General features: G+C 67.9%; 45 protein-coding genes and 3 tRNA genes. 29 read left to right on the top strand and 19 right to left on the bottom strand.

Annotation, left to right across the window (positions count from 1 at the left end):
• Window positions 1-169: 169 nt before the first annotated feature.
• The 3 genes from L687_RS26175 to L687_RS42720 all read left to right on the top strand — a co-directional run bounded on the left by L687_RS26175 (window position 170) and on the right by L687_RS42720 (window position 2848).
• Window positions 170-463 (top strand): hypothetical protein, encoded by a 294-nt coding sequence (locus tag L687_RS26175; RefSeq protein WP_021198762.1) that lies wholly within the window; start codon window positions 170-172, stop codon window positions 461-463.
• Window positions 460-2124 carry an alpha/beta hydrolase gene (locus tag L687_RS26170; RefSeq protein WP_021198761.1) on the top strand — a complete coding sequence of 555 codons (1665 nt, stop codon included), beginning with the start codon at window positions 460-462 and terminating at the stop codon, window positions 2122-2124. Before L687_RS26175 ends, L687_RS26170 begins: the two co-directional genes overlap by 4 nt.
• 70 nt (window positions 2125-2194) lie before the next feature.
• On the top strand, window positions 2195-2848 hold the full coding sequence (locus tag L687_RS42720; RefSeq protein ID WP_167540687.1) for a hypothetical protein: 654 nt from the start codon (window positions 2195-2197) through the stop codon (window positions 2846-2848).
• A 21-nt stretch (window positions 2849-2869) separates the two neighbouring features.
• Here the strand turns inward: L687_RS42720 and L687_RS26160 are convergent, their stop codons facing one another.
• Complete coding sequence (locus L687_RS26160; RefSeq protein WP_021198759.1) at window positions 2870-3358, bottom strand: hypothetical protein; 489 nt, start codon at window positions 3356-3358, stop codon at window positions 2870-2872.
• Between the two features lie 54 nt (window positions 3359-3412).
• Window positions 3413-4402, bottom strand: coding sequence for a malate dehydrogenase (locus tag L687_RS26155; RefSeq protein WP_021198758.1), 990 nt, complete (start codon window positions 4400-4402; stop codon window positions 3413-3415).
• A 52-nt stretch (window positions 4403-4454) separates the two neighbouring features.
• On the opposite strand from L687_RS26155, the gene ypfJ reads away from it, so the two are divergent.
• The gene (ypfJ, locus tag L687_RS26150) at window positions 4455-5339 is read left to right on the top strand and encodes a KPN_02809 family neutral zinc metallopeptidase (RefSeq protein ID WP_021198757.1); all 885 of its coding nucleotides are present in this window, start codon (window positions 4455-4457) and stop codon (window positions 5337-5339) included.
• A 70-nt stretch (window positions 5340-5409) separates the two neighbouring features.
• Window positions 5410-6384, top strand: coding sequence for a prolyl aminopeptidase (gene pip, locus L687_RS26145; RefSeq protein ID WP_021198756.1), 975 nt, complete (start codon window positions 5410-5412; stop codon window positions 6382-6384).
• Window positions 6385-6387: 3 nt separating this feature from the next.
• Here pip and L687_RS26140 read toward each other — a convergent pair whose 3' ends face one another.
• From L687_RS26140 to L687_RS26130, 3 genes are read right to left on the bottom strand one after another with little or no spacing between them, the layout of a single operon-like run.
• Window positions 6388-8184, bottom strand: coding sequence for an aldehyde dehydrogenase family protein (locus L687_RS26140; RefSeq protein WP_021198755.1), 1797 nt, complete (start codon window positions 8182-8184; stop codon window positions 6388-6390).
• A gap of 28 nt (window positions 8185-8212) precedes the next feature.
• A complete protein-coding gene (locus L687_RS26135) occupies window positions 8213-9643 on the bottom strand; it encodes an MFS transporter (protein WP_021198754.1) in 1431 nt (476 codons plus the stop codon).
• A 31-nt stretch (window positions 9644-9674) separates the two neighbouring features.
• A complete protein-coding gene (locus L687_RS26130) occupies window positions 9675-9938 on the bottom strand; it encodes a glutaredoxin family protein (RefSeq protein ID WP_017831447.1) in 264 nt (87 codons plus the stop codon).
• A gap of 114 nt (window positions 9939-10052) precedes the next feature.
• Here L687_RS26130 and L687_RS26125 point away from each other — a divergent pair, with 114 nt between their 5' ends.
• Window positions 10053-10445, top strand: coding sequence for an SIP domain-containing protein (locus L687_RS26125; RefSeq protein ID WP_017831448.1), 393 nt, complete (start codon window positions 10053-10055; stop codon window positions 10443-10445).
• Between the two features lie 52 nt (window positions 10446-10497).
• Here the strand turns inward: L687_RS26125 and L687_RS26120 are convergent, their stop codons facing one another.
• Entirely contained in the window at window positions 10498-10953 is a 456-nt protein-coding gene (locus L687_RS26120; protein WP_021198753.1) for an adenylyltransferase/cytidyltransferase family protein, read from the bottom strand.
• A gap of 120 nt (window positions 10954-11073) precedes the next feature.
• On the opposite strand from L687_RS26120, the gene L687_RS26115 reads away from it, so the two are divergent.
• Both L687_RS26115 and L687_RS26110 read left to right on the top strand, forming a co-directional pair.
• Window positions 11074-12294 carry a glycosyltransferase gene (locus L687_RS26115; RefSeq protein ID WP_021198752.1) on the top strand — a complete coding sequence of 407 codons (1221 nt, stop codon included), beginning with the start codon at window positions 11074-11076 and terminating at the stop codon, window positions 12292-12294.
• 86 nt (window positions 12295-12380) lie between these two features.
• Entirely contained in the window at window positions 12381-13403 is a 1023-nt protein-coding gene (locus tag L687_RS26110) for a glycosyltransferase family 4 protein (protein WP_021198751.1), read from the top strand.
• A 27-nt stretch (window positions 13404-13430) separates the two neighbouring features.
• Here the strand turns inward: L687_RS26110 and L687_RS43080 are convergent, their stop codons facing one another.
• Window positions 13431-15428: a glycosyltransferase gene (locus L687_RS43080; RefSeq protein ID WP_235045214.1), complete on the bottom strand. Its 1998-nt coding sequence runs from the start codon at window positions 15426-15428 to the stop codon at window positions 13431-13433.
• A gap of 194 nt (window positions 15429-15622) precedes the next feature.
• On the opposite strand from L687_RS43080, the gene L687_RS26105 reads away from it, so the two are divergent.
• The 9 genes from L687_RS26105 (at window position 15623) to L687_RS26065 (ending at window position 30327) form a co-directional block, all read left to right on the top strand.
• Window positions 15623-16576, top strand: coding sequence for a glycosyltransferase family 2 protein (locus tag L687_RS26105; protein ID WP_021198749.1), 954 nt, complete (start codon window positions 15623-15625; stop codon window positions 16574-16576).
• A complete protein-coding gene (locus L687_RS26100) occupies window positions 16567-17286 on the top strand; it encodes a CDP-alcohol phosphatidyltransferase family protein (protein WP_021198748.1) in 720 nt (239 codons plus the stop codon). The genes L687_RS26105 and L687_RS26100 overlap by 10 nt, the downstream gene beginning before the upstream one ends.
• Window positions 17283-17900, top strand: coding sequence for an arsenate reductase/protein-tyrosine-phosphatase family protein (locus L687_RS41775; RefSeq protein WP_021198747.1), 618 nt, complete (start codon window positions 17283-17285; stop codon window positions 17898-17900). Before L687_RS26100 ends, L687_RS41775 begins: the two co-directional genes overlap by 4 nt.
• Window positions 17901-18081: 181 nt before the next feature.
• Complete coding sequence (locus L687_RS26090; protein ID WP_021198746.1) at window positions 18082-18633, top strand: DUF4352 domain-containing protein; 552 nt, start codon at window positions 18082-18084, stop codon at window positions 18631-18633.
• 86 nt (window positions 18634-18719) lie between these two features.
• The gene (locus tag L687_RS26085) at window positions 18720-23414 is read left to right on the top strand and encodes a PKD domain-containing protein (protein WP_021198745.1); all 4695 of its coding nucleotides are present in this window, start codon (window positions 18720-18722) and stop codon (window positions 23412-23414) included.
• Between the two features lie 11 nt (window positions 23415-23425).
• Window positions 23426-24736, top strand: coding sequence for a hypothetical protein (locus L687_RS26080; protein WP_021198744.1), 1311 nt, complete (start codon window positions 23426-23428; stop codon window positions 24734-24736).
• 55 nt (window positions 24737-24791) lie between these two features.
• Entirely contained in the window at window positions 24792-26144 is a 1353-nt protein-coding gene (locus L687_RS26075) for a polysaccharide biosynthesis tyrosine autokinase (protein WP_021198743.1), read from the top strand.
• A gap of 192 nt (window positions 26145-26336) precedes the next feature.
• Window positions 26337-29006, top strand: a complete 2670-nt coding sequence (locus tag L687_RS26070) for a right-handed parallel beta-helix repeat-containing protein (protein WP_021198742.1) — start codon at window positions 26337-26339, stop codon at window positions 29004-29006.
• Between the two features lie 10 nt (window positions 29007-29016).
• On the top strand, window positions 29017-30327 hold the full coding sequence (locus L687_RS26065; protein ID WP_021198741.1) for a hypothetical protein: 1311 nt from the start codon (window positions 29017-29019) through the stop codon (window positions 30325-30327).
• A gap of 45 nt (window positions 30328-30372) precedes the next feature.
• Here the strand turns inward: L687_RS26065 and L687_RS26060 are convergent, their stop codons facing one another.
• From L687_RS26060 to L687_RS26050, 3 genes are read right to left on the bottom strand one after another with little or no spacing between them, the layout of a single operon-like run.
• Entirely contained in the window at window positions 30373-31509 is a 1137-nt protein-coding gene (locus L687_RS26060) for a glycosyltransferase (RefSeq protein WP_021198740.1), read from the bottom strand.
• Window positions 31506-32714: a glycosyltransferase gene (locus L687_RS26055; RefSeq protein WP_021198739.1), complete on the bottom strand. Its 1209-nt coding sequence runs from the start codon at window positions 32712-32714 to the stop codon at window positions 31506-31508. The genes L687_RS26060 and L687_RS26055 overlap by 4 nt, the downstream gene beginning before the upstream one ends.
• A gap of 4 nt (window positions 32715-32718) precedes the next feature.
• Entirely contained in the window at window positions 32719-34245 is a 1527-nt protein-coding gene (locus L687_RS26050; RefSeq protein ID WP_021198738.1) for a sugar transferase, read from the bottom strand.
• Between the two features lie 351 nt (window positions 34246-34596).
• Here L687_RS26050 and L687_RS26045 point away from each other — a divergent pair, with 351 nt between their 5' ends.
• From L687_RS26045 to L687_RS26030, 4 genes are all read left to right on the top strand, one after another.
• Window positions 34597-35754 (top strand): low temperature requirement protein A, encoded by a 1158-nt coding sequence (locus L687_RS26045; RefSeq protein WP_031206786.1) that lies wholly within the window; start codon window positions 34597-34599, stop codon window positions 35752-35754.
• A 78-nt stretch (window positions 35755-35832) separates the two neighbouring features.
• A complete protein-coding gene (locus L687_RS26040; protein WP_021198736.1) occupies window positions 35833-36792 on the top strand; it encodes an intradiol ring-cleavage dioxygenase in 960 nt (319 codons plus the stop codon).
• 202 nt (window positions 36793-36994) lie between these two features.
• Window positions 36995-37279, top strand: coding sequence for a hypothetical protein (locus L687_RS26035; protein ID WP_136025275.1), 285 nt, complete (start codon window positions 36995-36997; stop codon window positions 37277-37279).
• Window positions 37280-37437: 158 nt separating this feature from the next.
• Window positions 37438-38556, top strand: coding sequence for a fatty acid desaturase family protein (locus L687_RS26030; protein WP_318386957.1), 1119 nt, complete (start codon window positions 37438-37440; stop codon window positions 38554-38556).
• 86 nt (window positions 38557-38642) lie between these two features.
• Here L687_RS26030 and L687_RS26025 read toward each other — a convergent pair whose 3' ends face one another.
• The 3 genes from L687_RS26025 to L687_RS26015 form a co-directional block, all read right to left on the bottom strand.
• Entirely contained in the window at window positions 38643-40046 is a 1404-nt protein-coding gene (locus L687_RS26025; RefSeq protein WP_021198733.1) for a DivIVA domain-containing protein, read from the bottom strand.
• A 220-nt stretch (window positions 40047-40266) separates the two neighbouring features.
• Window positions 40267-40791, bottom strand: coding sequence for a hypothetical protein (locus L687_RS26020; protein WP_235045213.1), 525 nt, complete (start codon window positions 40789-40791; stop codon window positions 40267-40269).
• Window positions 40792-40843: 52 nt separating this feature from the next.
• A complete protein-coding gene (locus tag L687_RS26015; protein WP_021198731.1) occupies window positions 40844-41149 on the bottom strand; it encodes a DUF7882 family protein in 306 nt (101 codons plus the stop codon).
• 136 nt (window positions 41150-41285) lie between these two features.
• Between L687_RS26015 and L687_RS26010 the strand changes: the two genes are divergently transcribed.
• The 3 genes from L687_RS26010 (at window position 41286) to L687_RS26000 (ending at window position 43913) form a co-directional block, all read left to right on the top strand.
• On the top strand, window positions 41286-41549 hold the full coding sequence (locus L687_RS26010; protein ID WP_208323594.1) for a hypothetical protein: 264 nt from the start codon (window positions 41286-41288) through the stop codon (window positions 41547-41549).
• Between the two features lie 137 nt (window positions 41550-41686).
• Entirely contained in the window at window positions 41687-43009 is a 1323-nt protein-coding gene (locus tag L687_RS26005) for a VCBS repeat domain-containing M23 family metallopeptidase (RefSeq protein WP_021198729.1), read from the top strand.
• Between the two features lie 58 nt (window positions 43010-43067).
• The gene (locus tag L687_RS26000; protein ID WP_021198728.1) at window positions 43068-43913 is read left to right on the top strand and encodes a hypothetical protein; all 846 of its coding nucleotides are present in this window, start codon (window positions 43068-43070) and stop codon (window positions 43911-43913) included.
• 136 nt (window positions 43914-44049) lie between these two features.
• On the opposite strand, the gene L687_RS25995 is transcribed toward L687_RS26000, so the two are convergent.
• The 3 genes from L687_RS25995 to L687_RS25985 all read right to left on the bottom strand — a co-directional run bounded on the left by L687_RS25995 (window position 44050) and on the right by L687_RS25985 (window position 44367).
• Window positions 44050-44122 (bottom strand) — tRNA-Phe (locus tag L687_RS25995).
• Window positions 44123-44191: 69 nt separating this feature from the next.
• A tRNA-Asp gene (locus L687_RS25990) sits at window positions 44192-44265 on the bottom strand.
• Between the two features lie 29 nt (window positions 44266-44294).
• A tRNA-Glu gene (locus tag L687_RS25985) sits at window positions 44295-44367 on the bottom strand.
• Window positions 44368-44577: 210 nt separating this feature from the next.
• Between L687_RS25985 and L687_RS25980 the strand changes: the two genes are divergently transcribed.
• Window positions 44578-45945, top strand: coding sequence for a M23 family metallopeptidase (locus tag L687_RS25980; protein ID WP_021198727.1), 1368 nt, complete (start codon window positions 44578-44580; stop codon window positions 45943-45945).
• A 76-nt stretch (window positions 45946-46021) separates the two neighbouring features.
• On the opposite strand, the gene L687_RS25975 is transcribed toward L687_RS25980, so the two are convergent.
• Window positions 46022-46513: an inorganic diphosphatase gene (locus L687_RS25975; RefSeq protein ID WP_021198726.1), complete on the bottom strand. Its 492-nt coding sequence runs from the start codon at window positions 46511-46513 to the stop codon at window positions 46022-46024.
• A gap of 98 nt (window positions 46514-46611) precedes the next feature.
• Complete coding sequence (locus L687_RS25970; protein ID WP_021198725.1) at window positions 46612-47277, bottom strand: TMEM175 family protein; 666 nt, start codon at window positions 47275-47277, stop codon at window positions 46612-46614.
• A 90-nt stretch (window positions 47278-47367) separates the two neighbouring features.
• Here L687_RS25970 and tilS point away from each other — a divergent pair, with 90 nt between their 5' ends.
• Window positions 47368-48360, top strand: coding sequence for a tRNA lysidine(34) synthetase TilS (gene tilS / locus L687_RS25965; protein WP_021198724.1), 993 nt, complete (start codon window positions 47368-47370; stop codon window positions 48358-48360).
• Window positions 48361-48423: 63 nt separating this feature from the next.
• Here tilS and L687_RS43225 read toward each other — a convergent pair whose 3' ends face one another.
• Window positions 48424-49023 (bottom strand): DUF937 domain-containing protein, encoded by a 600-nt coding sequence (locus tag L687_RS43225; RefSeq protein ID WP_021198723.1) that lies wholly within the window; start codon window positions 49021-49023, stop codon window positions 48424-48426.
• 131 nt (window positions 49024-49154) lie between these two features.
• Here L687_RS43225 and hpt point away from each other — a divergent pair, with 131 nt between their 5' ends.
• From hpt to L687_RS0121045, 3 genes are all read left to right on the top strand, one after another.
• Window positions 49155-49706: a hypoxanthine phosphoribosyltransferase gene (hpt, locus tag L687_RS25955; protein WP_021198722.1), complete on the top strand. Its 552-nt coding sequence runs from the start codon at window positions 49155-49157 to the stop codon at window positions 49704-49706.
• Window positions 49707-49779: 73 nt separating this feature from the next.
• On the top strand, window positions 49780-51780 hold the full coding sequence (ftsH, locus tag L687_RS25950; RefSeq protein ID WP_021198721.1) for an ATP-dependent zinc metalloprotease FtsH: 2001 nt from the start codon (window positions 49780-49782) through the stop codon (window positions 51778-51780).
• Between the two features lies 1 nt (window position 51781).
• On the top strand, window positions 51782-51945 hold a 164-nt coding region (locus tag L687_RS0121045), incomplete at its 3' end, for a GTP cyclohydrolase I (protein ID WP_031206783.1).

The raw sequence follows: 51945 nt of genomic DNA, 5'->3' as shown, positions 1-51945 counted from the left end.
AGCAGCTCGCCGGCAGCTGACGCACAGTCTCGAGAAGGGGTCGACGGTTCGCCGTCGGCCCCTTCTTCGTGTCCTCGGGTCCGGAGATCGCGGTCGATGGGCAGTTCTCCCCATCGGCTCACCGTGCGCGACCGGGGTAGGGTGAATCCGGCGGAACCGGGGGGTGGCCATGTCAGACGTCGAGATCTTCTACGCGGAGCTGAACGATGCCGCGAGGAGCCTCACGACCGCGACCTCTGAGGTCCTCACGCAGGCGGCGGGTCTGCAGGGTGACGACACCGGTGTCGAGAACCCGGCGCACCGCTCCGCTCTGCGACTCGAGATGCACCGGCGGCTGACCGCTCTGCACGACCGGGTGTACGACCGCGTCGAATCGGGGGATGACCTCGCTGCCGCGATCTCCGCCATCGCGAGCAAGTACTCCGACCTCGATGTCGAACTCACCGGGCGGGACGGACCATGAGCCTGACATCGCCGAATCGGGGGTATCCGCTCGAACGCCTCGAGGGCAGCAGCGGATCCATGGGGTACTGGAGCGGTCTGTTCACGCGCGTGGCCGACCGGCTCGGCGACGTGCGTTCGGCCGCGAACTCCGCGCAGGAACTGCGCGGAGTCGGTCGTGCGGTCACAGCGGTGCGCGCAGATGCCGATGACCTCGCCGCACTGCTCCCCGCCGACATCGCCGAGGCACAACTCCTCGCCGGCGTCCTGCAAAGCTATGCCGACGCGTTCGATGCGTATGCCAAGCCCGCCAACGATCTGATCGACGACATCGAGACGGCGCACGCCGAGTGGTCCCGGCTCGACATCGCCGCCGATCGAGCCGGTCGTGCCGCCATGGCCGCCGCCTACGGTGACGATCAGTCCGAGATCGATGAGACGACCGACGCCGTGAACGATGCGATCGTCGACCGTGATGCCGCGAAAGAGGCGCTGGACGAGCTCTGGAACCAGTACGAACGGCTCTACGGCGACTGGGACGCCGCGTACGATGCGGCCCTCGCCGCACTCGCCGCAGGCACGGGTGCCGTCTTGACGAACCAGGCGCGCGACCTGCTCGCCGACCTGCTCGCGGCCTCAAGCCCGGAGGAGGTCGCTCGACTCTGGGCGGCGAACCCCGAACTGCAGCAGGAGCTCATCGACAGCCACCCCGCCATCGTCGGCAACCTCGACGGGGTCCCCTGGGACGTGCGTGCGAGGGTGAACGCCGCGAGGCTGGAGGAGGTGCTCCAGACCGAACCCGCGGGTCCGCACCGTGACGACCTCGAAGCGATCGTGCGAGCGCTGAACGCGGGTGGGATCCCGGCCCCGAATCTGATCAGCTTCGACCCGGACGGTTCGGAGCAGGTGACCGCGGCGATCGCCTACGGCGACCTGTTGACGGCGTCGGAGATCAATACTCTCGTCCCCGGGATGCTGGGGAACGTGCACGACCTGCAATCGTGGGGTGAATCGGCGAAGGCGCTGAACTCCTCCGTGGGAGCCGGATCCGCGACCGTCGTCTGGTTCGGCTACGACACGCCGGAACTCCTCGAGGAGCCCGCGATGGGTCGAGCGCAGGACGGAGCGGCGTCCTTGCGCTCCTACCTGCTCGCGGTACGCGCGCTGTCGCCCGAGGCCGACGTCAACGTGATCGCACACTCGTATGGCAGTACGACAGCGGCGCTCGCCATCGGATCGCAGCCCGACGGTCTCGGCGTCACCTCGTTGATCGCGGTCGGATCCGCCGGGTTCCCGAACGATGCGGCCGTCGTCGACAACCTGACCAACGGCGAGCCCCCGCAGATCTATGCGACGATCTCCGAGGACGACGCCGTGGCCCGCGTCGGTCGCGCCACGGCTCCCGGGCATCCTGTCAGCCCGGAGACCCTGTCAGGGACTACCGTGTTCGACAGCGACGGTGGCGTGAGCGCATCCGGCGACAGTCTTCCGTCCGCGACCGGACACGATGCTCTGGGGCCCGGTGCATACCTCGAGCCGGGTTCGGAATCCTTCTACAACGTGTCGGAGATCATCCAGACCGGGGAGCCCGGTACCGTTCGCGGCGGCGAGGGCAGTACGCAGGGGTTCTGGGATGCGAGCAACTGGTGGATCAGCGATGAGTACGCTCTCATCGACTTCTGAGCGAATGGGACGACGAATGCGCGGGATATGGCGGCGCGGAGTGATGGCGGCAGCAGCCGTCGGATTGGTGATGACGATGACGAGCTGCGGAACCACGTCGGCGCCCGAAGGCGATGCGCTGTATCGCGATGGCGAGAAGAATTACGTCGCGTACTCCACCGTCATGCACTCCGTGATCATGGCGATCCACGAAGGCGACTGGGCCGTGGACCAGGGCTCATTCGGCGCCTCGCCGATTCCCTGCCGGATCGACGGCGACGTCTCGGGGTACACGTTCTCCTGGGCGCGGGTGCTCGAACCGGCGGAGGAGATCGATGTGGAGGCCGTGGTGGCCGCGGCGACGGCGGCGTTCGAGGATGCCGGGGTGGAGGCGAGCACGACGCGATTCGGAGAGGGCGATCGGCAGGAAGTCAACATCGTCGGCACCGGAGGCGACGTCGGCCGAGGTGTCGTGACGATCCGGCCCGGTCGGAACCAGATCTCCGCGACGGCGACGCCCGGGTGCATCCCCGGCGATGCGGCCGCGCTCTCGGACATGGTCTTCGGCGGAGAACTCGCCTATGACGGGGCTTCGCTGCGATTCCCGGCGTTCGAGGGTCCGAATTGGCAGCCGCGGTTCTATTTCCCCGAAGAGGGGAGCCCGGTGTACTACAACGAAGACGGCTCGCCCGTCGAACCTCAGCCGACGACGACCGCGTTCCCGGTCGCGCCCTACGGCGGCTGACGAGCGCTCTCGGACGGTGTCTCAGTGGGCCGAGGTGTGTACGGCGGCGGCGTCGGCCAGGTGCCGCGCGTCGTGATTCAGCACCTTCACGATGATGCCGTGCTTGCGCAGTTCGGCCACGGTGCGGGCGCCTTCGTCCGCGTCGAGGCCGAGAGCCTTGATGTTCACGACGACCACCACGTCGCCGATGCGCAGGGTCGAGATGAGGCGCGCGAGGCGGTCGTTCCAGCTCTCCAGGATGTCGGGCGCCGGGTGACGGAATCCTTCGATCGGCACACCGAAACGGGTGAGATCTTCGCGCTGCTCGACCACTGACGGCAGACCTTCGCGGGCGACGACGAGACCGACCAGGCGTGAGCCGTCGGGGCGGGCGGTCCAGAAGTTGCGGTTCTGCTGCAACTCGGTGAAGCACTTCGGGCAGGACGCCGCATCGTGCGGCAGGTGCAGGGGACTCGTCAGAGCCTCTTCGACCGATGCCGTGGTCTTCGTGGGATCAATCGTCTCGCTCATCGCGCACCTCCGGCATCCATTCTGCCCTGTCGGCGTGCGTCGCGGTGACCGGATTCACAAGAGGCCGAGGCTCTGCACCGTCTCGCGTTCCTGCTGCAGTTCGGCCACCGAGGCATCGATCCGGGTGCGTGCCCACTCGCTCAACTCGAGTCCCTCGACGACGTGCCACTCACCGTCGATCGACCGCACCGGGAAGGACGAGATCAGGCCCTCCGGAACGCCGTATTCGCCGTGGGAGACGACGCCGGCCGACGTCCAGTCGTCGGTGCCCCGCACCCAGTCGCGCACGTGATCGATGGTCGCACTCGCCGCCGATGCCACCGACGAGGAGCCCCGTACCTCGATGATCTCCGCCCCACGCTTCGCCACGCGGGGGATGAACGTCCGGTCGAGCCAGGAGGGAACGTCGCCCACGATCTGTTCGAGCGCCTCTCCCACCGGCCGGCCGCCCACCGTCGCGTGCGAGATGTCCGGGAACTGGGTCGCCGAGTGGTTGCCCCAGATGGGCACGCGGCGAACCGTGTGCACCGGAGCCCCCAGCGTCAGTGCGAGCTGAGCCCGCGCGCGGTTCTCGTCGAGCCGTGTCAGGGCGGTGAAACGCTCGGCGGGCACGCCATCTGCCGAGGCGGCGGCGATCAGCGCGTTCGTGTTGGCGGGGTTGCCGACCACGGTGACGCGCACGCCGGATGCGGCGTTCGCCGCGATGGCCGCACCCTGCGGCCCGAAGATGCCGCCGTTGGCCGCGAGCAGGTCGCCGCGCTCCATACCGGGCCCGCGTGGACGTGCACCGACGAGCAGGGCGAGGTCGCAGCCGTCGAATCCCACTGCGGCGTCATCCGTCACCTCGACGTGATCCAGCAGTCCGAACGCGCCGTCCTGCAATTCGAGCGCCGCGCCCTCCGCGGCACCGAGCCCCTGCGGGATCTCCAGCAGCCGCAGACGCACCTTCTCATCCGGGCCGAGCAGGTCGCCCGCCGCGATGCGGAACAGCAGTGCGTAGCCGATCTGTCCGCCGGCTCCGGTGATGGTGATCGTGGTCGTCATGCCCCGAGCCTACGTCCGTTCGAGGGGCCTCCGCTCGGAGTACCCTCGTCCCATGACCTTCAATCCCGACGCCGACATCTCTGGCAACACCACGCGTCGTCGCGGGCGCACGGCAGCGATCGCCGGTGGCACGGGCGTGGGCGTGCTCGGCATCATCGCGCTCATCGCCGGGCCTCTGCTCGGCATCGACCTGACCGGGTTGCTGGGTGGCGGAGCGCCGAGCGGAGGCAGCGAACCAGCGGGCGGATCGGTCATCGAGAACTGCGATACGGGGGCGCAGGCGAACGCCGACGTCGACTGCCGCATGGCGGGTGCTCAGGTCGCGCTGGACGCCTTCTGGGCCGAGAACGTGGAGGGCTATCGCAAGCCGCAGATGATCGTCGTCGACGGATCGACGCCGACACAGTGCGGTACGGCGTCCAATGCCGTGGGGCCGTTCTACTGTCCCCCGGAGGAAGGGGTCTACGTCGACCCGACGTTCTTCCAACTCATGCAACAGCAGTTCGGGGCGTCCGCCGGCAATCTCGCGCAGCTGTACATCGTGGGGCACGAGTGGGGTCACCACATTCAGAACATCACGGGCGACATGGATGCCTACCCGAACAACGGCACGGGGCCGGGAAGCAATGGGGTGCGGATCGAGCTGCAGGCCGACTGCTACGCCGGGGCGTGGCTCGGCCGCATGACCGAGCAGAAGGATGCCGACGGCGATCCGTACCTGATGAAGCCCACCGAAGCGCAGATCGAGGACGCGCTGAACGCGGCAGAGGCCGTCGGCGACGACCACATCCAGGAGCAGTCCGGGTTCTCGAATCCGGAGACCTGGACGCACGGATCCAGTGTGCAGCGGAAGCGCTGGTTCGCGGAGGGCTATCAGAACGGGCTGGGCGTCTGCGCGCAGGTGCTGACGCTTCCCGCCGATCAGTTGGACCCGTGATGCCCGGCGGGTGGGCGAACGTCCGCTACCGTTGACGAAGTAGTCAGCACGACCGGCTGGGGGGCCGACGATGAAGAAGACGGATGCACTGTATCCACCGATCGAACCGTACGAGACAGGGGAACTCCTCGTCGGTGACGGCCACCGGGTCTACTGGGAGGTCAGCGGCAACCCCGAGGGCAAGCCGGTGGTGTTCCTCCACGGCGGTCCCGGCAGTGGGACATCGCCGTGGCAGCGGCGGTTCTTCGATCCGAAACGCTACCGCATCGTGTTGCTGGACCAGCGCGGCTGCGGGCGCAGCACCCCGCACGCGAGTGCACCCGACGCCGACTTCCGTCACATCACGACGGCCCATCTGATCGCCGACATCGAACTTCTGCGCAAGAATCTCGGCGTCGAGAAGTGGCAGGTGTTCGGCGGATCGTGGGGCAGCGCACTCGCGCTCGCCTACGCGCAGGCGCACCCGGAAGCCGTGACCGAGCTGGTGCTCCGAGGCATCTTCACCCTGCGTCGAGTCGAACTGGAGTGGTTCTACGAGGGTGGTGCCGCGGCGCTGTTCCCCGATCTCTGGGAGAGCTTCCTGGCACCGATCCCCGTGCTGGAGCGCTCGCACATGATCGAGGCGTATCACCGTCGACTGTTCGACCCCGATCCCGCCGTGCACGTGCCGGCGGCGGTCGCCTGGTCCACCTGGGAGGCATCGACCGTCACCCTGACCCCGGATATCGCGCAGATCGAGGCGATGTCCGATCCGGCGAAGGCCACGGCGTTCGCCCGCATCGAGAACCACTTCTTCGTCAACCGCGGCTGGTGGGAGGAAGGGCAGCTGATCGCCGGTGTCGACGTCATCCGCCATATCCCGACGGTCATCGTGCAGGGACGACACGATGTCGCGACACCGATGATGACCGCATGGGATCTGCACCGCGCCTGGCCCGAGGCGGAGTTCGTCGTGGTCGACGACGCCGGTCACGCGGCCACAGAGCCCGGCACGCAGAAGGCGCTCCGAGCAGCGACCGATCGGTTCGCGCGATCGACGCGTTGACCGTCAGGCCTGCAGCGCCTTCGTCAGCGTCTTCACGAACCCGGTGATGCTGCCGTCCACCCGGTAACGGGTCAGCCCTTCGCTGACGACAGCCCCGGTGCGCGCGGAGACGAACCAGGGCGGCTTCGGCAGGATCGTGAATCGTCCACCGCCGTTCGCGATCGGCAGCGACCGGGGGAACGGGCGGAAAGGGCCGCGCAGCACCGAGCGTTCGACGCCGTCGAGCAGGAGGGCGTTGTGCACCACACCGATGCCGCTGCCGACGTCGCCGATCGTTCCACCGGGGAATGCACCCCATGTGAGGGTGGGGGTGATGAAGGCGAACGCCGTCCAGCTGTTGATCGCGATGGACCCGTAGTGGAGCGCGGCGATGGCTCGCTCGAAGCCGGCGCCGAGCGACTTCTCGGTCGCGGGGTCGATCAGCAGGTTCGCGCCGAGGGTGCCCTGGAGCTTGTCGTTGGCGTGAGTCACGGCGGCGTCCAGGAAGTCCTGGCCCGTGCCCGGCACGGTCACGACGCCCAGCACGGGGGCGAAGTACTCGGTGCTCTCCAGTGCCGTCGGATCGTCGTCGGCATCGATCTCGACGAGCAGCCGGTCGCCCAGCACGAGGGCGTCGGGGTAGGCGTCGGTCGCGAGCTCCATCCGCGACGAAGAACCGGGGTACCAGATCGGGCGCTCCGGCGCGTTGGCGTACGCGCGCCGCAGCGCTGCGCGGAAGGCATCCGCCTGGTCCCAGTCGGACGAGATGATCACGACCTGGCCGGCGATGCAGTTGTGCCCGCAGTTCTGCAGCCGCATGGTCGCGATGTGCTCGGCCTGGTAGGTGAGGTCGGCATCGGTCCAGGCGCCGGGCACGACGATGATGGGGGAGACGCCGCCGAGCTCAGCCGTGATGGGCTTCTTCAGCTGGGGGCGATCCTCACGACGTCGTCGCTTCGTCGCCGCCGCGCCCTCGCCCTTCGACGGACCCCAGACGATGGTGTCGAACGTCGCCGCCGAGCCGGTGATGTGCACGTGCACGAGTCCGGGGTGGCCGGTGAGGTAGGCCCCGACGTCGGGCCCGCCGCGGACGATGCGCAGGAACCCGGGCTCGATGAGCGGCGCGAGTGCGCGCTTGTAGACCGGCACCAGCGCATCCTGTGTCGGGTTCACCTTGAGCAGAGCCGTGCGGTTGTGGGCGAGCAGCTCGTAGAGCACGTCGAGCACCGGGATCGACGTCACGTTCCCCGCTCCGAGCACGAGGCCCACACCGCCCGACTCGGTGGGCGTGCGCTGCGCGAGGCCGGCCGCTGCGCGCGCGGCGCCGGGGGTGATCCCCGGTTCCAGCCAGACCTCGCCCGCGAAGCCCGACAACAGGAACCCGTCGATGCCGGTGAGGGGGAAGGCGTGCACGCGGGTGCGTCCTCCGGGCGCGCGATCGATCGTGATCCCGTCGAGCGGGTTCACACCGTTCGCCAGGCGCGAGAGGGTCTCGATATAGGCGTCGAGCGCGCCGAGCACGCTGTACGGTCCGCTGAGCCACTCTTCACCGCGCAGGGGATGCCGCGCGTCGAGGCCCTTCGAGGCGGCGGCCGTGTGCGCCCAGTCCTCCGCGGTGGCGGCGACGCTCGTGCGCACCGCGCGCAGCAGCGTCGCCCGTTGGGCGACGGTGAGGGCAGACCAGGTGCGCGTTCCGGTCTGAAGGGCATCGACCGCGGCGTCGAGCCGTTCTCTTTCCCCTTCGCCCAGCTCCGGGGCTGCGCTTCCCGACGCGCGCTTCGAGGTCGGGGCGGAGGTGGCGGTTGTGCTCGCAGAAGTCATCGACGTCTCCTTCGGACGGGATCCCAGCTTAGGCGTGGAAGGGCTCGAGGGTATCGATGTCCGCTCGGCGCAGGCGGTAGTGGCGGAGGGTCAGCAGACTCCCGGCCATCAGCACGGCGGGCAGCGCGCTGAAGCTGAGCACGATGCCCGTGACGGCCGCGTCCGGCTGTTCGACCGTGGCGCCTGCGACGGTCGAGATGTAGCCGGTGGCCGCGAGGGTCAACGACACAGCGGTCGCGCCGAGGGCGAAGCCCACGGTCTCGCCCGCGGTCCAGATGCCGGTGAAGGTGCCGGCCTGTCCCGCTCCGCTCGTGCGTTCGTCGTGCGAGATCACATCGGGCAGCATGGCCATCGGCAGCGACTGGAGTCCTGCGTAGGCGACGCCGGCCACCGCGACGGACACGTAGATCCAGGCGCCGGATGCCCAGACGGCGAAGACGAGCGACGCCGCGGCCGCGGTGAACAGCACGGTGGCCATCGCGAACGCCCGCTCCTTGCCGACCCGTCGCGCGATCACGGTCCATCCCGGGGTGGCGAGCAGTGCGGGGCCCACCAGCGCGACGAAGACGAAGGTGACCGCGTCCTCCGACCGCAGCACCCAGGTCGCCACGTACTGCGCGCCGGCGAGCATCGTTCCCGTTGCGAGCGCCTGCAGCACGAACGTCCCCAGGAGTGCACGGAAGGGCTGGCTGCGCCCGAGTGCGCGGAAGCCCGACATGTACTGGTGCCGCCAGGTCGAAGCGACGGCGGCGGCAGCGTCAGCGGTGGGGATGGCAGCGTCAGCGGTGGTGACGGGGGCGGCCGCGGTGCGCTTCGCCGCCATATCCGCCGTCCCGGAGGCGATCAGCATGCCGATGCCGATTGCGATACCTGAGGCGATGCCCATCAAGAGGTAGCCCTGCACAGGGTCGTCGCCGGCATTGCGCAGGGCGGGGCCACCGGCGCCGAACAGCAGGATGGCTGCCGTCAGCACGACCACGCGCCACCCGAGCAGACGCGTGCGCTCGTCGTAGCTGCCGGTCAGTTCCGCGGGCAGAGCGACATACGGCACCTGGAACAGGCTGAATGCCGTCGCGGTCGCCAGGAACGCCAGCAGCACACTGATCGCTCCGGCGACCGGCCCCCAGGAGGGCGGTACGGCGAAGGTGAGGGCGAAGAAGAATGGCAGAGCGAGAGCACCGGTCACCATGAACCCGCGGCGCGACCCGGTGCGAGCGAGCTGGCGATCGGACGCGGCCCCGATCAGGGGGTCGATCAGCACGTCCCAGATCTTCGCCGCCGTGACGATCAGACCGGCGGCGAGGGCGGCGACACCGAGGTTGTCGGTGAGGAAGTAGGTCAGCACGAGGCCCGGCAGTGTCGCATAGCCACCAGTCCCGAGCGAGCCGATCGCGTACAGCACGATCGTGCGCGGAGAAAGACGGACGGGTGCTCGTTCGGACCGAGCCTCGGTGCTCATCGCGCCAGTGTAGTGGGGCGATGCCGCGGGGTCAGATCAGCGAGAGCTCGCGCAGCTTCGACTCGACGTCGGCGTTCGACGGCTCGACGTGGTGCGAGGCGTCGGGGTACACGACGACGGGGATGTTGGTGCGGCCCGAGATCTCCTTCGCCACGTCTGCGGCGGCGGGCTCGGCGACCAGGTCGACGTACGTGTACTCGACACCGAGCGCGTCGAGCTGCTTCTTGGTGCGGATGCAGTCGCGGCACCAGTCGGCGCCGAACATCGTGATGGTGTCGGAGGCAGGAGAAGTCATGCATCCAGCCTACGGCCGCGCGGATGAGGTGGCGCTGAGTGCCGGCTGGGCGCGCGGTGGGGCATTCCGGACTCATCCCTTGTAAGTAAGGGTGCCCTAACTTAGGCTGGGGCCATGAGCGGCGCATGCGAGCATCTGGAGGATCCCGATTGGGACGACATCGAGGGTGCCGTGCTCATCGCCGGCGACGCCGCCGACGCCGGCTTCATCGCGAGCATCGCCGCGCGGTTGCCGTGGGACGCGCAGGGCGTCGTCATTCTCGAAGCGGCGGCACGTATCCAGTTCCGACACATCGACGTCCCCGACGGGGTGTCGGTGCGCTGGCTCGTGCGTGGAGACGGAACGAGGGCGCATACGCGCGGCGAACGGCTCGCGAACGCCGTGCACGCGTGGTGCGTGGAGTGGGCATGCAGTGAGCCGCCGTCGCAGTGGACGGTGTGGCTCGGGCCGCACACTCCGCCGCACGTGGCGCGCATGGCGCGCAGTCTGCTCGGCGTCGCCAACTGACCTCACGTCGGCGGTGGCGCACCGACCGGGCGGCGAAGGGCTGCTCGGGCTCTCAGCGCACCGAGGCGACCGCGGGAGCGTTCGCGCCCGCGGTGATCGCGTCGAGTGCGCGACGCAGCGACGAGCTCGACGTGTGCGCCGTGTACGGGAAGTACACGACCTCGACGCCGACCTCGGCGAACTCGCGCTCCAGGCGCAGACCCTTCTCGGTGCCGCGCCAGTCGTCGCCCTTGAAGAAGTGCGTGAACTGCACGTCGCGCCACGAGTCCATCTTCGACGGCGTCGTCTCGACGTAGACGTCATCGACGAACGAGATGTGCTTCACGATCTCCGCCCGCTCGGCCGTCGGGATGACGGGCTCGATGCCCTTCACCTGACGCAGCATCTCGTCGCTGACGACGCCTGCGATCAGAATGTCGCAGTGCTGCTTGGCGTGACGAAGAAGGTTCAGATGCCCGACGTGAAACAGGTCGAAAGCACCAACGGCATAGCCGATACGCGTCCCCATGATCTCCCCAGATCAGTAATTCCCCAGTAAGCGGATCCCCATCCGCTTCGCGACTCCCACAGCCGCGGTTCGAAAGTCTAGCAGGTCCGGGTTTCCTCCCGCATAGGAACCCGTGGAACGATGGAGGCCGCACGCGATGCGCGTGGGGGACAGGGGGCGGACGTGGGGACACCGGTCACGGTCATCGTGCCGACGTTCAACGAGCGCGACAACATCGCCGAGCTCGTGGCACGGACTGCGGTCGCCCTCGAGGGGTGGGACGCCGAGATCCTGTTCGTCGACGACAGCACGGATGACACGGCGGCCGAGGTCGCGCGGGTGGCGGCAGATGCTCCGCTCCCCGTGCGCGTGATCCACCGATCCGAGAACACGGGCGGACTGGGCGGCGCCGTCGTCGTCGGGCTCGAGGCCGCGGCCTTCGACATCTGCATCGTGATGGACGGCGACCTGCAGCATCCGCCCGAACTCCTCCCCACCCTGCTCGCCCGGTATGCGCAGGGAGACGCCGATGTCGTCGCCGCGTCCCGCTACATCGGCGGAGGGGACACGAGCGGCCTCGGCACCGCTGTGCGCTTCGGCGTCTCCCGCGTCGCGACGTGGCTGACGCGGGCGATGTTCCCGATCCGTCTCGCCCGCAGCACTGACCCGATGACCGGGTTCTTCTTGGTCGATCGCGGTCGTCTCGACCGCTCGACGCTCCAACCCCGGGGTTTCAAGATCCTCCTCGAGATCCTCGCTCGCAACGATCTGCGCATCGCCGAGGTGCCGATGGAGTTCGCTGAACGTCGACACGGCACGTCCAAGGCGAGCATGCGTCAGGGGGCGATGTTCCTCGAGCACCTCGCGCGCCTGCGCTTCGGCAAGATGTCGTTGTTCGCACTGATCGGTGCGATCGGCGCCGCCGCCAACCTCGGGATCATGTGGGCGCTCACCGCCGCAGGGGTCCCGTACATCTGGGCGGCGATCATCGGTGCCGAGGTCACGATCATCGGCAACTTCGTGCTGCAGGAGCGCTTCGTGTTCGCCGATATGCGGACCGACGCGCGCGCCCTCGGCATCCGCTTCGCCAGCTCCTTCGCGTTCAACAACATCGAGGCCGCACTGCGGATCCCGGTGATGGCTCTGATGGTCGAGTCGTGGCACATCTCGAGCGTCGTCGCGACCGGCCTCTCGCTCATCGTGGCGTTCTTCGCCCGCTTCCTCTTCCACTCGCTCGTCGTGTACGCGCCCCAGCGGCGACGCAAGGGTGAGGGCGATGGTGCCGAGCCCCCGACGGACACCGCGGCCCAGCGCGTCATCCGCGCCATCGATGCCGAGGTGATGAAGCCCGGCGAGCTCTGAGGGCGGAGTTCCTTCCGGAGCCGGTTTCCAGGGTGATCGGCGACTCCTCTCTTGCCAGGACGGGTGAGGGGGTCCATAGTGGGCTCGTGGAATCCGAGGGCGGTCCCTCGCTGTCTCTCACCTGGGCGCATCGTGTCGAACAGTCGGCGCGCACCTGGGAGCAGAGCCACGCCAGGGGAGAGGTGCCCAGCATCTGGCCGTACGGTCTCGATGCACTGCGTGACCACGCGGCGGTCGAGGTGATCGACCTCGCCCCGCCGGGCCGCGTCGCGCGAGCTCGTGCGCGATTGTCCATGGGGCCGCGCCCCGTCGACGGTCTCACGCTGACGTGGGATGAGAACACGGCCTATCGGATGCAGACGACCCACCCGCGGACCCGATTCGCCACCGGGGTGATCTGGCTCACGGATATGGCCGAGACCGGGGAGGCACCGGCACGGATGGTCGCGATGCTCGGCAGGGCGGAGGCCGCCTGGGTGCTCAGCGACGCACAGGTCGAACCTCTGCGAACGATGCTCGGGCACGGACCGACGCGCGTGTTCGCTGTCCCTTTCGGCATCGACAGTGCGTTCTTCGTCCCGAGGCTCTATCCGGACCGGCCGCGCATCGTCAGCGTGGGGAACGACCGTGACCGCGACCCCGCCACCCTCTACGCGGCGCTCGCCCGGGTCCTCGCCATCCGTCCGGAGACCGAGGCGGTGGTTCAGACGCGGTCGGACCTCGACCCGCCGGAGGGGGTCCGGGTCGTGCGGCACATGCCGCATGCCGACCTCCGCGACCTCTACGCCACCGCGAGCGTGGTCGTCATCCCGACCCGGCCGAACCTCCATGCCTCCGGGATGACGGTCGCACTCGAAGCGCTCGCGACGGCGCGTCCTGTCGTCGTCACCGATACCCCGGGGATGGAGCAGTACGTGAGCGAGGGGCGCACCGGCCACCTCGTTCGTCCGGAGGATCCTGCCGAGCTCGCCCTCGCGCTGCTCCGACTGCTCGACGATCCGGGACATGCCGCCGAGCTCGGGCGGAACGGCCGGATCGAGGTGGAGCGGCGTTTCACGACGCAGATCATGGTCGCATCTCTCGTGCGAGGGCTGCTGGCCCCCGCCTGACGATGCGCCGGGTGCTGCCGAGGCGCCCTAGCGCTTGGCGCCGCGGCGCTTGACCCGCACGGCGGCGCGGAACGCGTCCGCGTGAGCGCGGCCGGCGTCGGCCCAGTCGCGGCGGGAGAGATCGGGCGAGCCCGTCAGCGTGGTCGCGGACCGCCACGCCTCGACGACGGTCGGCGCATCGAGATCGCCGTCGTACATCAGCACCCACTCCGGTCCGACTTCGCGTCCGAGAGCCTCGTTCGCCTCGTTGCGGGGGACGAGCACCGGTCGGTCCATCGACAGGGCGGCGAGGACGCTGCCCGAGTTGTGCATGAAACGGTAGGCCAGCACGATCAGGTCGGAAGAGGTCGCGAGCTGGACGAGTTCGGCATCGCTCAGGAAGTCGAGGTGGAGCTCGACGCCCGGGAGATCCGCGGTCCGCGCCCGGAGGTCGTCGCCGAGCTCAGGGGTGGACGGCCGCCCGCCGATCCGCAGGCTCAGCGTCGGCTCGACCGTCACGGCCTCGGCATAGGCATCGATGAAGCCCTCCAGACCCTTGTAGCGACGGATGCCGCCGAACGACCCGAGCTGCCCCGTCACCCGCTCCGCCGAGGGGAACTTCGCGTACCAGCCGCGGTAGTCGCCGTGCAGGATCAGGCTGTGCGGGGTGCCGGGGGCGAGCGGAGTGGTCTCGTTGATGACGATCCGGTAGTCGGTGTGGCGATCGATGAAACGCAGCAGCCACAGCCGAGGCGCGTTGTCGTCGGGGAGTTCGATGTTGTGCACGGTGCGCACCACGGCGATGCGACGGGAGAGGCGGTGTCGGAACACGAGCGCCGTCGTGAGGAGGAACTTGCCCGTGGACTTCCACCACGTGGAGCCGTGCAGCTTCGCCTCCGGCCAATGCCAGTGGAAGGCGTCGTAGCGTCCGAACAGAGCCGTCCCCCAGGAGAACCGCAGGCGGGTCAGGCCCTCCGTGGATCCGAGCGCCTCATCGAGCATCTTGTTGTACGGGTTCGTCGTCGGACGGGGGGCGCCCAACGATTGCATCACGCGGATGCTCGATGCGGTGTCGGTCATGGTCGTGTCATCCTCCGATGGGCGACGGTACTCGTCATAGCGGCGGCCGAGGGCGGCCGCGATGGTGCCGCGGCCGCGGTGCACGAGGCGGGTTCCTCTGGCGTGGTGGGTGATGTTCGAGGTCAGTGTTCCGAAGATCCTGCGCAGGCCGCCGACGACGATCCGGGCCACGCCGCCCACCAGGGCCTTCAACCGCAGGATGCCGCGACGGATCTTCCCGTCGGTCAACATCAGCTGGATGCGGGTGCCGGCATTCGCGGAGCTGTATGCCCGTTGCGCCGCCCAGGCGCGGCTCAGGCGCGACGCGACGACGAGATCCTCTGTCTCCGATTCGTTGCACCACACGATCAGGCCGCCACGACGTGCGAGCTGCCGCGAGAAGAGCGTGTCCTCCCCACCGCCCAGACCGAGGGACGGATCGAAGCGCAGCCCGAGCCGACGGACGGAACGGAGGTCGAGCAGCAGGTTACCCGCGGCGGCCACCTGCAGCACGGTGCCCGTCCGTCTCGGCGGTCGCCGGAACGTGCCGGACGCGAGCAGCCACGGGTCGACGTCCTCGTCGAAGACCGAGATCACGCGGCCCATCACGGCGTCCGCACCGTGTTCGCGCCAGACCTCGATGAGCGAGGAGAGCCATGCCTCCCGAGGGATCTCGTCGTCGTCGATGAAGGCGAGGAGATCGCGATCAGCGCTTTCATCCAGGATGCGGTTGCGCGCGGCGACGATCCCCGGTGCGGGTTCGACGACGTAGCGGACAGGGAGATCCGCGTCCGCGGCGATGCTCCGCGCAGAACCCGCGGGGTCGTTGTCGACGACCAGCACATCCACCGCGACTCCGAGGTCGGCGCATTCGGCGATGCGTGCGGGGAGCGTCCGGAGCAGGGCCGCCAGAAGCTCGGGCCTCCGGTACGTGGGTACGCCGATCGTCACAGTGATCATGTCGTTCGATTCCGGTCCCCTGCTCATCCGCCCCATCCCCATGGCAGTATCGCGCCTCGACTCCGACGCCGGCTCATCGTATCGTGAACCCCCTGATACCGATCTGCGGGGGCTGTTCTCGCGTATAGTCGTTGTCCTGGGAGTCGACGTCGGTCGCGACTCTGGGGAATTCGACCGACGACCCGAGGCGATCCGTGACCCGGATCCGGGGGGAGGATCGCGTGTCAATCGAGCACGGACGGCTTGCCGTCGTCGTCGTCAACTACGCCTCGGCGCGGCTTCTGCAACGCAATCTGGTGACCGTGGAGCGCGAAGCGCGGGCGATCGATCCCGACGTGCTCGTCCTCGTCGTCGACAACTGGTCGAACGCCGACGAACGGCGTGCCGCCGGCGAAGTCGCCGACGCGCACGGCTGGCTGCTGATCGAATCGGAATCGAACTCGGGTTTCGGCGGCGGCGTCAACATCGGTGTCACGCGCGCGCTCGCCGAGGGGGCGACCGACGTGCTCGTCATCAATCCCGATGCGCACATCGACCGCGACTCCCTGCGTCGACTCGCTTCCGTCACCGCAGCCTCACGCACCACGCTCGCTTCGCCGGTCATCACGGATTCCGATGGAAGAACCTGGTTCGCCGGCATCGACCTCCTGCTCGACGACGGCACCATGCGCGCACGTCGCAAGCGCGTCGACGGCGATGCGCAGCCGTTCGAACCTTGGCTGAGCGGGGCCTGCCTGTGGATCACGCGCGAAGTGTGGGAGCTCGCCGGCGGTTTCGACGACGACTACTTCCTGTACTGGGAAGACGTCGACTTCTCTCGCCGCGTGGTGTCCGCCGGCGGCTCGCTGATGCTCGTCGAAGACGCCAATGCGGTGCATGATGAGGGCGGCACGCAGCGCGCCGAACCCGAGACCTCCCGGGCGAAATCCGAGGGGTATTACTACTACAACATCCGCAACCGGATGCTGTACGCGGTGCGTCATCTCGACGATGCCGCGGTGCAGCGCTGGCGCCGGTCCATCCCCCGCACGGCCAGAGAGGTCATCCTCCGAGGTGGGCGACGGCAGCTGATCCAGTCGGCCGCACCGATCCGGGCCTATCTTCGCGGTGTCCGCGAGGCCCGTCGGATCGCGCGGACCCACGCAACGGTCCAGAAGGGCAGGAAATGGTCGTAGACGCATATCACCGTCTCGCGCGTGCGCAGAAGGGGCACGCCCGAGGGGCACCCGCGTACTCGGTGTACGTCAACCGTCGTATCGGGCGGGTGCTCGCCGCCGTGGCCTACCGGATCGGTCTCACCCCCAACCAGGTGTCGATCATCAGCGCGGTGCACTCGTTCGTCGCGATCGGACTGATCGCGTTCGGTCCCGTGAACGTGCCCATGGGGCTGCTGATCGCCCTCCTTCTGGTGCTCGGGTACGCCTGGGATTCCGCGGACGGCCAGGTCGCACGTCTGCGCGGCGGGGGAAGCCCCCAGGGCGAGTGGCTCGATCACTTCATCGACACGATCAAGATCGCCTCGCTCCATCTCGCCGTGCTCATCGGGCTCTACCGCGTCCTCCCCGAGACGCCTCTGCTGCTGTTGATCCCGATCGTGTTCAGCATCGTGGCCACGACCACGTTCTCCGGAATGCTCCTCAACGACCTGCTCAAGGGAAAGCACGCGGTGGCGTCGACCCATGAGCGCGGCGGCGGGACCCTGCTGCGGTCTCTCATCCTGCTGCCGACCGACTTCGGTCTCGTGTGCCTCGTGTTCGTCCTGTGGGGATGGACCCCGGCGTTCCTCGTCGGCTACGGCGCACTCTGCGCGGCCGCCGTCCTGTTCCTGGCACTCGCCGCGGTGAAGTGGTTCCGCGAGATCGGAAAGCTCGGGGAGGCCGCATGACCGACGAGAAGATCCTCGTGGTCTGCGCCGCCAACGTCTGCCGGTCGCCTCTGGCCGAACTCGCGTTGAGGCGGGGGCTCGGGGCGGATTCGCCCCTCTCGGTGAGCAGCGCGGGCATCCGAGCGAACGCGGGCGACCCGATCTGCTCGGCCGTGGCGTCGTTGCACGACGACGAGGAGTGGCAGGCCCAAGCCCGGGCGCACCGGGCGCGACCGGTCACGGTCGAGCAGATCGAGCAGGCGAGCATCGTGCTCACGGCTTCGCGCGACATCCGTGGCGAGCTGGTGCGACTGGCACCGCGGTCGCGTGACTGGATGTTCACGATAAAGGAAGCCGCTCACCTCGGTGAGGGCTTCGCGTCGTCTGCTCCGGATCGGGTGGCGGAATATGTCGCCCACCTCGACCGGGGTCGATCGAGAGCCGTTCCGTTGGCCGCGTCCGGAGGTGTCGGGACCCGCCTGCGGCAGCTCTTCGGAGGCCGCACGACCGTCGACCCGACGAGCATCGCCGATCGCCACGGAAGCCGCGGACACCTGGAGACGATCTCGGAGGTCGAGGCCTCCGTCGCGACCATCCTGGCGCAACTCGGAGGACATCGGCGACACTCTTCTTGAGCGAACACTTGCGATATTCCGGTCCTCGCACTACGATTAGCCGACGCCGCGTTCTACGCGGTTGAAGGGGACCCGAAGCCGAGGGGGCTTTGGGAACGGGGAATCTGGGTTCTGGGGAGCTGCAGTGTTCAAAGTTTCATCATGCCGTTCTGGGGACGGCTCTTCGCGCTCACTACGAGCGATGGTCGTCGCGCCGTTGGTGGCGCTCGCACTCGTCACGGCCGGCTGCACCGCAGCGCCTGGCGCGTCCGAGACGCCGGCGCCTGAAGGCACCAGCACCACCGACTGGACGCCGCCTTCCGACACGGAGACCGAAGGGCCCACCGAGGCTCCGGCGCTCACCGAGCAGAGCGGGGCGCTCGACGCACCGATCGCGCTCTCCACCGACATGGTGGTCACGATCGACAAGATCTCGACGACGACCATCAAGCCCGAGACGCCCGGCGAGTACGCCGGCTCCGCAGTCGTCGTCACGCTCTCCGTGTCCAACGACTCGAAGCGCGCGCAGAGCGTCGATTCCGCCGTCGTCAGCCTCGTCACGGACGACGGCGACATCGGCGTCTCGACCACCGCCGGTCCGAACGAGCCCCTGCAGGGCGAGCTCGCCGCCGGCGCGAAGGCCACGGGGACCTACGTCTTCATGCTCGACCCGACTCAGGGCCGCTCGGTGAAGATCAGCGTCAACTACGCCGCAGGAGAGCCGGTGGCGACGTTCGCCGGCCAGCTCTCCTGACGCGCACGCATTCTTTCGCATCACTTTCGGTTTTTCATCGCACTAACTCAATTTCGAAGAAGAAAACTGGCGGCTGGGGAGTCACTATGGGGAACACATCGACCACGAGGCGGGCGCTGAGCGCGCTTGCGTCTGTCGTGACGGCGGCATTGCTCGTCGCCGGCATGACGACACTGGGTGCACAGGCGGCGTCGGCAGACGTCCCGTCGACACCACCGCCCCTGCTGCAGCGCGACGACAACGTCGTCACGTCGGATCCGATTCCGACCGTGCAGATCGACAACGGCTACGTCTGGTCTCAGACGACCATCGGTTCGACCGTGTACGCGGTCGGCAAGTTCGACAACGCCCGTGCGCCCCTGGCTGCCCCGGGAACGAGCCTGACGGCGCGTTCGAACGTTCTCGCCTATGACATCAACACCGGCCAGCTGCTGTCGTTCGCCCCGCAGGTGAACGGCGTGATCAAGGCTGTCGCCGCCTCGCCCGACGGGAGCCGCATCTACATCGGCGGCTCCTTCAACTCGGTCAACGGTCAGGCGCGCTGGAACTTCGCGGCCCTCGACGCCGTGACCGGTCAGCTCGTCCCCGGATTCTCGCCGTCCATCGGCGGCAGCGGCGTCTACGCGCTGGCCACCTCGGGATCGAGCGTCTACGTCGGCGGCCTGTTCACGCAGGGCAACGGAACGGCTCGCAAGAACCTCGCCGGCTTCAACGCCGCCAACGGTGCCCTGCTGAGCTGGGCACCGCAGACTGACCTCCAGGTCGACGCGATGGTCATGGACCCCGCGGGTCAGAACGTCATCGCCGCCGGCCGCTTCTCGCAGGTGAACGGCGACCTGACCATGCGCGGCACCGTCGCGCTGGACAAGACGACCGGTGCCGTCGACTCGTCGTGGGCGCTCCCGCAGACGGTCAAGAACGGCTCCAACACGGGCAGCAACTCGGGCAAGGCCGGCATCTTCGGACTCGCCGCCGATGCCACGGCCGTCTACGGCACCGGCTGGGTCTACGCCGACGCCGCCACGGGAAACCTCGAGGGCACGTTCGCGGCGGAGGCCGGAACCGGACAGGTCCGCTGGATCGCCGACTGCCTCGGCGACCACTACGGCGTCTACTCGACCGGCAAGGTCGTCTACACGACCAGCCACACGCACGCGTGCGGCACGATGAACCTGCACCCCGAGCAGAACCCGCGCACGCACCGCTACTCCGAGGCGTACACGGCCGATGCCCGCGGTTCGCTGGGCAACCAGCCCGCAGCCGGCGGCACCTACAAGAACTGGGCGGGCACCCCCGCGCCGTCTCCCTACGCCTGGACGCCCGACTGGGCCGTCGGCGTGACGACGGGCCTGGGTCAGGCCGGACTCTCCATCACCGGCGCCGGCAACATGATCTCGATCGGCGGCGAGTTCCGCTCGGTCAACAACGGTCGATTCGAGGGCCTCGTGCGCTTCTCGACGAACCCTCCGGGCGGAGCCAAGGACGGACCCCGCCTCGCCGCGGCCAACTGGACAGGCACTGCGCAGTCGTTCATTCCGGGTCGCGTCCGCGTCTCGATCCCGGCCAACTGGGACCGCGACGACCTGACGCTCACGTATGAGCTCCGTCGCACGGGCACGGCGACCCCTGTCGCCACGACAACGGCGAACGGAACCTGGTGGAACCGACCGGCCGTCATCCTCGAAGACAAGACCGCCACGCCGGGGTCGCAGCAGGAGTACACGGTCGTCGCGAAGGACGGCAACGGCAACACCGTGAGCAGTCAGGCGATGTCCGTGACCGTCGCATCGGGCACGGTCTCGAGCTACACCAACGCGGTCATCACGGATAGCCCGCAGCTGTACTACCCGTTGGGCACCGCGCCGCAGGACTGGGCGGGGGCGAACCCGCCGGTGTTCGGCTCGGGCGTGACGTCGTCGACCTCCGGTGTCGAGAACACCGCCACCGGTGCCTCGACCTTCTCCGGAACGAGCACGGGACGAATCTCGTCGACCGACAAGATCGCCGCCCCGACGGAGTTCTCGACCGAACTGTGGTTCAAGACGAACACGACGACCGGTGGGAAGCTTCTCGGCTACGGGAACGCGGCCTCGGGTGACTCCACGAGTTACGACCGTCATCTCTACATGACGAACAACGGTCGGCTGGTCTTCGGCACGTACAACGGCAGCACGCAGACCGTACAGAACTCCACGGCGTTGAACAACAATGCGTGGCACCATGCTGTGGCCACGCAGAGCGCTGCCGGCATGAAGCTGTACATCGACGGCGCTCTCGTCTCATCGGCAGCCGGTGCGACCACTGCCGAGAACTACGTCGGCTACTGGCGCGTCGGCGGGGACAACCTCAACGGCTGGCCGTCCGCGCCGAGCTCGATCAACTTCAAGGGTGCGCTCGACGAGGTCGCGGTCTACCCCTACGCGCTGACCGCTGCACAGGTGCAGACGCACTACGGCATCGGCAAGGGCTTCCAGCCGCCGACCGCCGCCTTCACCGCGACGCCGACCGATCTCGCGGTGGCGTTCGACGCCAGTGCATCCGCACCGACCGGCTCGGCCACGATCACCGGCTACAGCTGGGACTTCGGTGACGACTCGGCGACGGCCACCGGCCAGACGGTCTCGCACACCTACACCGCCGCGGGAACCTACACGGCCAAGCTCACGGTCACGGACAGCAACGGGCTGGCCACCACGACCGAGAACCCGGTCGTGGTCCAGGCGGCGAATGTGCTGCCCACCGCCTCCTTCGAGGTCACGGGCACCGGTCTCTCGGTCTCCGCCGATGCCTCCGCCTCCACCGACTCCGACGGCACGATCGCTTCGTACGACTGGAACTGGGGCGACGGATCGACGTCGAGCGGCCAGGTCGCCAGCCACGTGTACGCCTCGGCGGGCACGCGCACGGTGACCCTGACCGTCACCGACAACCGTGGTGGCACGGCGACCACCACGCGTGAGGCCGTCACGACCCATGCGAACCCGGTCGCGACGTTCACATCGACCGCGTCGGGGATGAACGTCGACGTCTCGGCCGCAGGGTCGAGCGCGTCCGACGGGGCGACGCTCTCCTACTCCTGGAACTGGGGCGACGGAACGCCTGCGGGTACAGGGGCGACCGCCGGCCACACGTACACCCAGCCGGGTGCGCATGACATCACCCTCACGGTCACCGACAGCCTCGGCGGCTCGGCGAGCGTCACGAAGTCCGTGACCGTTCAGGCGCAGGTGTTCGCAGCATCCGACTCGTTCGGCCGCGTCGTCTCGAGTGGCTGGGGCGCGGCTGATGTCGGCGGCACCTGGGCACCCATGAGCGGTTCGGCCGCCGTCACCTCCGTCGCCGACGGCGTCGGCAAGGTGAATCTCACCCCGGGTGAGACCCGCGAGATGCTGTTGCAGGGCACGTCGCTCCTCGACACGTCGGCGCGGATCACCTACTCGCTGGCCTCCGGACCGTCGACGGGTGTCGCGTACGAGGGACTCGGCGCACGTCGCTCCGGTTCGAACGGCTACCGTGCGCTCGCATGGCACCGTGCGGACGGCACCACGTGGCTCGTGATCCACCGCAACGGAACGGCCATCGCCAGCACCGCGGTCGCCGGTCTCACGTGGACCGCGGGAAGCACTTTCAACCTCGCCATGGAGACCACGGGTTCCGGAACCACGACGATCCGCGCGAAGCTGTGGGCGGCCGGCGCTGCAGAGCCCGCCAACTGGCAGCTCTCGACCACGGATGCGACGCCGGCCCTCCAGGCCGCCGGAGCCCCGACGGTGTTCTCCTACCGAGCCGGCAGCGCGACCGGCACCAACCTCGCGAGCTTCGACGACTTCACGCTGAAGAACCTCGGAGCCGCGACACCGCAGCCCGAGCCTCAGCCGACGAACGTCGCGCCGACCGCCGCGTTCACGGCGACGGCCACGGGCCTGACCGTCAATGTCAACGGCGGAGCGTCGACCGACTCGGACGGCACCATCGCCTCCTACGCCTGGAACTTCGGAGACGGAACGACAGGCACCGGAGCGACGAGCTCGCGGGCGTACACGGCGGCGGGCACCTACACGGTGACCCTCACGGTGACGGACGACAAGGGCGCGACCAACACCGCCACCCAGCAGGTCACGGTCACGGCACCTCCTGTCGAGCCGCAGCCTGAGCCCAACCCGGCAGCGCTGGCGAGCGATGAGTTCGACCGCACCGCTGGTCCCGGCTGGGGGAGCGCGGTCACCGGCGGTGCCTGGAGCATCGCCGGAGGCTCGCAGGCGGCGGCGACCGTCGCCGACGGCCAGGGCAAGCTGAGCCTGGTCGCCGGAGACACCCGTCATGCGACGCTCAACACGACGTCGATCGGTGATTCCCTCCTCGAGACGCAGTTCCGCGTCGATCAGGCTCCCGCCGCAGGTGGCGCCTACATCGGAGTCATCGCCCGTCAGACGGCCGCGGGGAAGTACTTCGCCCGCGCGTGGCTCCGTCCCGACGGAACCGTGTGGCTCGTGGTCCACCGTGAAGGGACTGTGGTGCTCACGCAGGCCGTGCCCGGGCTGGTCTGGGCGGCGAACACGTCGTACAGCCTGAAGGTGTCGGTCACCGGGTCGACCTCGACCGCCATCTCGGCGAAGATCTGGGCGACGGGTACCACCGAGCCGGCGAACTGGCAGATCAACGCGACGGATGCGACGCCGCTGGCTGCGGGAGCGGTCGGCCTCAGCGGCAACCGGTCGGGCAGTTCGACGGCGCCTCTGAACGTCTCGTTCGATTCGTTCCGCGTCACCGCGCCCCAGTAAGATCCTGACGCATGGCCACTGCTGTTCCGATCGCGCTCCTCGCCGTCGGAGGAATCGCAGCAGTGGCCATCGTCGTGTTCGTGCTCCGGCTGATGCCGCGCACCGCTTTCGTGGCCTGGGCGTGCGTGCTCTTCTTCGTGCCGCTCTGGGTCGGCGTGAACGTCGGCTTCTACTGGGCGGCGATCACGCTGCTCACGGCTTTGATGATCATCGTCAACTGGTCCGTCGTCCCTCTGCGCGCCGCGGATGCCTGGGTCGTGGCGTTCATCATCGTCATCGTCGGACTGTACGGCTTCGGCTCGGTGGACCTTCCGTCTCTCGTCGCCGCGCTGCTCGAGTGGGTCATCCCTTACCTCTGGGGGCGCGTCGTCCTCGCCCGCGTCGCGCCGGGGTGGGTCACGTCGACGATCGCCGTGGTCGCGATCATCGCCGCGGTCCTCGGCATCGTCGAGTTCTTCACGTCGTTCAACCCGTTCGTGCTGATCCCGGGATCGGGCGTCATCTACGACACCTGGAGCCCCCTGCAGGAACGCGGCGGGGTCTTGAGGGTGGAAGGCGCGTTCGGGCATTCGATCGCCCTGGGAGCGGCCCTGGCGATGTCGTCGGCGTTCATCGTGGCGACGAAGTGGCGTCTGGTCCCGAAGATCGGCGGCGTCGTACTCATCGCCGTGGCGACGGTCCTGACGTTCAGTCGCGCGGGTCAGCTCACCCTCGTGCTCACTCTGGTGCTGTCCACGTTCCTGATCGTCGGGGTGTCCACCCGGTTCCGGGTCGCGATCGTCACCGCCGGCGTCATCGGCACCGTCATCGCGATCCCGATCATCGACTCCGTCTTCGGGGCGGCGGGCGATGAGGCCGGCGGCAGCGCGGACTATCGGACCGACCTCCTCGTGCTCCTCCAGCAGGTGCAGCTCTTCGGCAATCCGGGGGACTGGCATTCGCTCGTCTCGGGTGACTACTACCTCGGCTACTTCGCGCGCTCCGTCGACAACGCCCTCGTCCTCACCCTGCTCCGCTACGGCTACGTGCCGACCCTGCTGATCATGGCGGCGATCGTCTGCGCGGCGATCATGACCGTGCGACGTTCGACCCGGAGCCCGGCGTCCATCGCCGTCGTGGGGCAGCTGCCGAGCCTCGTGGTGGTCGCACTGATCACGCAGTACAGCATGTTCCTCTGGTTCTGCGTGGGGCTCGCGATCACGTGGGCCCGCGACGCCGACGCGCTCGGTGGAAGGCGCGAGGGACCTGTGGAGATACGGCGGGGATCGCTCGAGACTTCGCGCCCGCCCCGTGGCGCCGTGGAGCGCCCTGCACAGTCATGAAGTCGTGGAATCGAACACTCCTCTAGAATCGAAGTCTGAGGGGGAATGGGGAGTCATGGGCGAGAGCCGGGTGAGTCTGCGCGTCATCGCCAGCTCGTTGCGCAAGTTCTGGTGGATGGTCGTGCTCTTCGGGGTCGTCGGGGCCGCGGGCTCCTACGGGTACGCCTCGCTGCAGACCCCGCTCTTCCAGGCGACGACCTCGCTCTACTTCGCTCTCAATCAGGGCACCAGCGCCTCCGACCTCAACCAGGGCTCTGTGTACACGCAGAGCCAGATGCTGTCCTTCGCGCAGCTCGCGACGAGCTCGCGGGTGCTCGATCCCGTCATCGAGGAGCTCGGTCTCGACACGACGCCGCGCGCTCTCGCGCGTGACATCGAGGTCACGATCCCGCAGAGCACCGTGACGCTGCGCATCACAGGGATCACCGATGACGCGAAGGCGGCCGCCGAGCTGGCCGACGCCGTGGCCGAACAACTCATCATCGTGGTCAAGGATGTGGCGCCGAAAGACCCACAGGGCGAATCCACGATCACCGCTCAGGTGATCGATGATGCCGTCGTGCCCGAGTTCCAGTTCACACCGAGCAAGCCTCGCGACGCCCTCCTCGGAGGTTTCCTGGGTGGCGTCCTCGGACTCGCCATCGCGGCGTTGATCGGTGTGCTCGACACCCGCATGCGCACCGAGGAGACGCTGACCGAGGCGGGCGGCGACCCTGTGCTGGGCGTCGTCTCGAAGTCTCCGCTGCTGGCCATGCGCGGTATCGCTGTGGCCCAGGAGCCGCTGGGCCACACCTCCGAGGAGTTCCGTCGCATCCGCTCGGCGCTCGCCTACGCGAACGTTTCCTCACGGGTGAAGGTGCTGCTGGTGACGTCGGGCATGCCGTCCGAGGGCAAGTCGACCGTCTCGGTGAATCTCGCCATGACGCTCGCCGGGCTGCGCAACTCCGTCCTGCTGATTGACGCCGATATGCGGCGGCCGCGGGCTCACGAGCACGCCGGCATCGACGGCTCGATCGGACTCACGAGCGTGCTGCTCGACGAGGTCGAGTTCGAGGTGGCCAAGCACAGCGTGGCAGACAGCACACTCGACATCCTCCCCGCCGGCACCATCCCGCCGAATCCTGCGGAGTTGCTCACCTCCGCTCGCATGGCGCAGCTGCTCGACTTCGCTGCGGCGGAGTACGACTACGTCGTGATCGATTCTCCGCCCATCCTGAGCGTGGCGGACGCGAACCTCTTCGCCACCCAGACCGACGGCGTGATCCTCGTGGTCGACGCGACCAAGACCCGTCGCGCCGCCCTCGCGAAGAGCGTCAAGTCGCTCGAATCGGGTGGCGCGCGCATCCTCGGCACCGTCCTGAACCGTGCTCGTCCGGATCGACACCGCAGCGAGTACTACAGCGACTGACGCGATGCCTCGACGCGGAAACACCGCGCAGGCGACGGAGTATATCGGTGTGACGCGGTGTTCGTTTGTCTTTGCCCCGGTAGCCGGGTATTCTTCATGAGTTGCGAGGGGGACTCGCTCTTTGCTGCCGGGGTCTAAACTGCGGCGGAGATGCGGGGTGATCATGAATCTGCCCCAGAAGACGGTGACATCGTGTCCACTCCGTTCCTCGATCTCGCATCACGCGAGTCCGCGACTCCGCCTCGGCGACGCTCTCGAAAGCTCCTCGCAGGTGCACTGACGGCCACCCTTGCGCTCACTGCCGCGCTGACAACCGTTCCGTCGTCGGCATTGGCCGACGACGCCGTGACTCTCGCACAGTCCCAGGCATCGGCGGACACCCCGGTCATCGACGATGACATGGATCGCGCCGTCGGCTCCGGATGGGGCTCGTCGCCCGAGGGGCCCTGGCGCGTCGTGGAGGGAACGGCGAGCGTGACAGGCGCGCAGGCCCTGCTCGCGAGCCGCAAGCCCGGCATCACCGCCCGAGCGACCGTCGACGGTGTCGCCGCGACCGACGTGGACAGCCGCTTCTCGCTGACCGTCCCCGAGCTTCCGGTGGGAGGGCCGCTCTACCTCTCCCAGGCTGTCCGCGTGTCCGGTGCCGACTCCTATGGGGTGCGTGTGCGCGTGCATCCCGACGGCTCTGCCTATGTGTCGATCGTGCGTCTCACGGACCTCATGCGCGTGCAGCACCTCAGCGAGCGCAGACTCCCGCTCACGGTGACGGGCGACACCACGCTGACCGTGGCACTCAGCGTCACCGGCACGAGCCCGGTGGAGTTGGGCGCCAAGGCCTGGGAATCGGGCGCTGCGGAGCCGACTGACTGGCAGGTGACGTACTCCGACGATTCGGCTGACCGGATCCAGGCGGCGGGTGGCTACGCCTTCTCGCTCTACACGTCTTCGGGTGCTCGGACCGCCGTTCCGGTCGGAATCGACGACGTCTCAGTCACCACTCCCACCACGGTGCCGGAACCTTCCACCGAGCCCACGCCTGCGCCGGAGCCGACACCATCCCCGTCGCCCGAGCCGACGGCCTCGCCGACTCCGACTCCGACTCCGACGCCGACGCCGACTCCGACTCCGACTCCGACACCGGCGCCCGAGCCCGAGCCGGTGCCGCCGGGAACGCCGGAGGGCGTGCGCGGGACTCCCGGTGCCCATGCGCCCGGAACGCTCGCCTACGACGCCCCGGCGACGGCGGTCTATGTCTCTCCCTCGGGAGTCGACGGAGCCTCGGGAACCAAGAACTCGCCCGTCAAGACGGTCGCTGCCGCGCTGCGCGTCGTTCCGAACGGAGGGACGATCGTCCTGCGCGGCGGTTCCTACCACGAGGAGATCGTGGTGCCCGCGCAGAAGCGGGTCACGATCCAACCGGCACCGAACGAGTCGGTCTGGCTCGACGGTGCGAAGCCGGTCACGGGGTGGAAGGCCTCGGGACGCACATGGGTCGTCGAGGGCTGGAACACGGCTCTCGACGCCAGTCCGACCTACACCAAGGGGGCGCCGGACAACACTCAGGCCGAGTGGCGCTTCGTCGATCCGGCCCACCCGATGGCCGCACACCCCGACCAGGTCTGGGTCGCCGGGGTGCAGCTGCGGGAGGTGGCCTCTGCATCGCAGGTCTCGGACGGCACCTTCTTCGTCGATGATGCGGCCAAGCGCCTGGTGATCGGAACGAACCCCACGGGCGCATCCGTCGAGGCGAGCGTGCTCACGCAGGCTCTGTCGATCCGCTCGGCAGGCAGCGAGGTGCGTGGAATCGGCGTGCGCCGCTACGCCACCAGCGTTCCGCAGATGGGCACCGTGATCGCGGCAGCCCCGAACGTCGCGCTCACCGACGTGACCATCCGCGACAACTCGACGACGGGCTTCTACTCGTGGGCCCCCGGGACGACGCTGACCCGCGTGTCGTTGATCGGGAACGGCCTGCTCGGAGGAGGGGCTTCGCAGGCGGATGGGCTCAGAGTGACCCAGATGCTCTCGGTGGGCAACAACATGGAGCACTTCAACGATTCCCCGGTCTCCGGCGCCTTCAAGGTCACGCGGACTCGCGGGGTGACGGTGACGGACAGCGCATTCACCGGCAACGACGGACGAGGACCGTGGTTCGACGAATCGGTGCTCGACATCGCGTTCACAGGCAACGACGTGATCGGCAACACCGGCCACGGCGTCCTGGTCGAACTGTCGGAGCGGGCCGTCGTGGCCGACAATGTCATCGCCCGAAACGGCGAGTTCGGTCTGTTCGTGCTCAATTCCGGCAATGTGAAGATCTGGAACAACACCTTCGTCGGCAACGGCAACCGGAACATCAGCATCGGGATGGATGCCCGACGCGCGTCCGACCCGAACACGCCTGGCCACGACCCGCGCACACGGTACGCGCCGCAGGCCTCCTGGATCGTGCGCAACGTCGTGATGTCGAACAACGTCATGGCAGAGAGCGCCGGAAACTGCCTGGTCTGCGTGCAGGACTTCTCCATGCAGTACACCGGGTCCCAGATGGTGTCGAGCGTCAACGGGAACCTCTACCAGCGCACATCGCCGGGGACGCCCCGATGGTTCTCCGCGTGGTCGAAGGGAGCGGTCTCCAGGGACCCCGCCGTGAGCGATACGCTCGCCGGGTTCACGGCCACGACGGGTCAGGACCGGCGTTCGCAGTTCATCGAGGGTGCTCCGGTCGTCGATGGCTCCTTCACGCTGCTTCCGCCGTTCGCCGCCGCCCAGGGCTCTGTTGCCGTCCCGGTGCCGTCTGATATCGCTTCAGTATCACGACTCCCCGGCAGCAGCACGACGCTGGGGGCCCTGCCCCGGTGACGATGTAAGCATGGGCTCTCTTCTCGCCGTCGGCGCGCGTGCGCTGACGATGGTCATCGCGCTGGTCTGCGGCGTCCTCACGACCCGGATGATCATCGGGGGTGCCGGCGTCGACAGCTTCGCCCTGTACACGCTGCTGACGACGATCCCCTCTCTGCTCACGTTCACCGACCTCGGCAGCGGGGCGGTTCTGGTCAACGCGGTCGCGACGAGCGAGAACGTGCGTACAGACGAGAAGCTGCGATATCAGCTCACATCGGTCGGCCGCGTTCTGCTGATGTTCGCGGCGACGGCGATGGCGATCAACACGATCCTCGTGCTCACCGGAGCCTGGGAGCTGGTGTTCGGCGAAGCAGGCGGTCGCCCCGGCGCTTCGCTGGCCGCGTTCTACTGCGTCACCATCTTCTGCCTCGGCATCCCCCTCGGGGTCTGGGCGCGGATCATGCTGGGGCAGCGCCGCAACCACATCGTCATCCTCCTCCAGGGCCTGATCTCACCCCTGACCATGACCGGCGTCTGGCTGATGCTGACGTTCGGCGGTGAGAACCTTCACTCCTTCGTCGCCATCGCCTCTTTCGCGGCCTCCTTCATCGTCTCGCTGCTCGGCATCCTCATCACGGCGCGCACGACATCCCCGCTGATTCCCGCGGCTGCGCGGATGGTCCTGCGCCCTCGGCGGTATCCGGGAGTCCGGGTGATGGACGTGGGGTGGCCGATGCTGGCGCAGATGGTGACCTATCCCATCGCCGTGGGTTCCCAGCGGTACGTGATCGCCCAGCTCGGTGGTCCCACCGATGTGGCGGAGTACGGAGTGGCGGGACAGGTCTTCTTCGCGCTCAACGGACTGGTGATGGCGGGTGGACTCGCGCTCTGGCCCCATTTCGCGAAGAGTCGACACGACGGCGATCTCCGGCGCGGGCCGTTCCTGCTGTCTGTGCTGTTCGCGTCCGCCATCGCCGTCGCGACCGTGATGGTGTGGCTCGTCGGTCCGTGGCTGTTCGGCTTCATCACGCAGGGTGAGCTCACCGTGCGGCCGAGCACGATCTTCGCGTTCGGTCTGATGATCATGATGACCGCGGCGGTGTACCCCCTGGGCATGTTCATCATGGACAAGCCGGGCATCCGCTTCCAGGTGATCCCCACGCTGAGCATGGCCGCCGTCGGCATCACGCTCTCGTTCGTGCTGACCCCGGTGCTGGGAATCGCCGGACCGTTGATCGGCGTCGCCTTCGCGCTCGTCGTCTGCCAGCTGATCCCGTTCTCGATCTACATCGTCCGGAACAAGAAGCGGCTGACGGTCGGAGATCTCGACCCGGTGTAGTCCGGTCCGGGCGGATCGACGCCGGAGGCAGTGTGTCGGCGGCCGTCAGCTCAGCACGTGCGCTGTGATGCTCGAGCGGTAGACGGCGGGAGCGTGTCGACGGAGTGCCTCTGCGCGGCTGTCCGCGACGCTCGAGACCATCTCGTCCCAGCGGGTGTCGATATCGGTCAGGGCCGTTGCGATGGAGTCGGGGTCGCCCGCGGTGACGAGCTGCGCAGTGCCGTAGCCGCCTGCTGCTTCCCGAAGACCGCTGCTGTCGCTGGCGATCACGGGGCGCAGGGCGAGGATCCCCTCGACGGCGGTGTTCCCGAAGGGCTCGTCGATCCGCGAGGGGACGAGGAGCACATCGGTCTTCTCCAGGAACGGCCAGATGTCGGTATGGAACCCGGCGAAGTCGACGGAGACCCCGGCATCGGCTGCCTGTGCCCGCAACTCGGCCTCGAACCACTCGTAGCCTTCGAAGACCGCGCCGAGAAGGGTCACGTCCACAGCGCGTCCGGCGGCGTGCAGTCGGGAAGCCGCCTCGATCACGAGATCGGGCCCCTTGCGAGGGGAGAGACGTCCGATGTAGAGCACACGGAGCGGCCCGTCGGTGTGGGGGCGGGGCGATACCGGATGCGAGGGAGAGGCGACGCCGTTGTAGACGACGTGTGAGCGCCGGGCGAGGGCGGGCAGCGCGGCGTGGATCGTGTCCAGACTGAATCGGCTGTTCACCAGGGTGCGGTGGGAGGCCAGGTGCGGGGAGTAGAGGATGCCGTTGACGAGCCGGTTTCCCGAAGCCTCGGCCTCATGGACGTGGCTCACCGTTCGGATGCCCCGCAGCCGGGCGATCAGCGGCCATTCGGGGATGATGATCGTCGACACGTAGACGACGTCCGGGCGTAGGTGGCCGAGCAGGCGCCACGCGGCACCGAGGCCACGGAAGGTGTCACGGAAGAGTTTGGGCAGCCCTCGGGGCGTCAGGAGGACCTTGCGCAGCACGAGCATCGGGACGATGACGACCTCGACCCCGGCAGCACGCAGTTCCTTCACGAGGAGCCCGGAGCTCGGAAGCGCGACGACGACGCGCGCCCCGGACTCGACCAGGCCGATCGCGCTCTCCAGAAGCATGCGGTCGGAACCGAACAGCTCGGCACCCGGATGCACGAGCAGGACGGTGCGCTGCCCTCCGTTGCCGCTCATGAGCCGTCCGCTCCGGCGTCCGCCGCGGCGGGAGCGGGGGCCCAGTCCGTCTGTCGGCGACGTGCTCGTCGCGCCGATGGGTGGATGGTCGCACGCTCGGCGATCCGATGCGCGAGCGTTTCGTACTCGTCCGCGACGTCGTCCCAGCGGAACCGGGTGCGGGCGATCTCCCGCACCGCCGTGCCCCGTGCCGCGGCGAACGCCGGATCGGCCTCGGCCGCCACGACGTGCGCAGCGACATCGGCGGCGTCGGCGAAGAACCACCCGTTGCCGTCGAGTACTTCGCGGTTGAAGGGAACGTCGAAGCCGATCACGGCGGTCCCGGCCCCCATGGCCCGAAGGAGCGAGGGATTGGTCCCGCCCACGGAATGTCCGTGTACGTAGGTGAGCGCATTCGCGTACAGCGCGTCGAGCAGTTCCTGGTCGTACACGCCACCGACGAGGCGGATCCGTTCGTCGCCATCGGCCACGCGCTGTATCTCCTGGGTGTATCCCGCGCTGTACGGCGCGGAGCCCACGACCACGAGAGGGAGCTTTGCGTCGCTGTCTCGGTAGCCCTCCACGATCTCCAGCACGTGATTCTCCGGCTCGAACCGCGCCACGACGAGGTGATAGCCCTTCGTGCTGAGCCCCATCTCGGCCACGCCGCGTTCGGGAAGCTCGTCGAGGATGGGGGCGCCGTAGCGGATGAGTTCGGTGGGCACATCGAACTGGTGCCGGTAATAGTCGGCGATCCCCGGCGCATCGGCGATCAGAGCATCTGCCGTGCGTACCCCGAACTGCTCGGCCCAGCGGTAGTAGGCCTTGCCTCGTGGCCCCCATTTGGAGCGTCGCCATTCGAGACCGTCCATGTGCAGCGCGACCGGTGCACGACGCAGCCGGAAGAGGGGCAGGAACGGCGAGTTGGCCGCGTTGAAGACGAACGTCGCGTCGGGACGCCGGCGGAACACGAGGTGCAACGCCGACAGCCCGGTGTGGCTCAGCGTCTCGATCTGCTTCACGGGGACGGCAGGAAGATGCACGACCCTCATGCCTAGGTACTCCTTCTCACGCCGCTCGGAGCCGCGGGTGTACACGACGACATCGTGTCCGCGGTCCGCGAGTCGGCGTCCGACCTCTTCGATGGCGGTTTCGAAACCGCCGTAGGCCGCGGGCACTCCTCGGGTCCCCACCATCGCGATGGTGAGGCGGTTCGAATTGCTCATCCGATCAGTATGCCCCGCTGGGCTGCACCATGACCTTGGCGGTACGCCACATGATCTGCAGGTCGTTCATCACGGACCAGTTCTCGACGTACCGCAGGTCGAGGCGGACGCTCTCATCCCAGGAGAGGTCGCTTCGCCCGGAGACCTGCCACAGACCGGTGATGCCGGGCTTGATGTAGAGGCGCCGGAAGACGGTGCCGTCGTAGTCGGTGACCTCGCTGGGCAGCGGCGGGCGCGGCCCGACCACACTCATGTCGCCGATGAGGACGTTCCAGAACTGCGGCAGCTCATCGAGAGAGAGTTTGCGCAGAACCTTGCCGACGCGGGTGACGCGCGGGTCGTCCTTCATCTTGAAGAGGAGCCCGGCGCCCTGGTTCTGTTCCTTGAGGGCGGCGAGCTGCTGCTCGGCATCCGTCTTCATCGAGCGGAACTTGACCATCCTGAAGCGGCGACCGTCACGGCCGACGCGCTCCTGGAAGAAGAAGACCGGACCGGGGGAGTCCAGCTTGATGAGCACGGCGAGCACGGGAGCCAGCAGACCGATCGGGATCAGCGCCAGCGTCGCCACGGCGACGTCCAGTGCACGCTTCAGGAGGTGCTGGCCGCCTTCGTAGGTGGGGATCTGCACCTGGATCAGTGGCAGGCCCTCCACCGGGGCGAAGGAGATGCGGGGACCCGCCACATCGGTGAGTCGGCTGGACAGCACGAGTTCGGCAGCGGTCCCTTCGAGCTGCCAGCTCAGCTGCTTGACGAACTCGGGCTCACCCTCGGGGCGGCTCGCCACGATGATCGTGTCTGCACCGACTTCGGCCGCGACCGACGACACGGAGTTCACGTTCCCCAGAACCGGGAACCTCGTGTCGTCGATCACGATGTCGCGCGCGTTGCCGTCGAGCAGCGTCGCGCCGACCACCTTGTAGCCGGATGCGCCGATCGGGTGCAGCGTCCGGACCACATACTCCACGTCGTCCCTGTTGCCGACGACGAGAGTGCGGGAGGCGAACCTCCCCTGGGAGCGCTGCTTCTGCAGCCAGTGGCGCCACAGCCACCTGGTCACCAGAAGAGTCAGCACACCGACGGGCAGCCCCAGCAGCAGCGTCAGTTGCATCGACTTCCATGCGAGCAGGACCGCCACGATGGCGATGATCCCGAAGGCGAGTCCGGAGGCGTGCACGACGCCCCGATACTCGGTGGCACTAGCGCGGAACAACGCGGCGTCCCGCGTGTGCATCGCGCTGAGCATGAGGTACCACAGCGCGGCGAGCGGAATGCCGTCGCGCATGACCTCGACCCCGGAGACGCCGGAGGCCAGCTGGACCGCTGCCGTCAGACCGAGCGCGAACAGGATGACAGCTGCATCCGTCGTCCGCAGACGCATCCGATAGCGACGCTCCCACTGACGGCGTCTTTCCAGAGTCGCCGAAGCACGCGGTGTGACCACCGTGCGCGTCACCGACTTGGCAGCTCGCGGAGCCGCGACCGGCACGAAGCCCGTTCGAGCGATGCTCAGAGCATCCTCGACGGAAGTCATGCCGAGGCCTCGTGAGCCGTGAATGTACGCAAAAATCCCCAGTGCGACATGTGTTTCCCCAGTTTCCCCAGACCATGAACCCCACGTTCACGGCATTCGTCTGCGTCCCGACCCCTCGGGTCCTGCTGAAACTCTCCGTGATTCCCACATCACGGAGTGCGTTCTCACCGTCCCACACGGTGAGCGCTGACAGCAGGCACTGCAGACCTGATCCACTGTAGCGGAACATCGTCGCCACGGGAAGGTAATTCTGGTGAATGGACGAACGGGGGCGGCGAGGAGCGCCTGGTCGGGGGCTATCCTGTCGCGGTGACCGCGAACACCGACACTCCACGCTTCCAGCTCCGAACGATGCTGCCGCGCGACCCTTCTCAGCCGCATCGCACCGCGAGCCCGCTCGAGCTCTTCTTCGATCTGGTCTTCGTCGTGGCGGTGAGCATCGCCTCCGCACAGCTGCACCATGCCCTCAGCGAAGGGGATTTCCTGCACGGGGTCACCTCCTACGCGATGCTGTTCTTCGCGATCTGGTGGGCCTGGATGAACTTCACCTGGTTCGCCACGTCGTTCGACACCGATGACTGGCTCTATCGCGTCACGACGTTCGTGCAGATGGGAGGAGTCCTCGTCTTCGCCGCCGGCATCCCCGCGGCGTTCAACGAGAGCGACTTCACCATCCCGGTACTCGGATATGTCGTGATGCGCGTGGCGATGGTGGCGCAATGGCTGCGAGCGTCACGATCGGCCGGTGAACTGCGTTCGGCGACGCGCCGGTACGCGTTCGGCATCGCCGCGGTCCAGGTGCTGTGGATCCTGTTCCTCCTGATCCCGGCGGGACCTCTGCAGTTCGCCGCCTTCGTGGTCTTCGCCCTCATCGAGATCAGTGTTCCGGTGTTCGCCGAATTCCGGAGGCAGACGCCGTGGCATCCGCACCACATCACCGAGCGCTACGGGCTGTTCACGTTGATCGTGCTCGGTGAGAGCCTTCTCGCATCCGCGAACGCCATCATCGATGCGCTTCACGAGGTCGAGAGTCTCGGCCCGCTGATCGCGATCTCCGTCCTCACGCTCGTGGTCACGGCGTCGTTGTGGTGGATCTATTTCTGGCCCCCGCATCACCGTGCGATCACGAGCTTCGGCCGCTCGCTGCGCTACGGCTATACGCACTATTTCGTCTTCGCCGCGGCGGCGGCCTTCTCGGCCGGGATCGAGGTCGAGATCGACGTGCTGACCGGGAAGAGCCACCTGTCGAACCTCGCGGCCTCGTTCACGGTGACGATCCCGATCGCGATCTTCCTCGTGGGCATCTGGTGGATCGCGATCCGCCAGAACGCCGATCGCGTGGTGAACACGGTCGTTCCTCTCGGCGCCCTGCTGGTGCTGCTCGATCCGGTGTTGCCGATCCCTGTCACCCTCACCGCGCTCGTCCTTGTCGTGGTCGTGGTGGTGCTGGTGCTTCATCCTCCCGTGGAGTCCACGCGCATGGACGCCACGCGCATAGACAAGGCATAGCGCGGACAGAGGGTTCTGATCGGAAGCTCCGCGACGCTGGGGATAGGCGCCAGACGCCCGTCGACGAGGAGACAGATCATGAGCATCCCGGAACCCACCCAGACCCCTGACGGTCCCGCCTACGAGGGGCGTCTGCTCGACCGTGTGGACGAGGAGGTGGTCGATCAGGGGGCAGCCTTCGACATCCGTACGCTGCTGAGCCGGCGCGGGGTGCTCGGACTCGCGGGGATCGGGCTCGGCGCCGTCGTCCTCGCGGCCTGCGCGCCGGCGGCATCGGGCGGATCGACGAGCGCCGCCACGCCGAGCGCGACCGCGGGGACTTCCAGCGGCGATGTCGCGGGCGTGGGTGAGATCCCCGACGAGACGGCGGGCCCCTACCCCGGCGACGGCTCGAACGGCCCCGACGTGCTGGAGGACGCGGGGATCGTCCGTCAGGACATCCGGTCGTCGATCGACGGCGGGGCGACGGCAGACGGCGTTCCGCTCACGTTCGAGTTGCAGGTGTTCGATCTCGCGAACGGGGGAGTGCCCTTCGCCGGAGTCGCGGTGTACGCGTGGCACTGCACGGCGCAGGGTGGGTACTCGATGTACTCCTCCGGCCTGGAGGACGTGACGTACCTGCGCGGCGTGCAGGTGGCGGATGCGGACGGCAGGGTCTCGTTCACCTCGGTGTTCCCGGGATGCTACTCGGGGCGCTGGCCCCACATCCACTTCGAGGTGTATCCCGACGTCGGGTCGATCACCGATTCGACCGCGGCCATCGCCACGTCGCAGCTGGCGCTCCCCGAGGCGGCATGCACGGATGTCTACGCCGAGGCCGCTTACGACGGATCCGCGAGCAACCTCGCGCAGATCACGTTGGCGAGCGACAACGTCTTCGGTGACGATTCCGCTGCGCTGCAGCTGGCCGCGGTCACCGGAAGCGTGCGGGACGGGTATGCGGGAACCCTCGTGGTGGGTGTCGACACCGCGACTGCTCCGGCGATGAGCGGAGGGCAGGGTGGTCCCGGCGGTGGGGGACAGCCGCCGTCAAACTGAGCAGCGAACGGCGATGAGAGGCCTGTGGGATCGATCTGCTATAGTTATGGTGCAGCGTGTGTGCATCGCCCCTCTCGGCCGCCACGTCGCCACTGATCAGGGCCATTACGGACCGCGCACATCGATGCGTGCGGAATCCGCCCTCGGTCTCACATCTTGCGGAGCGCCCACGCGTGTCCGCCACACAGCAATGAGCATCACCATGAGCACCACCACCTTTCCCCCGTCCGACCCGTTGACCTGGAAGCAGGCCGACACCGATGTGCACGTCGCGACGCGCGACGGCGAGTTCGCCGGCTTCGTCGAGTTCGATGGCACTGCGCACCTCGTGCGCGACAACCACGGCGCCGAGCTCGGCGTCTTCGACACGCTCGACGACGCCTTCCGCGCGCTCGAAGACGCGGTCCGTTCCGAGCGGCGCGGATCCGTCTTCCCGACGATTGTGCCGCGCGCCTGGCGTCGCCGGACCCGCCGCGCTCGCGCCTGAGCGTGGCGGGAACCCCTGCACGCCCGCCCGTGACTGGGGGCTCGGCGAGAGGTTCCGATGTATTCCCTGACGCGTATAGAGCTAGGGCTACTGTGAGGTAAGCGTTGGGCAGCTGCCTTGGGCTTTCACAGCTCAAGGGCTCCGATCGTCAGGAGAAGATCATCTCCATCACACAGATCGAACCGACCGCGGCAACGCTGGGTCCGATTCGTCAGACGTATTCCGGTAACGCGGACTTCCCTCCCATGGCGAAGGCGTACAAGCAGGTTTCGCAGGTCGTCAAGGAGACCGGGCTGCTTCAGCGCACCCAGTGGTTCTACATCTTCGTGGCCACCGGTGTCGCTGTGGCGCTCGGCGGCCTCATCACCGGCTTCATCCTGCTCGGTGACAGCTGGTTCCAGTTGCTCATCGCCGCGGGCCTCGGCATCGTCCTCACGCAGATCGCCTTCCTCGGCCACGAAGCCGCCCACCGTCAGATCCTCTCCACGGGGCCGGCGAACTTCAAGCTCGCCCGCATCGTGATCGCCAGCATCGGCATGAGCTACTCCTGGTGGGATTCGAAGCACACCAAGCACCACGGCAACCCGAACCAGGTCGGCAAGGACCCCGACATCGAGGTCGACACGATCTCGTTCCTCGAAGAAGACGCCGCGAAGGCGAAGGGCCTGATCAAACTGATCACCCGCAAGCAGGGGTGGCTGTTCTTCCCGCTGCTGACGCTCGAGGGGCTGAACCTCCACTTCCTCGGGCTGAAGTACCTCACGACGACGAAGAACGTCAAGGGACGCTGGACCGAGCTCGGCATCATCGCGCTGCGGTTCGCCCTCATCCTGGTGCCCGTGTTCATGATGCTCCCGCTCGGAATGGCCTTCGCCTTCATGGGCGTGCAGTTCGCGGTGTTCGGCGTCTACATGGGCGCCGCGTTCGCGCCGAACCACAAGGGCATGCCGATCATCGAGCCCGGCGCCCGTCTCGACTTCTTCACCAAGCAGGTGCGCACCTCCCGCAACATCAGCGGCGGATGGTGGACGACCTGGCTCATGGGCGGGCTGAACTACCAGGTGGAGCACCACCTCTTCCCGAGCATGCCGCGACCGCACCTGGCGAAGGCGCGCGAGATCGTGCGCGACTACTGCGCGGCGAATGACGTGCCGTACACGGAGACCAGCCTCGGCCGCTCGTACATGATCGTGATCGAGTACCTGAACCGCGTCGGACTGTCTGCCGGTGCCGATCCCTTCGACTGCCCGGCAGTCGCACAGTTCGGCCGGGCGTAGCCCCCGATCTCACCGGGCCCTGATCAGCCCGGGGACGACAGAGGCGCGAGCAGGAATTCCTGCTCGCGCCTCTGTCGTGTGTGCGTCTACTTGGAGGACTTCTTCTTGGCCTCCACCACGTCGATCGTGATCTTCTCGAGGGGGCGATCGTCGTCGAGCTCGTCTTCGAGCACCTCGTCACCGAGGAAGGTCTCCTCCGGCGTCTCGGCTGCGGCGACCTGGTCGGCGACCTCTGCAGGTGCTGCGGTGACGGGTGCATCCGCTCCGGTGAGCTCCGTCGGCAGTGCCTCGTCGGAGAAGATGCCGTCGGGGCGGATCAGCTCGCGCACCTCGGCCATGAAGCTCGACAGCTGCTGCTGCTGCCACCGCAGCTGACGGGTGCGGTCCTCTGCGTCGTGCAGTACCGCCGTGGTGTGGCCGGTGACCGAGTCGACGATCTTCTGCGCCTTCGCGCGAGCGCGCTCGAGGGTCTCGCGCGCACGGACCTGGGCTTCGGCCTCGATCGCCTGCGCCTGCGAGCGGGTCAGACGCTCGTAGTCCTCGGCGCGTGCCGAGATGCGCTGGGCATGCTCGAGCGATGCGGTGACCTGCTCGTTCGCGTCATTGGTGATGCGCTCGGCGTGGGCCACAGCCTGATTGTGCAGCACGAGGAACTCCTGCTGCGCGTCGTCTTGACGGCGGGTGAGGGTCTCCTCGAATTCCAGCACGCGCGCGTTCATGTCGCGGACGTCGCGCTCGGCGTCGGCACGCAGCTGGGTGGTCTCGCGCGTGACGAGGGAGCGCAGCGCGGCCGCGCCCTTCTCGGCTTCCGTGCGGATCGCCGTGGCCTCCTGCGCCGCCTGGTTCACCTTCTCCGCTGCGTGTGCGGCTTCGCGCTCGATGCGCGCTTCGTGTGCCGTGTACTCGGTGTCCATCTTCAGGCGCACCTGGTCGGCGTCGCGCTGCGCCTGGGCGGTGATCCGCTCGGCGTCGGCCTCGGCTTCGGCACGCTGCGCGGCCACCTCCTCACGGGCGGAGGTCATCAGACGGTCGGCCTGCACCGCCGCGTTCTGGATGAGGACGTTCGCCTGCTCTTCGGCGACCCGCAGGATCGCCTCGAACTGCTGACGGGACGGTGCCTCTTCCCCGTCGGGCTGCGGGGCATCGACGAGCTCGGACGTCAGCGTCGCGACCTGCTGCTCGGCGTCCAACGCCTTGACCTTGGCGGCAGTCAGCTCACTTTCGAGGGCCTCACGGGCCTTGCGCTCCTCTTCACGCACGGCTTCGACGGCGTCCTCTTCACGGGCCTGCGCCTCGGCGACGTCGGCGGCGGCCTGCTTGAGCTGATTGCGAAGGGTCGCCAGCGCGGCGTCGACCTCTGCCTTGTCATAGCCGCGGAAGCCGACGGTGAAGGCGCCCTGCTGGTCGCGCGGGGTGGTCTCGATCAGCTGATCGAAGAAGTCCGGGGAGCGCTCGCCATCGCGGTCGGCGGTTCCGGGGGATTCGCTCATGGTTCTAGCCTTTCTGGCGTGGTCACACCGGGAGCGGCGGCTCCGTCCCGACAGTCGGGACCGTGTGGACCGGAGGAGGTCGTCAGGGCGCACGCCACCACCATGACCCGGCGGAGCCCGGCGGGCAGGGCGCGCTCCCCAGCCTAGTTGCGTCGGCTGTGAGTTGCGCGCCCGTCTTCTGCTCCCGCGGGCGGAGACGGAGATCGCGGTGCCGGGCAGGTCACGTGTCGCGCATCCAGCGCGCGTTCCGGTCGTCGAGAGGGTCGCCGCGTGTGTACCGGACAGGTGGTCCGTCGGCGACCGAGATCCCCTGGGCTCGTGCCGCGGACGCGATGCGCTCCCGCAGATCGACCCAGGGCTGCACCGTCTGCGGAAAACCGAAGTACTCACGGAACGTCTCGATCTGCAGCCGGGTGCCTTCGGCGACGGGGATGAGCCGCACGACGGTGTCGTCCGGCTCGACGAACCGGATGCCGTAGGCGCCGTCATCGCGGATGACGTACTCCCGCTCCTTCTCCACCATCGCCGACGCCACGATCTCGCGAGCACGACCTTCGGGCGCCTGGATCACCAGCGTGGTGCCGAGCACGCCGAGGGCTGTGTCGAGCCGGTCCGAGGCGAACCTCTTCCCCGCTCTCGAACCGGCTTCGGAGGCACCCCGGCTGAAGCGTTTCCTCAGGAGCGGGCCGCCGACGATCAACGCGAGGATCGGCAGGCCGAGAAGGAGGTAGGGGGCGGGGTCCACGGGCACAGCGTATCCGGATCCGCGTGTGCTCCGGTGCGGTCGGGGAGCGACGTCAGACGGGGGTGACCAGGTGGTCGAGGACCAGCTCGCCCGAGGCGTTGAGGGCCTGCATCATCTCCGCGATCAGCCGGGGGTCGATGGGCGGCTGCTCCGCCGCGTCGTACCCGAACTGGAGTGGGATCGCCGGGTGGATCCAGACGGTGGCGCGCTTGTCGACGCCGTCGGTGACGGGTCGCCACGTCATCATGAAGCTCTCCTGGCGGCGGAGCTTCGTCGAGATGACGATCTTCAGGTGCGCCAGCGTCGCGTCCTCGATGAGGATCGGATCGGAAGTCCCGTCGTAGCGCAGTCTGCCCATGAGAGCACGCTACACCGCGCGCGTACTGCCTCTTCTGAGGTCTGTGCGCAACCCCCTCTGCGAGAGGTGATCCCCTCGATACCGTCGCAGCATGACGACAGCGGAGTGACAACGAGTGGAGGGCAAGGTGCAGACGATGGCGCGGACGCGGATTGCGCTCAACGAATCGGAGTTCTTCCTGGCTCAGGGTCAGGACGTCGCCGAGCTGAGAGGGCGCATGGAAGAGGCGATGCGCGCCGGAGGAGGGTTCGTCGAATTCGTCGTGGTGGGCAATCGATCGGTCAGCGTGCTCATCACCGCGGCGACCCAGGTCGTGATCTCGGTCGAGACGGTGGAGTTCGACGCGCGCGACACCGGCGACAGTGCGGTGCCGTATGGTGGCGAGTACGACCTGCTGTGAGCGCGGGGTGACGTTGGCTCGCCCGGCGATCCTCCGACTCCTCGGCGACGCGGATACCGGCAGTTGCGTCGCCCTGATACGGTGTCGGCGGTGGGCATGGCGCTCCTGGGGCCGACGAGCAAGAGGGATCTGTCGAGATGAAGCGCTCCTCCCGTGTGCGTCTCGGGCGCATCGGGTTCGCCGCAGTACTCGCGGTCATCGTCGGAGCGCTGGCACCTTCGCTGTCCACGAGCACTCCTGCACTCGCTGCGACCGACGGCCAGATGGTCAATCCAGCGTCGGGGAACATCCAATCGAAGGTCGGGGACGGCTGTCGTGGGAACTACCGGGCGCATGAGGGTATCGACATCTCCGCCCCCGGCGGGGCACCGATCGTCGCCGCCTACGACGGAATCATCAAGTCGCGAACGGTGAACAGCGGCTACGGGAACTACACCGACGTCGAACATCCCGGTGGCTATGTCACCAGATACGCCCATATGGCTTCACCCGGAACGTATGCACCGGGTACTCCCGTGGTCCGCGGGCAGCAGATCGGAGTCGTCGGCAACACCGGCAACTCTCCGGCCTACCATCTGCACTTCGAGGTACGGCGGAACGGGGCGGTCCACACCGCGATCAACAACGGGTTCACCTGTCTCGCGAACGTCACCCGGGGAAGCCTGATCCCCCTCTTCCTTCCCGGTCTCGGAACGGGCCCTGTGGCCGCATCGGCCGATTTCAACGGCGATATGAAGGCCGACCTGCTGCTCGTCGCCGGGAACGGCGACCTCCGTTATCGGGCGGGGACGGGAGGGGGAAGCTTTCATCCTGCGATCACCGTCTTCAACGGGTGGGGCAATACCCGGAGACATGTCACGCACGTGGATTTCAACGGTGACGGCAGAGGGGACATCTTCGCAGCCCGATCTGATGGTGCGCTGGAGTTCTATGCGGGCAACGGCTCGGGCGGATTCGCGCCGCCAGTGAGTGTGGGCACCGGGTGGTACGAGACGCTTCACATCACGTCAGGAGCGGACTACACCGGCGACGGAAGACAGGACGTCATCGCCGTCGCTCCGTCTGGCGTCCTCACCATCTATCAGGGCAACGGTGCTGGAGGGTTCGGGAGCGCACACGTGACATTCCCGGAGAGCAACTGGTCGAGCGCCCATTTCCTGATCGGCGGCGATTTCGACGGCGACGGCCGAGGCGACCTCATCGGGGTCACCGAAACCGGGAGCCTCGACTTCTATCCGGGCGTGCCCAATGGGTTCGCGGCCAGGCGCGTCGTCGGCGAAGGGTGGGTCGAGTTCACGGCGGTGCTCGGCGGGGTGGACTACGACGGGGACGGTCGCGTCGATCTGCTCGGCCGTACGCCCGCGGGCGAGCTGTATCTCTATCCGGGGCGCGGCGATGGGATGTTCGGGACTCGAAAACTGATCAGTTCGGACTGGGCCGACCACCTTGCCCTCGGATAACCGCCCCTGACGCGGAGTAGCGCCTGCCGCTGAGCGAGCCGCGGCGTATCGTGGGCGCATGGTCGGTGTCACATTCGAGGAGATTGTGACGGAGCTGTACTGCGGGCCTCCGGGAGCTTTCGTCTCGTCGCGCAGCGCCCGCGCTGCGGAGGTCGCCCCGGACCTCGGGTCGCGAATCCTCGCCGTGCGGAAGCCATCGATCGCGGCCTGGGTTGTGAACGTCTTCGCGCGGGAGCGGTCCGGCCGGCTGCGGATGGCCCTGCAGCTGGCGCGAGAGCTGCGCGAGGCGCAGGAGGATCTCGATGTGGCGGCTCTGGCGACGCTCGGCAGAGAGCGCCGTCTGCTGACGAGGAAGCTCTCTCAGGACGCGGGGGAGTTGGCTGCGTCGCATGGGGAGCGGGTCACGCCCTCAACCCTCCAGGCGGTCGAGCAGACCATCTCCGCTGCGTTCTTCAATCCGGCAGCGGCGGCAGCAGTCGCCTCAGGCCGACTGTCGCGTGCTCTCACCCCCGCGTCGACGCAGAACGACATCCGCGACGCCGTGGCGGGGGACGTGCCCGAGCTCGAGTCTGCGTCTGAGCCGCCTCCGGCGGATGAGCTGCAGACCCGTCGCGCTCGACGCGAGGCCGAGCGCGCGGTCGTCGCGGCGGAGAAGGAGCAGGCATCCGCCGAAAGGGAGCTCACGACGCGTGACAAGGCACTTCAGGAGTTGCAGGCCCGGAACGACGAGCTCGCCGCGCGCGCTGCGGAGCTCGATGCTCAAATGTCGCGGACTCGTGCCGAGCTGGCGCGGGTGGAGCGCGTCCTTCCGGAAGCGAAACAGAGTCGGGCCGACGCGGCGACACGAGCGGAAGCAGCCACCGATGCTCTGGACCTGGCTCGGGAGGCGAAGGACGCGCTGTAGCCGACGACGTGCACCGTGCGGACGTCGAGAGTTCCGTCCGGAGCGGTTCGGTCCGACTCTCACCAGGGAAAAGCAAAACCCCCGCCATGTAGAAGCTAGGCGAGGGTTTCTGGGCTGATTGTAATGATCAGCCGTGTGGCTCCGACCGGCATCGATCCGGTGACCTTTCGATTTTCAGTCGAACGCTCTACCAACTGAGCTACAGAGCCGCGCGACCGGCGAACCTGTCGCGTCCTAGACGAAGAGCCCTCTCCGAAGAAAGAGCTCATCGCACGGAGCGACCCTGACGGGACTTGAACCCGCGACCTCCGCCGTGACAGGGCGGCACGCTAACCAACTGCGCTACAGGGCCATACTTGTTTTCAATTATATCGGAAGGTGTGACCCCAACGGGATTCGAACCCGTGCTACCGCCGTGAAAGGGCGGCGTCCTAGGCCGCTAAACGATGGGGCCGAGTCAGTCCCGGGGGACTTCCTTGCCGACGCTCAAGCATAAGGGATGTTTCGGGCAAATCGCGAATCGAGGGCGCGGCGCCGCAACCCGGGCGTGTTCCGGGGGCACGATCGACGTGTCGGGAGTGGACGAAGACGCCGCCATGCCCCCTGGTGCGGATGTGAAGGTTGTTGTTAGTGTGGCAACTGTGAAACCGGCGGAAGGGGCCGTGTGAACGACAAGATCACGCTGGACGCTGCAGTTGCTGCGGCGTCCGAGGACTGCGGCTGCGCGCCCAGCCCGACCGAACGCCGTGCGTTCGGCAAGAACGGCATCAGCCGTCGTGGAGCCCTCGGCATCGGCGCGCTCGGCGTCGTCGCGCTGAGCGCATTCGGCATCACCAACGGCGTCTCCGCCGCCTATGCCGCCACGTACCCGAGCTGGGACGACGTGCAGCGCGCGAAGAGCAATGAAGCGGCCAAGGCCGCGGAGGTCTCGCGCATCGAGGGACTGATCCAGTCGCTCACGCAGAAGGTGGCCGAGACCCAGGCCGCGGCCAAGGTCGCGTCCCAGGAGTTCTACGACGCGCAGCAGGCTTACTTCGCTGCGGCCACCGAGGCCGACTCCATGCAGGCGAAGGCCGACGAACAGGCGGGGGTCGCCGACAGCTCGGCGCGCAAGGCGGGCCAGGTGGCCGCCCAGCTCTACCGCAACGGCGGCGACGACACGTCGATGGAGCTGTTCTTCGCCGGGTCGGCGAGCAACGCCGATGAGCTGCTCGCGCGCCTGGGCACGATGGACAAGCTCCTCGAGTACAACCAGTCGGTCTACGACAAGGCTGTCGCGGCGCGCAACTCCGCGCAGTCCCTCAGCGATCAGGCCGTCGTCGCGCGGAACGAGCGCGACCGGTTGCAGAAGGTCGCCGAAGAGAAGATGGTCGCGGCTCAGCAGGCGGCGGATGCGGCTCAGGCCGCTCTGGACGAGCAGTCGGCCAACCTCGCCACGATGCAGGCGCAGCTCGCCGCTCTCAAGGACGCGACCACCCAGACGGTCGCCGGCTACCAGGCCGGTGTCGAAGCCGAGGCGAAGGCTCGTCGCGAACGCGAAGCCGCCGAGCGCGCAGCGGCTGCGGCCGCAGCAGCTGCGGGTGGTGGCGGTGGCGGTGGCGGAAGCCAGGGCAGCGGTGGCTGGTGCCGCCCGCACGGCGGAGGAAAGAGTTCGGGATACGGACCCCGTTCCGTGCAGTGCGGCTCTCAGGGCTGCTCCTCGTCGTTCCACTACGGCACCGACTTCGCCAACGGCTGCGGCTCGCCCATCTACGCTGCGAATTCGGGCACGGTCGACTACGCGGGCCCCAACGACGGCTATGGCAACTACATCCGCATCCAGCACGGCGGCGGTGTCGGAACCGGTTATGCCCACATCCGTGACGGCGGCATCCTCGTCCGCAGGGGGCAGAGCGTCAGTTCCGGTCAGGTCATCGCCTACGCGGGGAACACGGGCCGCTCGTTCGGTTGCCACCTGCACTTCGAGGTCTACGTCAACGGTGGCCCCGTGAACCCCGTGGCCTTCCTCGGGGCACGCGGAGTCTCCGCCTGACCAGCTCTCACCTCTGCACGAAGAAGACCCCCGGCCGCTGAGCGGAACCGGGGGTCTTCTTCGTGCAGGCGGAGGGTCAGTGACCCTGCTCGCCGAAGCGGACGATGGCCTCGTCGAGGATGCGCTGCGCCTCGGCGGCGTTGCCCCACTCGTCGACCTTGACCCACTTGTTGGGCTCGAGATCCTTGTAGTGCTCGAAGAAGTGCGAGATCTCCTTCTTCGTGTACTCGGCGATGTCGTCGATGTCCTGGATGTGCGCCCAGCGCGGGTCCTTCGAGAGCACGGCGACGAGCTTGTCGTCTCCACCGGCCTCATCGCTCATCTTCAGCACGGCCACGGGACGGACCTCGACGACGACACCGGGGTAGATCGCGTGGTCGAGCAGCACGAGCACGTCGAGCGGGTCGCCGTCCTCGCCGAGGGTGTTGTCGAAGTAGCCGTAGTCGGCCGGGTAGCCGAAGGTCGTGTAGAGCACGCGGTCGAGGTGCACTCGTCCGGTCTCGTGGTCGACCTCATACTTCACGCGGCTGCCGCGCGGAATCTCGATGACGGCGTCGTGTGCGCCCATGCGTGTGCTCCTCAGGAAAAGTTCGGTTGGATGCCGCGGACTAGCCTACCTGCGGCGCTCGCGCGCCCGGGGGCCGGCGTGCTCAGGACCCGGCGTGCTCAGGACCCGGCGTCGACGGTCGGCACGTCGTCGTCATTCGATCGTCTGCGGAACAGACGATTCAGCAGTCGGCTCATCGGGTCGCTCAGGAGCAGCAGGAAGAGACCGGCGTATCCGTTCGGCGAGGCGGCGACCGCGATGACGAGTGCGGCGGCGAACAGGATGATCGCCGCGAGGTCGCCGATCGCCCCCAACCGGATGGTCTCGGTCGACACCTCGCCGAGTTCGGGATGACGCGCCAGATAGAGCCAGCCGGCGAGGGTGGTGACCTGGGTCATGATCAGCGTGCCGATGTACACCACGGCCTGCAGCGCGTCGGTGTCCATCTGGCCGATCATCGCGGTGGGGACCGGCAGCCAGACGATCGTGGCCATCCACGCCACGTTGATCCACAGCAGTGGTCCGGTGATCCGCTCCACGTCCCGGTACTGGCGGTGGTGCCCCATCCAGAACGTGGCGATGAGGAGGAAGCTCAGCCCGAAGCTCAGCAGCTGCCCCGAATGCTCGTCCAGGAACTCGGCCGTGCTCGTGTGGCCGGATGCGGCCTCGGAGACCGACTCCATGAGGGGCAGGATGAGCAGTGTCATGGCGATCGCCACGACGGCGTCGACGAATGCCTTGAACCTCTCGGTCCGGAACGGACGTGTACGCGTGTTGTCGGTCACGGCGTCAGGATAGCCCCGCCACAGCGCCGCACCGTCGTGCGCGCGCGGATCGGAAGAGCGCCGAGCAGGGGAGTGCCCTAGCGTGGACGGGTGCCGTCACTTCCTCCCGCCATCGCCGAGATCCGCCTCGCCGTGCGCACAGCGCTCGCCGAACTCCCCGAAGGATCGACGGTCATCGTCGCCCTCTCCGGAGGCGCGGACTCGCTCGCGCTCGCCGCGGCCACCGCCTTCGAAGCACCCAAGCTCGGTGTCCGTGCGGCGTCGTTGACGGTCGATCACGGCCTGCAGGACGACTCCGCGGAGGTCGCCTCCGGCGCGGCGCGCACGGCCGCCGAGCTGGGTCTCGACCCCCTGCTCGTGCGCGTCGACGTCGCGGGCGAGGGAGGGCCCGAAGCCGCTGCTCGTGATGCCCGCTACGGCGTTCTTCGCGATGCGGCCATCGATGTCGGTGCCGCCGCGGTGCTGCTCGGGCACACCCTCGACGACCAGGCGGAGACAGTGCTCCTCGGACTCGCCCGCGGCTCCGGCGCCGCGAGCCTGCAGGGGATGGCGCCGGTGCGGGAGGACGACGACGGCGTGCGGTGGGTACGCCCCTTGCTCGGGGTGCGCCGGGAGACGACGCGGGCATTCTGCGCGGCATCGGCCCTCGACCCCTGGGATGACCCGCACAACCTCGATGGCCGCTACGCGAGGGTCCGGGTGCGCGAGCGCGTGCTCCCCGTGCTCGAGGCCGAGCTCGGTCCCGGCATCGCCGAGGCCCTCGCCCGCACGGCAGAGCAGCTGCGGGAGGACGCGGAGGCGTTCGACGAGATGATCCACGAGACCATCGAGGACATCGTCGAGCACGCGGAGGCGGGGATCTCGGTCAGCGTGGCGGCGCTCGCCGCGAACCCGGCGGCGCTGCGCAACAGGATCATCCGCCTCGTCGTCGACAGCGAGTTCGGGGTGAGCTTGACGCGGGTGCAGACCATCGAGGTCGCGCGACTGGTGACCGACTGGAGCGGCCAGGGACCGATCGACCTCCCCGAGTGCTCGGTCGTGCGACAGGGCGGCCGCATCGTCTTCACGGCATCCGGTCGCTGAGCGCGTTTCGTCTCGGGCGCCTGTGGCGTCTTCGCGAGACGGAACGCGCTCAGCGCGGAAGCTCTACTTCTTGCCGCCGAAGAGGCCGCCGAGGATCCCTCCGAGGTCGATGCCACCGCCGGATGCGCCGTTGCTGCCACCGCCCAGCAGCCCGCCGATCACGTCACCGATGCCGCCGCCGGCGGAGCCGCCCTTGTCGCCGCCACCGAGGATGCCTCCGATGAGGTCACCGATGCCTCCAGAGCTCTCCGCGCCGGCATCCGCCTTCGCGGCCTTGTCCTTGCTCGCGTTCGCGATGAGGCCCATCACGATGGGAGCGAGGATCGGCAGCAGCTTGCCGAAGTCGATGCCGGGGGTCGCCTTCGACTCGGTGAGCTCCTTCGTGACCTCCTTCTCCTTCGAACCGAGGATGTGCGCGACGATCTTGCCGCCGTCGGCCTGATCGATGTCGTCGACCTTCGCGGCGCCGGCGCTGCCCTCGTGCTTCTTCAGTGCGTTCTGGATCGCGGCGGAGCCCTCGTCAGTCTTGGCGTTCTGCGCGAGCCCGCCGAGCAGCACCGCACCGCCCTGCTCGACAGCGACCTTGGCCTCGTCCCGCGAGACGCCCAGCTTCTCGGCGATGTCGTCGATCGGCACCTGCCTGAGGATGTCGTCAAGAGCCATGGTGAATCCTTCCGTCGGGGCGTCCGCCCACATCACCGCTCACAGTAGTGCGGATGGCGCGGGAGGGGGAGATGCCTTCCCGGCCGACCCACCGGGACCGAGCATCCGATCGCGTCGCCTAAAATCGATCCATGCGCGCCGCGGAAATCCAGGACGACCTCACCAGCATTCTCGTCACAGAGGAGCAGATCCTCGCCAAGCTCGATGAACTCGCGGCACAGGTCGCAGAGGATTATGCGGGCAAGGACCTCGTCCTCGTCGGCGTCCTCAAGGGCGCGGTGATGGTGATGGCCGACTTCGCCAGGGCATTGCCCTTCCACGCACCGATGGACTGGATGGCGGTCTCGAGCTACGGTGCGAGCACCAAGTCCAGCGGTGTCGTGCAGATCCGCAAGGACCTCGACACCGACCTGAACGGCAAGCACGTGCTGATCGTCGAGGACGTCATCGATTCGGGCCTGACCCTCAGCTGGCTGCTGGAGAACTTCGGATCCCGCGGAGCCGAGTCGATCGAGGTGCTCGCCCTCCTGCGCAAGCCCGAGGCCGCGAAGGTCGTCATCGACTGCAAGTACGTCGGGTTCGACATCCCGACCGATTTCGTCGTCGGATACGGCCTCGACTACGACGAGCGCTACCGCAACCTGCGCGACGTCGCGGTGCTCGCTCCGCACGTCTACAGCTGACGACCGCGACGCGCTACGCCGTGGGTGAACGCACAGCGACCCCCTAGGGCGCGCGCGATACGCTGATCCGATCATGGATGTGAAGAAGCTCACCCGGAATCCGCTGATCTACGTCGCGCTGATCGGCGTGCTCCTGTTCGGCGGTTTCCTGCTGATCTCGAATCTGGGCGCGCCCAAGCAGATCACGACGCAGGAGGGGCTCAAGCTGCTCTCCGGCACGACGGTCACCGAGGTCGTGAACACCGACGGCGACCAGCGCGTGGACATGACGCTCTCGAAGCCCTTCAAGGGCTCGGAGGACGTGCAGTTCTACTACGTCGACGCCCGCGCCGACGAGGTGGTCAGCGCGATCAACGAGGCGGCTCCGAAGGACGGCTTCAACGACGCCGTTCCCCGTGCGACCTGGTTCGACGGCTTCCTCTCGCTCCTTCTTCCGCTGGTGCTGCTCGGCCTGCTGTTCTGGTGGCTCCTGTCGTCCATGCAGGGTGGCGGCGGCAAGGTCATGCAGTTCGGCAAGTCCAAGGCCAAGCTCGTCAACAAGGAGACCCCCACGGTCACCTTCGCCGATGTCGCCGGTGCCGACGAGGCCATCGAAGAACTCCATGAGATCAAGGAGTTCCTCCAGGACCCCGCGAAGTTCCAGGCCATCGGCGCCCGCATCCCGAAGGGCGTGCTGCTGTACGGCCCTCCCGGAACCGGCAAGACGCTCCTCGCCCGCGCCGTCGCCGGCGAGGCAGGCGCCCCGTTCTACTCCATCTCCGGTTCCGACTTCGTCGAGATGTTCGTCGGCGTCGGCGCCTCTCGCGTGCGCGACCTCTTCGGCCAGGCCAAGGAGAATGCGCCCGCCATCATCTTCATCGACGAGATCGACGCCGTCGGCCGTCACCGCGGCGCCGGTATGGGCGGCGGCAACGATGAGCGCGAGCAGACCCTCAACCAGATGCTGGTCGAGATGGACGGCTTCGACCCGAACGCGAACGTCATCGTGATCGCGGCGACCAACCGTCCCGACATCCTCGACCCCGCGCTTCTGCGCCCCGGTCGCTTCGACCGTCAGATCGGCGTGGACGCGCCCGACCTCAAGGGCCGACAGAAGATCCTCGAGGTACACAGCAAGGGCAAGCCCCTCGCGAAGAGCGTCGACCTCGAAGTCGTCGCCCGCAAGACCCCCGGTTTCACCGGCGCAGATCTCGCCAACGTGCTCAACGAGGCCGCGCTGCTCACCGCGCGCTCGAACGCGCAGCTGGTCGACAACCGTGCTCTCGACGAGGCCATCGACCGCGTGATCGCGGGTCCGCAGCGACGCACCCGTGTGATGCGCGACAAGGAGAAGCTGATCACGGCTTACCACGAGGGCGGCCACGCGCTCGCGGCGGCGGCGATGAACTACACCGACCCCGTGACCAAGATCACGATCCTGCCCCGTGGCAAGGCTCTCGGCTACACGATGGTGCTGCCGCTGGACGACAAGTACTCGGTCACCCGAAACGAGCTCCAGGACCAGCTGACCTACGCCATGGGGGGCCGCGTCGCGGAGGAGATCGTGTTCCACGACCCCACCACAGGTGCCTCGAACGACATCGAGAAGGCGACCTCGATCGCGCGCAAGATGGTCATCGAGTACGGCATGACCACGCAGGTCGGACCGGTCAAGCTGGGCACCGAGGGCGGCGACATGTTCGTGGCACGCGACATGGGACGCGGTCGCGAGTATTCGGAGAAGGTCGCGGAGCGGGTGGACGCCGAGGTGCGTGCCCTCATCGAACAGGCGCACAACGAGGCGTACGAGGTCATCAGCGAGAACCGCGATATCCTCGACAAGCTCGCTTTGGCGCTGCTCGAGGAGGAGACCCTCGACCACAATCAGATCGCGGAGATCTTCACCGAGATCAAGAAGCTTCCCGAGCGCCCGCTGTGGCTGTCGAGCGAAGGTCGCCCGGTGTCCGAGCGTCCTCCGATCGAGGTGCCGAAGAAGGACGTCTCGCTTGCGGCATCCGTGGAGGCTCCGGCCGGAACGCCGCGCACGCAGCAGGGTTCGGCGGGAGCCGGGCACCCGCGGCCCGCGACGGCGTGACGTGACCGTCGACAGGCAGCGCGTCGAGCGGCTCACGAGGGAGCTGCTCGAAGCGATCGGCGAGGACCCGGACCGGCCAGGGCTGAAACAGACCCCGATGCGGATGGGCGAGCTGTACTCCGAGTTCTTCTCGGGCGTCGGCGAAGACCCGGCCGAGCCGCTCCC

Origin of the sequence: Microbacterium maritypicum MF109 (assembly GCF_000455825.1) — a bacterium.
Taxonomy (GTDB): domain Bacteria; phylum Actinomycetota; class Actinomycetes; order Actinomycetales; family Microbacteriaceae; genus Microbacterium; species Microbacterium maritypicum_A.
This window is presented reverse-complemented; position numbering and strand designations above follow the sequence as displayed.

Excerpts from the sequence above, each read along its gene's own strand:
- L687_RS26135 (WP_021198754.1), bottom strand. The coding sequence starts at position 9,643 with ATGAGCACCGAGGCTCGGTCCGAACGAGCACCCGTCCGTCTTTCTCCG.
- L687_RS26040 (WP_021198736.1), top strand. The coding sequence starts at position 35,833 with ATGAGCATCCCGGAACCCACCCAGACCCCTGACGGTCCCGCCTACGAG.
- L687_RS26160 (WP_021198759.1), bottom strand. The coding sequence starts at position 3,358 with ATGAGCGAGACGATTGATCCCACGAAGACCACGGCATCGGTCGAAGAG.
- L687_RS26170 (WP_021198761.1), top strand. The coding sequence starts at position 460 with ATGAGCCTGACATCGCCGAATCGGGGGTATCCGCTCGAACGCCTCGAG.
- hpt (WP_021198722.1), top strand. The coding sequence starts at position 49,155 with ATGCGCGCCGCGGAAATCCAGGACGACCTCACCAGCATTCTCGTCACA.
- L687_RS26010 (WP_208323594.1), top strand. The coding sequence starts at position 41,286 with ATGGCGCGGACGCGGATTGCGCTCAACGAATCGGAGTTCTTCCTGGCT.
- L687_RS26090 (WP_021198746.1), top strand. The coding sequence starts at position 18,082 with ATGGTCGTCGCGCCGTTGGTGGCGCTCGCACTCGTCACGGCCGGCTGC.
- pip (WP_021198756.1), top strand. The coding sequence starts at position 5,410 with ATGAAGAAGACGGATGCACTGTATCCACCGATCGAACCGTACGAGACA.
- L687_RS26155 (WP_021198758.1), bottom strand. The coding sequence starts at position 4,402 with ATGACGACCACGATCACCATCACCGGAGCCGGCGGACAGATCGGCTAC.
- L687_RS26005 (WP_021198729.1), top strand. The coding sequence starts at position 41,687 with ATGAAGCGCTCCTCCCGTGTGCGTCTCGGGCGCATCGGGTTCGCCGCA.
- ypfJ (WP_021198757.1), top strand. The coding sequence starts at position 4,455 with ATGACCTTCAATCCCGACGCCGACATCTCTGGCAACACCACGCGTCGT.
- L687_RS26100 (WP_021198748.1), top strand. The coding sequence starts at position 16,567 with ATGGTCGTAGACGCATATCACCGTCTCGCGCGTGCGCAGAAGGGGCAC.
- L687_RS26175 (WP_021198762.1), top strand. The coding sequence starts at position 170 with ATGTCAGACGTCGAGATCTTCTACGCGGAGCTGAACGATGCCGCGAGG.
- L687_RS26065 (WP_021198741.1), top strand. The coding sequence starts at position 29,017 with ATGGGCTCTCTTCTCGCCGTCGGCGCGCGTGCGCTGACGATGGTCATC.
- L687_RS26055 (WP_021198739.1), bottom strand. The coding sequence starts at position 32,714 with ATGAGCAATTCGAACCGCCTCACCATCGCGATGGTGGGGACCCGAGGA.
- L687_RS42720 (WP_167540687.1), top strand. The coding sequence starts at position 2,195 with ATGACGATGACGAGCTGCGGAACCACGTCGGCGCCCGAAGGCGATGCG.
- L687_RS26125 (WP_017831448.1), top strand. The coding sequence starts at position 10,053 with ATGAGCGGCGCATGCGAGCATCTGGAGGATCCCGATTGGGACGACATC.
- L687_RS26140 (WP_021198755.1), bottom strand. The coding sequence starts at position 8,184 with ATGACTTCTGCGAGCACAACCGCCACCTCCGCCCCGACCTCGAAGCGC.
- L687_RS26080 (WP_021198744.1), top strand. The coding sequence starts at position 23,426 with ATGGCCACTGCTGTTCCGATCGCGCTCCTCGCCGTCGGAGGAATCGCA.
- L687_RS26120 (WP_021198753.1), bottom strand. The coding sequence starts at position 10,953 with ATGGGGACGCGTATCGGCTATGCCGTTGGTGCTTTCGACCTGTTTCAC.
- ftsH (WP_021198721.1), top strand. The coding sequence starts at position 49,780 with ATGGATGTGAAGAAGCTCACCCGGAATCCGCTGATCTACGTCGCGCTG.
- L687_RS26035 (WP_136025275.1), top strand. The coding sequence starts at position 36,995 with ATGAGCACCACCACCTTTCCCCCGTCCGACCCGTTGACCTGGAAGCAG.
- L687_RS26045 (WP_031206786.1), top strand. The coding sequence starts at position 34,597 with ATGCTGCCGCGCGACCCTTCTCAGCCGCATCGCACCGCGAGCCCGCTC.
- L687_RS26000 (WP_021198728.1), top strand. The coding sequence starts at position 43,068 with ATGGTCGGTGTCACATTCGAGGAGATTGTGACGGAGCTGTACTGCGGG.
- L687_RS25975 (WP_021198726.1), bottom strand. The coding sequence starts at position 46,513 with ATGGGCGCACACGACGCCGTCATCGAGATTCCGCGCGGCAGCCGCGTG.
- L687_RS26060 (WP_021198740.1), bottom strand. The coding sequence starts at position 31,509 with ATGAGCGGCAACGGAGGGCAGCGCACCGTCCTGCTCGTGCATCCGGGT.
- L687_RS43080 (WP_235045214.1), bottom strand. The coding sequence starts at position 15,428 with ATGAGCAGGGGACCGGAATCGAACGACATGATCACTGTGACGATCGGC.
- L687_RS26130 (WP_017831447.1), bottom strand. The coding sequence starts at position 9,938 with ATGACTTCTCCTGCCTCCGACACCATCACGATGTTCGGCGCCGACTGG.
- L687_RS26015 (WP_021198731.1), bottom strand. The coding sequence starts at position 41,149 with ATGGGCAGACTGCGCTACGACGGGACTTCCGATCCGATCCTCATCGAG.
- L687_RS43225 (WP_021198723.1), bottom strand. The coding sequence starts at position 49,023 with ATGGCTCTTGACGACATCCTCAGGCAGGTGCCGATCGACGACATCGCC.
- L687_RS26050 (WP_021198738.1), bottom strand. The coding sequence starts at position 34,245 with ATGACTTCCGTCGAGGATGCTCTGAGCATCGCTCGAACGGGCTTCGTG.
- L687_RS26085 (WP_021198745.1), top strand. The coding sequence starts at position 18,720 with ATGGGGAACACATCGACCACGAGGCGGGCGCTGAGCGCGCTTGCGTCT.
- L687_RS26025 (WP_021198733.1), bottom strand. The coding sequence starts at position 40,046 with ATGAGCGAATCCCCCGGAACCGCCGACCGCGATGGCGAGCGCTCCCCG.
- L687_RS26075 (WP_021198743.1), top strand. The coding sequence starts at position 24,792 with ATGGGCGAGAGCCGGGTGAGTCTGCGCGTCATCGCCAGCTCGTTGCGC.
- L687_RS26115 (WP_021198752.1), top strand. The coding sequence starts at position 11,074 with ATGGAGGCCGCACGCGATGCGCGTGGGGGACAGGGGGCGGACGTGGGG.
- L687_RS41775 (WP_021198747.1), top strand. The coding sequence starts at position 17,283 with ATGACCGACGAGAAGATCCTCGTGGTCTGCGCCGCCAACGTCTGCCGG.